Source organism: Spongorhabdus nitratireducens (assembly GCA_947387575.1).
In the GTDB taxonomy this organism is placed as follows: domain Bacteria; phylum Pseudomonadota; class Gammaproteobacteria; order Pseudomonadales; family Endozoicomonadaceae; genus CANDOC01.
The window spans coordinates 115,344-173,014 of record CANDOC010000005.1 but is presented as its reverse complement, the minus strand read 5'-3'; the positions used below and the strand labels follow the sequence as shown (position 1 = coordinate 173,014).

General features: G+C 49.3%; 52 protein-coding genes (2 of these 52 cut by a window edge). 24 read left to right on the top strand and 28 right to left on the bottom strand.

Translation table 11 applies throughout. The features are described 5' to 3' along the window. Positions 1 to 332 carry the beginning of an SPFH domain-containing protein gene (locus tag ACYZZ0_RS11020; RefSeq protein ID WP_461536677.1) on the bottom strand. The gene continues 592 nt to the left of window position 1, outside the view, so only the first 332 of its 924 coding nucleotides appear in the window; the start codon lies at positions 330 to 332; its stop codon lies off the left edge, out of view. Positions 333 to 659: 327 nt separating this feature from the next. On the opposite strand from ACYZZ0_RS11020, the gene ACYZZ0_RS11015 reads away from it, so the two are divergent. The 3 genes from ACYZZ0_RS11015 to ACYZZ0_RS11005 all read left to right on the top strand — a co-directional run bounded on the left by ACYZZ0_RS11015 (position 660) and on the right by ACYZZ0_RS11005 (position 4,133). Next, entirely contained in the window at positions 660 to 1,952 is a 1,293-nt protein-coding gene (locus ACYZZ0_RS11015; RefSeq protein ID WP_461536676.1) for an SGNH/GDSL hydrolase family protein, read from the top strand. A 146-nt stretch (positions 1,953 to 2,098) separates the two neighbouring features. Further along, positions 2,099 to 2,944, top strand: coding sequence for an AAA family ATPase (locus ACYZZ0_RS11010; RefSeq protein ID WP_461536675.1), 846 nt, complete (start codon positions 2,099 to 2,101; stop codon positions 2,942 to 2,944). A gap of 10 nt (positions 2,945 to 2,954) precedes the next feature. Then, positions 2,955 to 4,133, top strand: a complete 1,179-nt coding sequence (locus tag ACYZZ0_RS11005) for a vWA domain-containing protein (protein WP_461536674.1) — start codon at positions 2,955 to 2,957, stop codon at positions 4,131 to 4,133. A gap of 67 nt (positions 4,134 to 4,200) precedes the next feature. Here the strand turns inward: ACYZZ0_RS11005 and ACYZZ0_RS11000 are convergent, their stop codons facing one another. From ACYZZ0_RS11000 to ACYZZ0_RS10990, 3 genes are all read right to left on the bottom strand, one after another. Further along, positions 4,201 to 5,181, bottom strand: coding sequence for a hypothetical protein (locus ACYZZ0_RS11000; RefSeq protein ID WP_461536673.1), 981 nt, complete (start codon positions 5,179 to 5,181; stop codon positions 4,201 to 4,203). 164 nt (positions 5,182 to 5,345) lie between these two features. Then, positions 5,346 to 6,707, bottom strand: coding sequence for an NADP-specific glutamate dehydrogenase (gene gdhA / locus ACYZZ0_RS10995; RefSeq protein WP_461536672.1), 1,362 nt, complete (start codon positions 6,705 to 6,707; stop codon positions 5,346 to 5,348). 347 nt (positions 6,708 to 7,054) lie between these two features. Next, positions 7,055 to 8,857 carry a beta-ketoacyl synthase gene (locus ACYZZ0_RS10990; RefSeq protein ID WP_461536671.1) on the bottom strand — a complete coding sequence of 601 codons (1,803 nt, stop codon included), beginning with the start codon at positions 8,855 to 8,857 and terminating at the stop codon, positions 7,055 to 7,057. A gap of 180 nt (positions 8,858 to 9,037) precedes the next feature. Here ACYZZ0_RS10990 and ACYZZ0_RS10985 point away from each other — a divergent pair, with 180 nt between their 5' ends. The 4 genes from ACYZZ0_RS10985 (at position 9,038) to ACYZZ0_RS10970 (ending at position 11,884) form a co-directional block, all read left to right on the top strand. Further along, positions 9,038 to 10,057 carry a GlxA family transcriptional regulator gene (locus ACYZZ0_RS10985; RefSeq protein WP_461536670.1) on the top strand — a complete coding sequence of 340 codons (1,020 nt, stop codon included), beginning with the start codon at positions 9,038 to 9,040 and terminating at the stop codon, positions 10,055 to 10,057. Between the two features lie 209 nt (positions 10,058 to 10,266). Continuing rightward, complete coding sequence (locus ACYZZ0_RS10980) at positions 10,267 to 10,731, top strand: nuclear transport factor 2 family protein (protein ID WP_461536669.1); 465 nt, start codon at positions 10,267 to 10,269, stop codon at positions 10,729 to 10,731. A gap of 223 nt (positions 10,732 to 10,954) precedes the next feature. Beyond that, positions 10,955 to 11,431 carry a DUF2147 domain-containing protein gene (locus ACYZZ0_RS10975; RefSeq protein ID WP_461536668.1) on the top strand — a complete coding sequence of 159 codons (477 nt, stop codon included), beginning with the start codon at positions 10,955 to 10,957 and terminating at the stop codon, positions 11,429 to 11,431. Positions 11,432 to 11,557: 126 nt separating this feature from the next. After that, positions 11,558 to 11,884, top strand: coding sequence for a hypothetical protein (locus ACYZZ0_RS10970; RefSeq protein WP_461536667.1), 327 nt, complete (start codon positions 11,558 to 11,560; stop codon positions 11,882 to 11,884). A 342-nt stretch (positions 11,885 to 12,226) separates the two neighbouring features. On the opposite strand, the gene hutU is transcribed toward ACYZZ0_RS10970, so the two are convergent. Together hutU and hutI are read right to left on the bottom strand one after the other, a co-directional pair. Further along, the gene (hutU, locus tag ACYZZ0_RS10965) at positions 12,227 to 13,912 is read right to left on the bottom strand and encodes a urocanate hydratase (protein ID WP_461536666.1); all 1,686 of its coding nucleotides are present in this window, start codon (positions 13,910 to 13,912) and stop codon (positions 12,227 to 12,229) included. Positions 13,913 to 13,973: 61 nt separating this feature from the next. Continuing rightward, positions 13,974 to 15,242: an imidazolonepropionase gene (gene hutI / locus ACYZZ0_RS10960; protein WP_461536665.1), complete on the bottom strand. Its 1,269-nt coding sequence runs from the start codon at positions 15,240 to 15,242 to the stop codon at positions 13,974 to 13,976. A 155-nt stretch (positions 15,243 to 15,397) separates the two neighbouring features. On the opposite strand from hutI, the gene ACYZZ0_RS10955 reads away from it, so the two are divergent. After that, positions 15,398 to 15,727 carry a hypothetical protein gene (locus tag ACYZZ0_RS10955; RefSeq protein WP_461536664.1) on the top strand — a complete coding sequence of 110 codons (330 nt, stop codon included), beginning with the start codon at positions 15,398 to 15,400 and terminating at the stop codon, positions 15,725 to 15,727. A gap of 627 nt (positions 15,728 to 16,354) precedes the next feature. Here ACYZZ0_RS10955 and ACYZZ0_RS10950 read toward each other — a convergent pair. The 5 genes from ACYZZ0_RS10950 to ACYZZ0_RS10930 all read right to left on the bottom strand — a co-directional run bounded on the left by ACYZZ0_RS10950 (position 16,355) and on the right by ACYZZ0_RS10930 (position 22,319). Beyond that, a complete protein-coding gene (locus tag ACYZZ0_RS10950; RefSeq protein ID WP_461536663.1) occupies positions 16,355 to 17,047 on the bottom strand; it encodes a class I SAM-dependent methyltransferase in 693 nt (230 codons plus the stop codon). Between the two features lie 198 nt (positions 17,048 to 17,245). Beyond that, positions 17,246 to 18,229 carry a transposase gene (locus ACYZZ0_RS10945; RefSeq protein WP_461536662.1) on the bottom strand — a complete coding sequence of 328 codons (984 nt, stop codon included), beginning with the start codon at positions 18,227 to 18,229 and terminating at the stop codon, positions 17,246 to 17,248. A 249-nt stretch (positions 18,230 to 18,478) separates the two neighbouring features. Then, complete coding sequence (locus ACYZZ0_RS10940) at positions 18,479 to 19,387, bottom strand: FRG domain-containing protein (protein ID WP_461536661.1); 909 nt, start codon at positions 19,385 to 19,387, stop codon at positions 18,479 to 18,481. A 415-nt stretch (positions 19,388 to 19,802) separates the two neighbouring features. Further along, the gene (locus tag ACYZZ0_RS10935) at positions 19,803 to 20,417 is read right to left on the bottom strand and encodes a 3'-5' exonuclease (protein ID WP_461536660.1); all 615 of its coding nucleotides are present in this window, start codon (positions 20,415 to 20,417) and stop codon (positions 19,803 to 19,805) included. Positions 20,418 to 20,519: 102 nt separating this feature from the next. Continuing rightward, a complete protein-coding gene (locus ACYZZ0_RS10930) occupies positions 20,520 to 22,319 on the bottom strand; it encodes a DUF294 nucleotidyltransferase-like domain-containing protein (RefSeq protein ID WP_461536659.1) in 1,800 nt (599 codons plus the stop codon). A gap of 273 nt (positions 22,320 to 22,592) precedes the next feature. Between ACYZZ0_RS10930 and ACYZZ0_RS10925 the strand changes: the two genes are divergently transcribed. The 5 genes from ACYZZ0_RS10925 (at position 22,593) to ACYZZ0_RS10905 (ending at position 29,057) form a co-directional block, all read left to right on the top strand. Continuing rightward, entirely contained in the window at positions 22,593 to 24,665 is a 2,073-nt protein-coding gene (locus ACYZZ0_RS10925) for a DUF3857 domain-containing transglutaminase family protein (RefSeq protein ID WP_461536658.1), read from the top strand. 1 nt (position 24,666) lies between these two features. Further along, complete coding sequence (locus ACYZZ0_RS10920) at positions 24,667 to 25,893, top strand: hypothetical protein (protein WP_461536657.1); 1,227 nt, start codon at positions 24,667 to 24,669, stop codon at positions 25,891 to 25,893. A gap of 195 nt (positions 25,894 to 26,088) precedes the next feature. Further along, complete coding sequence (gene dauA, locus ACYZZ0_RS10915) at positions 26,089 to 27,798, top strand: C4-dicarboxylic acid transporter DauA (RefSeq protein ID WP_461536656.1); 1,710 nt, start codon at positions 26,089 to 26,091, stop codon at positions 27,796 to 27,798. A gap of 86 nt (positions 27,799 to 27,884) precedes the next feature. Beyond that, positions 27,885 to 28,151 (top strand): YihD family protein, encoded by a 267-nt coding sequence (locus tag ACYZZ0_RS10910; protein WP_461536655.1) that lies wholly within the window; start codon positions 27,885 to 27,887, stop codon positions 28,149 to 28,151. Between the two features lie 186 nt (positions 28,152 to 28,337). Continuing rightward, positions 28,338 to 29,057, top strand: a complete 720-nt coding sequence (locus tag ACYZZ0_RS10905; RefSeq protein ID WP_461536654.1) for a hypothetical protein — start codon at positions 28,338 to 28,340, stop codon at positions 29,055 to 29,057. An 83-nt stretch (positions 29,058 to 29,140) separates the two neighbouring features. Here ACYZZ0_RS10905 and arfB read toward each other — a convergent pair whose 3' ends face one another. Both arfB and ACYZZ0_RS10895 read right to left on the bottom strand, forming a co-directional pair. Then, on the bottom strand, positions 29,141 to 29,554 hold the full coding sequence (gene arfB, locus ACYZZ0_RS10900) for an alternative ribosome rescue aminoacyl-tRNA hydrolase ArfB (RefSeq protein ID WP_461536653.1): 414 nt from the start codon (positions 29,552 to 29,554) through the stop codon (positions 29,141 to 29,143). 34 nt (positions 29,555 to 29,588) lie between these two features. Then, the gene (locus tag ACYZZ0_RS10895) at positions 29,589 to 30,248 is read right to left on the bottom strand and encodes an RING finger protein (protein WP_461536652.1); all 660 of its coding nucleotides are present in this window, start codon (positions 30,246 to 30,248) and stop codon (positions 29,589 to 29,591) included. Between the two features lie 92 nt (positions 30,249 to 30,340). Between ACYZZ0_RS10895 and ACYZZ0_RS10890 the strand changes: the two genes are divergently transcribed. Next, a complete protein-coding gene (locus tag ACYZZ0_RS10890) occupies positions 30,341 to 30,673 on the top strand; it encodes a GIY-YIG nuclease family protein (RefSeq protein WP_461536651.1) in 333 nt (110 codons plus the stop codon). Positions 30,674 to 30,684: 11 nt separating this feature from the next. Here the strand turns inward: ACYZZ0_RS10890 and ACYZZ0_RS10885 are convergent, their stop codons facing one another. Continuing rightward, positions 30,685 to 31,299 (bottom strand): riboflavin synthase subunit alpha, encoded by a 615-nt coding sequence (locus ACYZZ0_RS10885; RefSeq protein WP_461536650.1) that lies wholly within the window; start codon positions 31,297 to 31,299, stop codon positions 30,685 to 30,687. A gap of 63 nt (positions 31,300 to 31,362) precedes the next feature. After that, a complete protein-coding gene (gene yfcD / locus ACYZZ0_RS10880) occupies positions 31,363 to 31,914 on the bottom strand; it encodes an NUDIX hydrolase YfcD (protein WP_461536649.1) in 552 nt (183 codons plus the stop codon). Positions 31,915 to 32,030: 116 nt separating this feature from the next. On the opposite strand from yfcD, the gene dacB reads away from it, so the two are divergent. Further along, on the top strand, positions 32,031 to 33,509 hold the full coding sequence (gene dacB, locus ACYZZ0_RS10875) for a D-alanyl-D-alanine carboxypeptidase/D-alanyl-D-alanine endopeptidase (protein WP_461536648.1): 1,479 nt from the start codon (positions 32,031 to 32,033) through the stop codon (positions 33,507 to 33,509). 52 nt (positions 33,510 to 33,561) lie between these two features. Beyond that, positions 33,562 to 34,482 (top strand): alpha/beta fold hydrolase, encoded by a 921-nt coding sequence (locus ACYZZ0_RS10870; protein ID WP_461536647.1) that lies wholly within the window; start codon positions 33,562 to 33,564, stop codon positions 34,480 to 34,482. Positions 34,483 to 34,522: 40 nt separating this feature from the next. Here the strand turns inward: ACYZZ0_RS10870 and ACYZZ0_RS10865 are convergent, their stop codons facing one another. Continuing rightward, the gene (locus ACYZZ0_RS10865; RefSeq protein WP_461536646.1) at positions 34,523 to 35,146 is read right to left on the bottom strand and encodes a LysE family translocator; all 624 of its coding nucleotides are present in this window, start codon (positions 35,144 to 35,146) and stop codon (positions 34,523 to 34,525) included. Positions 35,147 to 35,346: 200 nt separating this feature from the next. Here ACYZZ0_RS10865 and ACYZZ0_RS10860 point away from each other — a divergent pair, with 200 nt between their 5' ends. After that, the gene (locus ACYZZ0_RS10860; protein ID WP_461536645.1) at positions 35,347 to 36,603 is read left to right on the top strand and encodes a cation:proton antiporter; all 1,257 of its coding nucleotides are present in this window, start codon (positions 35,347 to 35,349) and stop codon (positions 36,601 to 36,603) included. Positions 36,604 to 36,654: 51 nt separating this feature from the next. Here the strand turns inward: ACYZZ0_RS10860 and ACYZZ0_RS10855 are convergent, their stop codons facing one another. Further along, positions 36,655 to 37,107: an aminoacyl-tRNA deacylase gene (locus ACYZZ0_RS10855; protein WP_461536644.1), complete on the bottom strand. Its 453-nt coding sequence runs from the start codon at positions 37,105 to 37,107 to the stop codon at positions 36,655 to 36,657. Positions 37,108 to 37,402: 295 nt separating this feature from the next. Between ACYZZ0_RS10855 and ppnN the strand changes: the two genes are divergently transcribed. After that, on the top strand, positions 37,403 to 38,785 hold the full coding sequence (ppnN, locus tag ACYZZ0_RS10850) for a nucleotide 5'-monophosphate nucleosidase PpnN (RefSeq protein WP_461536643.1): 1,383 nt from the start codon (positions 37,403 to 37,405) through the stop codon (positions 38,783 to 38,785). Positions 38,786 to 38,844: 59 nt separating this feature from the next. Here the strand turns inward: ppnN and ACYZZ0_RS10845 are convergent, their stop codons facing one another. The 3 genes from ACYZZ0_RS10845 to ACYZZ0_RS10835 all read right to left on the bottom strand — a co-directional run bounded on the left by ACYZZ0_RS10845 (position 38,845) and on the right by ACYZZ0_RS10835 (position 42,158). After that, positions 38,845 to 40,488: an SEL1-like repeat protein gene (locus ACYZZ0_RS10845; protein WP_461536642.1), complete on the bottom strand. Its 1,644-nt coding sequence runs from the start codon at positions 40,486 to 40,488 to the stop codon at positions 38,845 to 38,847. A 139-nt stretch (positions 40,489 to 40,627) separates the two neighbouring features. Next, positions 40,628 to 41,233: a DUF938 domain-containing protein gene (locus ACYZZ0_RS10840; protein ID WP_461536641.1), complete on the bottom strand. Its 606-nt coding sequence runs from the start codon at positions 41,231 to 41,233 to the stop codon at positions 40,628 to 40,630. Between the two features lie 28 nt (positions 41,234 to 41,261). Then, positions 41,262 to 42,158: a hypothetical protein gene (locus ACYZZ0_RS10835; protein ID WP_461536640.1), complete on the bottom strand. Its 897-nt coding sequence runs from the start codon at positions 42,156 to 42,158 to the stop codon at positions 41,262 to 41,264. A 204-nt stretch (positions 42,159 to 42,362) separates the two neighbouring features. Here ACYZZ0_RS10835 and ppk2 point away from each other — a divergent pair, with 204 nt between their 5' ends. After that, on the top strand, positions 42,363 to 43,172 hold the full coding sequence (gene ppk2, locus ACYZZ0_RS10830; RefSeq protein ID WP_461536639.1) for a polyphosphate kinase 2: 810 nt from the start codon (positions 42,363 to 42,365) through the stop codon (positions 43,170 to 43,172). An 87-nt stretch (positions 43,173 to 43,259) separates the two neighbouring features. Here ppk2 and ACYZZ0_RS10825 read toward each other — a convergent pair whose 3' ends face one another. Beyond that, complete coding sequence (locus ACYZZ0_RS10825; RefSeq protein WP_461536638.1) at positions 43,260 to 43,883, bottom strand: phytochelatin synthase family protein; 624 nt, start codon at positions 43,881 to 43,883, stop codon at positions 43,260 to 43,262. A 214-nt stretch (positions 43,884 to 44,097) separates the two neighbouring features. On the opposite strand from ACYZZ0_RS10825, the gene ACYZZ0_RS10820 reads away from it, so the two are divergent. The 3 genes from ACYZZ0_RS10820 (at position 44,098) to ACYZZ0_RS10810 (ending at position 47,311) form a co-directional block, all read left to right on the top strand. Further along, a complete protein-coding gene (locus ACYZZ0_RS10820; RefSeq protein WP_461536637.1) occupies positions 44,098 to 44,610 on the top strand; it encodes a PliI family lysozyme inhibitor of I-type lysozyme in 513 nt (170 codons plus the stop codon). 133 nt (positions 44,611 to 44,743) lie between these two features. Then, positions 44,744 to 46,420 carry an HAD family acid phosphatase gene (locus ACYZZ0_RS10815; protein ID WP_461536636.1) on the top strand — a complete coding sequence of 559 codons (1,677 nt, stop codon included), beginning with the start codon at positions 44,744 to 44,746 and terminating at the stop codon, positions 46,418 to 46,420. A 132-nt stretch (positions 46,421 to 46,552) separates the two neighbouring features. Further along, positions 46,553 to 47,311, top strand: a complete 759-nt coding sequence (locus tag ACYZZ0_RS10810) for a glutathione S-transferase N-terminal domain-containing protein (protein WP_461536635.1) — start codon at positions 46,553 to 46,555, stop codon at positions 47,309 to 47,311. Here ACYZZ0_RS10810 and ACYZZ0_RS10805 read toward each other — a convergent pair. The 3 genes from ACYZZ0_RS10805 to ACYZZ0_RS10795 all read right to left on the bottom strand — a co-directional run bounded on the left by ACYZZ0_RS10805 (position 47,308) and on the right by ACYZZ0_RS10795 (position 51,090). Beyond that, positions 47,308 to 49,410: a prolyl oligopeptidase family serine peptidase gene (locus ACYZZ0_RS10805; RefSeq protein ID WP_461536634.1), complete on the bottom strand. Its 2,103-nt coding sequence runs from the start codon at positions 49,408 to 49,410 to the stop codon at positions 47,308 to 47,310. The two genes, ACYZZ0_RS10810 and ACYZZ0_RS10805, sit on opposite strands and share 4 nt — an antisense overlap. Before the next feature lie 111 nt (positions 49,411 to 49,521). Further along, positions 49,522 to 50,184 carry a hypothetical protein gene (locus ACYZZ0_RS10800; protein ID WP_461536633.1) on the bottom strand — a complete coding sequence of 221 codons (663 nt, stop codon included), beginning with the start codon at positions 50,182 to 50,184 and terminating at the stop codon, positions 49,522 to 49,524. Between the two features lie 66 nt (positions 50,185 to 50,250). Next, complete coding sequence (locus tag ACYZZ0_RS10795; RefSeq protein ID WP_461536632.1) at positions 50,251 to 51,090, bottom strand: class I SAM-dependent methyltransferase; 840 nt, start codon at positions 51,088 to 51,090, stop codon at positions 50,251 to 50,253. Positions 51,091 to 51,159: 69 nt separating this feature from the next. Between ACYZZ0_RS10795 and ACYZZ0_RS10790 the strand changes: the two genes are divergently transcribed. Next, a complete protein-coding gene (locus tag ACYZZ0_RS10790; RefSeq protein WP_461536631.1) occupies positions 51,160 to 51,834 on the top strand; it encodes a hypothetical protein in 675 nt (224 codons plus the stop codon). Positions 51,835 to 51,861: 27 nt separating this feature from the next. Here the strand turns inward: ACYZZ0_RS10790 and ACYZZ0_RS10785 are convergent, their stop codons facing one another. The 3 genes from ACYZZ0_RS10785 to adk form a co-directional block, all read right to left on the bottom strand. Next, the gene (locus tag ACYZZ0_RS10785; protein ID WP_461536630.1) at positions 51,862 to 52,668 is read right to left on the bottom strand and encodes an undecaprenyl-diphosphate phosphatase; all 807 of its coding nucleotides are present in this window, start codon (positions 52,666 to 52,668) and stop codon (positions 51,862 to 51,864) included. 107 nt (positions 52,669 to 52,775) lie between these two features. Next, a complete protein-coding gene (gene tsaB, locus ACYZZ0_RS10780; RefSeq protein WP_461536629.1) occupies positions 52,776 to 53,480 on the bottom strand; it encodes a tRNA (adenosine(37)-N6)-threonylcarbamoyltransferase complex dimerization subunit type 1 TsaB in 705 nt (234 codons plus the stop codon). 134 nt (positions 53,481 to 53,614) lie between these two features. Then, positions 53,615 to 54,265 (bottom strand): adenylate kinase, encoded by a 651-nt coding sequence (adk, locus tag ACYZZ0_RS10775; protein WP_461536628.1) that lies wholly within the window; start codon positions 54,263 to 54,265, stop codon positions 53,615 to 53,617. Positions 54,266 to 54,435: 170 nt separating this feature from the next. Between adk and ACYZZ0_RS10770 the strand changes: the two genes are divergently transcribed. After that, entirely contained in the window at positions 54,436 to 55,197 is a 762-nt protein-coding gene (locus ACYZZ0_RS10770; RefSeq protein WP_461536627.1) for a hypothetical protein, read from the top strand. 62 nt (positions 55,198 to 55,259) lie between these two features. On the opposite strand, the gene ppc is transcribed toward ACYZZ0_RS10770, so the two are convergent. Beyond that, on the bottom strand, positions 55,260 to 57,671 hold the 3' portion of the coding sequence (gene ppc, locus ACYZZ0_RS10765) for a phosphoenolpyruvate carboxylase (RefSeq protein ID WP_461536626.1). Its footprint extends 219 nt past the window's final position; the window shows 2,412 of its 2,631 coding nt (coding positions 220-2,631); its start codon lies beyond the right edge, outside the window; the stop codon is at positions 55,260 to 55,262.

Genomic DNA, 57,671 nt, shown 5'->3' with positions numbered 1-57,671 from the left:
TGCATGGCTCTGGGCAGATCATTAACTTCATAGGAAGCCTTTACGGCATCCTGCACCTGATAAAAGCAGACAGCATCAGTAGTCACCTGAGCGTTATCGGCAGATATTACCTCCTGGGGAACAATATCGAGCACCTGCTCCATCATGTTCATTTTTTTGCCGATACCATCAATGACTGGCACGATAACGTGCAGTCCCGGGGACAAGGTGCGGGTATATTTTCCAAAACGTTCGACGGTGTAGTTATAACCCTGTGGAACCATTCTGATACCTGTAGAAATCAAAACAGCTACCAGTACAAGAAAAGCAATTGCCGTTATTTCAAATCCCATTGAGACAACTCCACATATTTTGAATGTAATATTCTGCCTAATAAAAACAATAACTGCCAACACTCCACAGTAAACAGCAGCAATCTGTCACTTATTGCTCCCCTGCTGCAAGAATATTCAGAAAATTTATGCCTAGACTAGCGAGAAGATTAGAAAACTGACCTATCAACCCCATATTCCTCGTGCCATGCAACACATCAAATTGACCTTTTATCTACATACTCCTTTTCCATATATTTTTGAAAAATTAAAATCCCATCACTTAAAAGCATTTCTGACATCGATCTAAAACGACCATTTTAGCTTCAAGATAAAAACGGGATAAGAATGAGACAGTTCTTTAAGTATTTTTTGTGTCAACTCTCGGGATTTAGTTTTTATGCATTAATATTGCTTTTAACTCACTCTCAAAAGCCTCATGCAGGTATAGTAATTGATCAGGTCATTCTCTTTGGTGATAGTCTTAGTGATACAAAAAATACATATGAAGTCACAAGTTACTTAAGTGGTGCTTCTGATGTTCCACCTGAACTATTTTCAAACTATTACTATTATTTCAGACTGCTGACCTTTCACAGACTGAAAGACTTTCTCCAACCAATACCTCCGGCCCCCTGTCAGTTCGGGCGTTTTTCCAATGGCGACATTGTCACTGATCATATACTGAGATGTTTAAATCTTGATTATGACCTCAAGCAAGAATTTTTAAATTATGCATACAGTGGCAGCATGCTTCGACCTGTGGTTAGCCAGTTTTCCAAATGGTTCCATTCATGGTTCTCCCCCACAAGATACGAGGCTGGAGACTGTAATCTGGTAGATATTTCTCATAATGTTAAAACAGGAAAGACATGGATGTTCCCCTCCATGTCCAAAATGGTTGATTACTATATCCACACTATAGAGAATCGGACGGTTCCAACACCCGCAAACAGACTTGTTGTAATCGGGAACGGCGGATCAGACTTTATCAACCGGCCTGAAAGTGCCAAAGCTGTATATACAGAACAGAGAAACATCATACTCAGGCTGATCAGAACTGCCAGAGTTGAACATATCTGCTGGGGAACAGTACCCAACCCAGCGGACACATTATGCTTCAGCGGTAAGCGTAGAGATGATATTTCCCTTATGGTCAGAGACTATAACCAGCGTATACGAGAAGAGTTTCACCGTTTAAAGAATACAATCAAAGATGTCCGGTTTATATTTCTCGACGGGGAAAGAATCCTTGAGTTCTTGATCCAGAACGCTCACGCATTTGGATTCACAGAAGTAAACCAGGCACTTTCAAATCTTACGTTTGGTGACTGTGATTACTGCGAAGGAAGAGTCAATGTCAGAAAAGCAAGCCTGGAAGACATTGTTCTGAAGGGTAATCCGGAGGAACATTTTTATTTTGATTTAATACACCCTACGGCAAGAGTGCACTGCTTTATATCTCTTATATTATCGTTCACACTCATTATTGAAGGCTATGAAGTCAACTGTGAATATGTTCAACAAATGATTGTAACACTCAATATTGGCAATATGGAGGAGCTGTTCCTGGATTATTTTGCATCCTCTAATGCCGAGAGCAAAGAAACTATTCACCAACTGTTCCATCCCGAAGAGTAAATTATATCATCAATCGATCCTGCAAAATCAAAAGCCTTGTAAACAACCGTATGAATTCATTAAAGTATGCGCCAGAATAATCAGAAAATTTCTGCAAACGGTATATTCTGAAGCCGGCAGAGCGATAAAAACAAGGCATGTGACCGATGAAATTTACCAGCACCGAGCAGTATATCGCGACCGATGAATTGAGTATGGCCGTTAATGCTGCAATCACCCTGCAGCGTCCCTTGCTGATCAAGGGCGAGCCAGGAACCGGTAAAACCCTGCTGGCAGAGCAGGTAGCCAACTCGCTGGGCAAGCGCCTGATTCAGTGGAATATCAAATCAACCACCAAGGCCCAACAGGGCTTGTATGAATACGATGCCGTATCACGTCTGCGGGACTCTCAGTTGGGTGATGACAAGGTACACGACATCAGCAACTACATCGTAAAAGGCAAACTGTGGGAAGCGTTTGAATCTGATGAACAGGTCGTATTGCTGATCGATGAGATCGACAAGGCCGATATCGAGTTCCCCAACGATCTGCTGCAAGAGCTGGATAAGATGGAGTTTTATGTTTATGAAACTCAAAAACTTGTCAAAGCCAAACAGCGCCCGATTGTTATTATCACCAGTAATAACGAGAAAGAACTGCCTGACGCCTTCCTGCGCCGCTGTTTCTTCCATTACATCAGTTTCCCAGACCATGACACCCTGAAGCAGATCGTTGATGTTCACTACCCGGAAATCAGCAAGGAGCTGGTACAGGACGCACTGGAACTGTTCTTTGATGTCCGCAAGGTGCCGGGCCTGAAGAAAAAGCCCTCCACTTCCGAACTGATCGACTGGCTGAAGCTGCTGCTGGCCGATGAAATCCCGGACGATATTCTGCGCACCCACGACACCCGCAAAGCAATCCCGCCACTTCATGGTGCTTTGGTTAAAAATGAACAGGATGTAGAGCTGCTGGAACGCCTGGCCTTTATGAATCGCCGCCAGCAGCGCTGAGGGCAATAACATGCTCTTAAGCTTTTTTGAGACCCTGCGAAAGTTCAAGGTACCGGTCAGTATCCGCGAATACCTTGATCTGTTGGGCGCACTGGAACAACGGCTGGCTTTTGCCAGCCAGGAAGAGTTCTATTTTCTGTCACGGGCTTTACTGGTCAAGGACGAGCGCCACTTTGACAAGTTTGACCGGGCCTTTTCAGCCTATTTCAAAGGGCTGGAAGGGGTTGAAGATATCCTGGATACCCTGATACCGGATGACTGGCTGCGCAAGGCATTTGAAAAACAGCTGACGGATGAGGAAAAGGCTCAGATCAAAAGCCTGGGTGACTTCGAAAAGCTGATGGAAACCTTCAAGCAACGGCTTGAGGAGCAGCAGAAGCGCCATCAGGGCGGCAATAAATGGATTGGAACCGGAGGCACCTCCCCTTACGGCGCTTATGGCTATAACCCGGAAGGCATCCGTATGGGGCAGGATGGCTCCCGTAACCGCAGTGCTGTCAAAGTCTGGGACAAACGGGAATTTCGCAACCTTGATGATAATGTCGAGCTCGGCACCCGCAATATTAAACTGGCCCTGCGTCAGCTGCGCCGCTTTGCCCGCCAGGGAGCCGAAGAAGAGCTGGACATGAATGATACCATCCGTTCGACTGCCCGCTCCGGCGGCCTGCTGGATATCAAGATGGTGCCGGAACGGCATAATACCGTCAAAGTGCTGCTGTTTATGGATATCGGCGGCACCATGGACGCCCATGTCAAAGTCTGCGAAGAACTATTTTCAGCCATGAAAACCGAGTTCAAGCATCTGGAGTTTTTCTACTTTCATAACTTTATTTATGAGTCAGTCTGGAAAGATAACTTCCGTCGTCATCAGGACCGGATTCCCACTTGGGATATCCTGCATCGCTATGGCAGTGATTACCGGGTTATTTTTGTCGGCGATGCGTCAATGTCGCCCTATGAGATAGCCATGCCCGGCGGCAGTGTCGAGCACTGGAACGAAGAAGCCGGTAGTGTCTGGATGCAGCGGGTGATGGATAAGTTCGAAAAGGTGATCTGGCTGAACCCCTATCCGGAAAACAACTGGAAGCATGTTCAGTCGACGCAGATGACACTGGATCTGCTGGAACGCCGGATGCACCCCCTTACAGTAAAGGGTATTGAATCCGGAATGAAATACCTGAGCCGTTAAAATAATAATTCGATAAGGCTGATTGCAATGTGTCATCAGCCATTCTCATAAATTAAACAAAGGTTTATTATTGTTGCCGGGTTTGGAAGTCACCTGCGCCTTTTTTGAATTTCACATACAAGTCGACATCAACAACACGGTTATAATTGGCTGATGCGCTAATCAGCCGATCATAGAAACCTTTCATAAAAGGCCAGACGGAGTCGGCCGTCACGAGTACAGGCTGCTTCTGACCTAAAACATAAAAATAGATTCCACCCGGAACCTGCTGTGTCTCAGCCCATAGTTTTATGACTGTTCCTGTAAGCGGACATAAATGATCATCGACTATGATTGCAAAGTGAAGAAAACGTACATCTTTATTATCGAGATACCCTTTGGCAAGTATTTCAGCGTCATCAGGAAGAGCTGAAAAAGAAAACAGTTTATCCATCTGGTATTCATGCATAGCATGATCAAAAGCAGGATATACTTTTTCTATTCTTTTATGAAAACATTTAGAAAATTTTTCAAGTAGCGCTATATCATGCGCTGAAGCCGTTATGGAATACACCTCCTTTCTTTTCAGATGATGAGCCTGATCATTAACGGCACTTGTTACTTTCTCTACCTGAGGTGTTGGTGTAGGTGAAAGAAGAACGGGAGGAGTTGCAGCATGAAACATTGAAAGTTCTTGCTCTTCTGTCCATAGAATATGAGGAGCCACACTTTTCATTTCCCTCATTATTTCCAGATAGTTCTCACCTCCTGTGAAGCGCACTGTCAAATTGGTTATCTGCGTTTCGCTCAGGCCGGAAACAGCAAGCATACTAAAAAAGGTGCTCTCATGCCTTGATTCCATCTGTTGTTTTTCATGCTCGTACTCATCTTTATCGCATTGAGGGCAATATAACCTCCCCCCTGCCGGAGACTGATCAACAGCAACCATTACTGCGCCACACGTCCCACAGAGTTCATCAGCCCTGACATTAGGCACAAGCAGGAAAAGTACCAACCAGAACAAAGCAAAAGGGAAAAAGAAGATGTTTTTATTCGGACAGATTTTCATATCTGCTCTGAATCTCTGGTGATGGATTACAAACTAAACCTTCCAAGACTCCATAATTATAGAAACCAAAACTCATTATGCATGTGGTCTGATTTCAGGATTAAATCAAAAGATATTATACAGGCAGAGCACCCTTTAACAGGGTGCTCTGTTGCTGAATGTGATCAGATCACACCCAACGCCAACATCGCATCAGCTACTTTAATAAAGCCGGCAATATTGGCACCCTTCTGGTAATTGATGTAATCACCTTCAGTACCGTATTCCACCATTCGGTTATGAATATCAGCCATAATAGTCTGCAGTTTGGTATCCACTTCTTCACGAGACCAGTGATAGCGCATACTGTTCTGGGCCATTTCCAGACCGGATACCGCAACACCACCAGCGTTAGCCGCCTTGGCCGGAGCGAACATGATGCGGGCATCCTGATAGACCCGAATCGCGGCTTCATTGGAAGGCATGTTGGCACCTTCCGCCACCAGCTGGCAGCCATTCGCTATCATCTGTTTGGCATCTGCTTCGTCGATTTCATTCTGGGTCGCACAGGGAAATGCCAGATCCGCCTGAATCTTCCAGGGACGCTCGCCTTCAAAGTACTCCGCATTAGGGAACTGGTCGACGTATTCGCTGATACGACCACGACGCTCAAACTTCAACTCCTTGATCCACTCCAGCTTTTCTGAATCAATGCCGTCCTTGTCAAAGATAAAGCCGGCAGAGTCAGACAGAGTCAGCACCTTCGCGCCTTTCTCGATCAGTTTTTCAGACGCATAAACCGCGACGTTACCGGAGCCGGATACAATCGCTGTTTTACCTGCCAGACTCTCGCCTTTGGCTTCCAGCATATTGGCTGCCATGTAAACCGCACCGTAACCGGTCGCTTCCATCCGGATCAGGGATCCACCTACCGCCAGATCCTTACCGGTCAATACCGGGGTCAGCTCGTTTGTCATCCGCTTGAACTGACCATACAGGAAGCTGACTTCACGACTGCCGACACCAATATCACCGGCCGGAACATCAGTATGAGGTCCGATATAACGGTACAGATGGGTCATAAACGCCTGACAGAAGCGCATGATTTCCAGGTCGCTCTTGCCCTTGGGGTTGAAGTCGGAACCACCCTTGGCACCGCCCATCGGCAAACCAGTCAGACTATTCTTGAAGGTCTGTTCAAATGCCAGAAACTTCAGGTCGTCCAGTTTTACGTCCTTGTGGAAACGCAGGCCACCCTTGTAAGGGCCAATGGAGTTATTGTGCTGTACCCGGTAACCCCGGTTGGTACGTATGCATCCATGGTCGTCAACCCAGTTCACCCGAAATGTAATAATGCGATCGGGCTCGGTCAGACGCTCCAGCAGGTGCATCTTGCGATACTTGGGGTGCTGCATCATAAACGGCACAATATCGGCGGCCAGCTCGTGTACAGCTTGCTGGAAGTTTTCTTCACCGGGGTTACGGCGGGCAAACCCCTGCATAAATTGATCCAGTACCTGATCGGTACTCAGGTTTCCAAATTCCATCGTTTATTACACTCGGTGATAAAGAGACAGGTTTTCACGGTCTGATCCCCTCAACATGGCATATTCCGACCGGAACGCAAAGCACCGGATGCAGGAAAAACCACCAAAAAAAAACGCCGGCAATAATTAAATTGCCAGCGTTTTTATTATTGTGTCGAGTCGGGATCCTGACTGTTCAGGAGCCTGATCTCATCATGATTGGTTACTGCAGATCCTACTCTTATTTTTACTCTCCGCAAGCACCCCGACAGGCTTTTCACGCATTTTATACGCGAATATACCGCTCGTTACACTCTTGACAGTAAGACTGACCGGGGCTTTCCACAGCCAGAATCATAACCAGCTTTTCAGCAGCTCTTGCCATAACCGGGTACCGCCAGTTCAGTACCCTGCCATTCCAGATGTGCTTCATCCATCACATTCTCGCCAAAGCGGTACATGGGCTGATCTTCACCCTTGCTGCACTTGTCGAGCCAGGCCTGCTGACTGTCTGCCAGCTGTTCATTACGGTGCTGCCATTCGGTCATAGCCGTCTTGCCATGACGCTGCTCCAGCATTTGAGCAACCCTGGACGGTGCCGCCACCAGCGCAGTGGCATTGTTTCCACCAAAGCCCTTGGCATTCAGCAGCGCAAGGGTGCGTTGCTGCGGATCGAGTTGCAGTGGTTGCTGCAGAATATTGAGGCAGCTGCTGCTGACATCGTCAGCCAGACCGGTAATGGTATCAATACCCGGCAGCCAGCCCTTGTTCCAGGCACCCAGGGTTACCATCAACTGGTCACCAGCCGCAGATGCCAGCGAGTGACCCAGTCGGCATTTAATCGCGGTCAGCGGAACATCGGTCATACCGAAGCGTTCGACACACTGATCCAGCAGGCGGGATTCAGTCACCCGGTTCTGCGGGGTACCAGTACCATGGGCCTGAATAAACAGCTGCTGTTGCAGATCATTACCTGCCAGCTGACGTGCACTTTCCAACGCCTTGGCAACACTGAACCAGTTACCCAGACCCGGACCGGAAATGGACTTCTTGTTGCCGTCGGCATTAACAAATACATCCATCACTCCGCCGAGAATATCGGCGCCGGTTTCCAGTGCCAGTTCATCATCCATCAGTACAAAGAACTGGGCAGATTCTGCCAGGGTAAAGCCACAGTTATCAGAGAATGGACGACAGGCACGACGCAGGTTTGGATATTCGCCTTGGTCAATACCGTCCAGCTTACGCAGGCCATCAACCGTCGCCAGCGCACCCATGGCACTGTAGCCATCGATGGTTTCCGGCATAATCGGTGCTTCACTGGAGCCTACCAGCGCCAGACGGCAACGACCGCTGCGAATATCATCCACAGCACTCTGCAGGTTATACAGGAAGGTGGCGCAGGCACCCATACGGGTACCGGTATTGCCAAAGGTGCCGGTGACGTAAGCATTGATAAAGTCTGCCGGCATTTCAGCAAAGCCCAGTGGGCACTGCTTGGAAGTCACCCGCTTGCCCAGCAACCGCGCCTGCAGCATACCGCCGTTACCGTTGTAATCCAGCTGGCTCATGGAGCTGCCGGCATAAACAGAAACCTGGTCCGGCGCCAGCTTTGAGGTAATGTCATCCCAGTTCATACCCATGGACTGGATCGCATCCGAGGCACCAAACACGGTCATCTGCAGGCCTCGGGGATGATTACGGGACGGATAGCGCTTGGCCGGATCAAAACCGGAAGGCAGCTGACCGGCAGATTCCACAGTTAATGCCCGCTCCTGCTCCATCAGCATTTCAACACTGCCAAGACGGATCTTCATCATGCCGTCCTGCTCGCTGATAATATCCCAGCCGGCCGGCAGCGGTGACGGCACCTGACGGGATGGCAGTTCAATCTCGCCCCCGGAAACCTTGATGCGTTTGTGGCCGGTCACACGCTTGGGATCAAAATTCTCCAGCGGACGAATCAGTGTACCTTCACGCACAGCATCAGCCAGTTCCAGCGGCTCGGAAACTTCCGGCAGTCCCATCAGCGCAGCAAGGCTTTGTACCGTCTGCTGCTGGTCCTGCTGACTGAGGCAGTCCATAACCAGACGCTGGTAAGCCATAAATCCTGAAGTACGACCAGCAGGTCCAATGCCACCCTGGGCAACAATAACGGGCAGTCGAGACAAGGGAGTTCTCCGTAATTCCAACGATCGTAAACACACCCTGACGTCTTCTTCCGTTCTGTGCGGACTGAGACGATAGCGGGGTCCTGATAATATTTATGACTATTCTATGACGCCCACGGAACTCGAAGCAGTATAATCAGGTCACATGCATGAACAATCAGGCCAAAAGCTTAATTTGAGATGAACAGACCACTGAAACACATCACCCTGCTGGGGCTGGAAGACATGATGGCTTCCAGTGTCACCCTGCCGATGGAAATGCTACAGGCCGCCACCGAATACTCGCTGGCCAAGCACCGGGCCCGGCCGGATGTGCAGTTTCAACTGGCGGCCCAGGACAATACCCCGCTGCAGGTTCGTGGCACCATTCGACTGGTTCCCGATATCGCAATTCCCGATATTGCCCGTACCGATATTGTGATGGTGCCGGCCCTGTGGCGGAACCCGTTACCCCGGCTGGCCAAGCTGACCGGTGTGATTCAGTGGATTCGCAAGCAATACGATGCCGGCGCGACAATCTGCTGTGCCGGCACCGGCCTTTGCCTGCCGGCAGAATCAGGCATTCTGGATGACCAGCCGGCGACCACCCACTGGTATTACTTAAAAAAGCTGCAGGCACGCTATCCGCGAATTCAGTTCAAACCGGGACATTTGCTGACCGCCGGTCATCGCACCTATTGCGCTGGCAGTGTGAACGCGACCGCAGACCTTGCCATTCATCTTATTCGACAGCTGTTTGATGAAGCGACAGCCCGTCATATTGAACAGCAGTTTTCTCCCGAAAGCCGACGCCCGTTTGATACCAGCTGTTATATTCAGGACGAAGCCAATAATCACGATGACGAACCGGTAATGATTGCCCAGCAATGGCTGACCGATCATCTTGCAGAAGCCTACTGCCAGACATCACTGGCTGCCCGGGCCGGACTCAATGAGCGCACCTTCACCCGCCGCTTCCGCCAGGCGACCGGTTTTTCTCCATTGCAATATCTGCAACGGCAACGTATTCGCCGTGCCAGTGAACTGCTGCAGAACTCGGATCTGGAGATCACCGATATCAGCAGCCTGACCGGATTCACCGACAGTACTTATTTCAGTCGTCAGTTCCGCCAGCTTACAGGACAAACGCCCAGCAACTATCGTCGCAGTGTCCGGGGAAAACTATTCCATTTATCCGGGCCACAGGATCAGATCCTGTAATCAAAAAGCCACCGATATGAACAGTTCACTGGGGCAATAGCGTACGATGGTACATCCCTTAAAGAGCCTGCTTATGATCTATAAAAACCGATTGGTGCAATAGTCTATTGCACCGTATCCGGTATTTCCCACTCGGCCCCGTCCCTATGCTTCTCCTCAGTAGCCGGATAACCGGTATCCACACAAAGCAGATATTCTGGAGAAGACCGATGAAACTGATTCGCTCCCTGGTAATGGGCTGTGCACTTGTTGCAAGCACACTGAGCTTTGCTGACACACAGGCAACGACCAATCTCGATATCGTCAAAAGTACCTATGAAGGTGAGACTGCTGAAGAGAACGGTCGTAACCTGATGAAGCATCTGGCAGATGATGCAAAATGGCGTGAAGCTGATGGTTTCCCGCTCGCGGGTGTTTATGTCGGGCCTGACGCAATCAGAAAGAATGTTTTCGAACGTATCGCAGCTGACTGGAGCGAGTACCGCTTTGTCGTTGAAGGCTATATCGCCCAACACAATAAAGTAGCGGCATACGGTACCTACGAGGGTGTTTACGGCTCTACAAATAAGGCGTTCAGCGCCCGTGTGACCCACATCTGGACCCTGGATGCAGGCAAGATTACCGCCTTTGAACAGTTTGTTGATAGCAAACCGGTTGTGGATGCAATGCGTTAACCGAGTGCCCCTTGTCTTTAATCATTTAGCTTAAGCCACTTGTCTTAGACCACAATACTGACGGGTGGTACGCCACCCTTAAACCAGCGGTTCCACAACAGGGAAAACTCGGCGCAGGCCGAAGGCTCGTAGTCAAAAATTGTCGGAGGTCAGTCAACTCGGATAGAATGCAGCCCTCCTCCCCGGCTCCTTCTGATCTATTTCTGTTGTAAAGGAACTTACTATGTTACGACGCAAACTGTTGCCGACCGTGCTGCAAACATTGCTGCTGGCCAGCATCAGCTTTATGGCACAGGCCGCCGATATGAACAGTCCGCTGGGGCAGTGGCGTACAATCGATGATGAAACCGGCAAGCCAAAAAGTATTGTCACCATTACTGCTGATGACAAAGGCACTCTCAGCGGTCAAGTGACGCTGATACTGGACCCGGCCAAACGGCAGAAGGTGTGTGAAGCCTGCAAGGGTGAGCTGCATAACCAACCCATTCAGGGACTGACTATTATTCGCAATATGCACGGCACGGATGGCAAGTACGAGGATGGTATTATCCTTGATCCGGAAAGCGGCAAGGAATACAGCGCCACCATGAAACTGAAAGACAAGGGACAGAAACTGGAAGTGCGAGGTTTTATCGGCTTTTCACTGCTGGGACGTTCCCAGACCTGGGAACGAGTCGAATCAAATCTGTCTAACGGATAAAAGCGCCAAACCTACGACACGATAGACTAAAAATTAAACAGGGAGAGTCCGTATGGCGCAGCAGCGGATTTTCCCTTAGATTACGCGCCTGTTTAGCTTTTCGAACTTATCCTGCTTAATCTTCCCATGTATTTTCCGGCTCTGAAAAAAATATTCCTGAACTTGATTGCCGGTCATTATGGTCTGGCCAAAACCTACTGGCTGTATGGCCTCGCTGCCATGTTTGCCATCAACGAGGTACTTGAGCCGATCACCGTGACCCTGCTTGGCAGCTATGCCGGATGTCTGTTTATTCCACTGCAGGCCGGTTACCTGACAGCTGCTGCCGTCGGTGTTTTCAGAGCCGCGAACCGGTTCAGGGGTAATCCGGTATGGCCTTTTCTGGCTAAAATGACCACCGGCTTCGCCATGTTAACCCTGCTACTATCCCTTATGGAACTGGCAACTCCCTGATACCAGAATCGCAAAACAGAACCAAAAATAAGTATTCTGCGCAACTATTGATACAAATCAATCAATCGTCAACGGAAAATACTTATTATGGTTTTGCGACCTCAGGAAGGGTTGCTTAAGCAGTAGAGGCAAGCCCGCTGCCACTGGTAACAGTGATACAAAGACGCGCGCTTCTGAAAGCAAAAACAAAAAAGCTGAATAATAAAAATAATAAATTCACAACCTCGCACTATGCGGGGTTTTGTTTTTGTATATCCGGTCAGCCGCATTGCAATAAATTTGCAAAGCTAACTGACCGGTTTGGATTGCTACTGGATTGTTACAAGTTGTTAGATCGTATCCTTATGTTTGCATCGGCAGATCGAGTTGATGCTCACGGCCACACTCTACCGCCAGATCATAACCGGCATCCGCATGACGCATGACACCTGTCGCCGGATCATTCCACAGAACTCTGGAAAGCCGCTGTTTGGCAGCATCCGTACCATCCGCCACGATAACCACGCCGGCATGCTGACTGAATCCCATACCTACACCACCACCATGGTGGAACGATACCCAGCTGGCACCGCTGGCAGTATTCAGCAACAGGTTCAGCAATGGCCAGTCTGATACCGCATCAGAACCATCTATCATGGCTTCAGTCTCCCGGTTGGGGCTGGCCACTGAACCTGAGTCCAGATGATCCCGACCAATAACAATCGGGGCCTTCAGTTCACCGTTTGCAACCATCTCGTTAAATGCCATACCGATACGGGCCCGGTCTTTCAAACCCAGCCAGCAGATTCTGGCCGGCAGGCCCTGAAAACTGATGCGTTCACGGGCCATATCCAGCCAGCGATGTAATTGAGGGTTATCAGGGATTAACTCTTTCACTTTGGCATCGGTACGATAGATATCTTCCGGATCACCGGACAGCGCCGCCCAGCGGAACGGGCCGATACCCTGACAGAACAGAGGACGAATATAGGCGGGTACAAACCCGGGGAAATCAAACGCACTGCGTACGCCTTCTTCATACGCCATCTGCCGAATATTATTGCCATAATCCAGAGTGGCTGCACCGCGGGCCTGTAGCGTCAGCATGGCACTGACCTGCACTGCCATACTTTGTTTCGCCGCCTTAACCACAGCCGCTTCATGATCCTTTCGCATATCCCGGGCATATTCCAGGCTCCAGCCCTGAGGCAGATAACCGTTGAGCGGATCATGAGCGCTGGTCTGATCTGTTACCACATCCGGCGTTACATTGCGGGCAACCAATTCACTGAATACTTCGGCAGCATTGGCACACAAGCCAACAGATATAGCTTTGCCATCTGCTACAGATTGCTCAATCATCTGCAGGGCTTCGTCGAGAGAATCAGCTCTGGCATCGAGATAACCGGTTTTCAACCGGAACTCAATCCGTGACGGATCACACTCCACTGCCAGCATGGAGAAGCCAGCCATAGTCGCAGCCAGCGGCTGGGCACCGCCCATGCCACCCAGACCTCCGGTCAGAATCCAGCGGCCACTGGCATCGCTGTTAAAATGTTTGGTCGCCACCGCACAAAAGGTTTCATAAGTGCCCTGCACAATGCCCTGGGAGCCGATATAGATCCAGGAACCGGCCGTCATCTGGCCGTACATCATCAGGCCTTTCTTATCCAGTTCATTAAAATGCTCCCAGTTACCCCAGTGCGGAACCAGGTTGGAATTGGCAATCAGTACTCTGGGCGCATCACTATGCGTTTTAAAAACACCAACGGGTTTGCCTGACTGGATTAACAAACTTTCATCATCCTCGAGCCGCTGCAGCACTTCGACAATTTTGTCATAACAGGCCCAGTTACGGGCTGCCCGGCCAATACCGCCATACACGACAAGTGATTGAGGATGCTCTGCCACTTCCGGATCAAGATTATTCATCAACATCCGCATCGCCGCTTCAGTCAACCAGCTTTTGCATCTGAGACTGGAACCATGGGGCGCTGTAATTACCCGGTTTGCATCATAGCATTCAGTGGCAGAGTCATTTCTGTTCATCGCTAAAACCTTTTAGATTCTGTAAATCAAAATTACATCGATAGAGTAGTCTCTGGTGTTATTAACCAGGCTCACCAGCAAAGACCCGCTGGTGCAACGTATTCACCGCCAGTTCCGAAGCCAGTTCGGCCGGGCAGCTGATATTCCATACACAAAAATCGGCCTGCATACCCGGGAGGAGTTTCCCGGTCATATCCTGCAGTCCCAGAGCCTGAGCAGCATTGACGGTAACGCCCTTCAAAGCCTCATCCGGTGTTAATCCGAACAGGACACAGGCCATATTCATCATCAATCGCAACGACAGCAGCGGTGACGAGCCCGGATTAAAATCTGTCGCAATCGCCATAGGCACACCATATTGCCGCAGCAGTTCTATGGGAGGCAGCTTTGTCTCACGCAGATAATAGAACGCGCCCGGCAATAACACCGCCACCGTTCCCGCCTGCGCCATGGCTTTGACACCGGCTTCGTCCAGATATTCCAGATGATCTGCAGACAAGCCCTTAAATTCCGAAACCAGTCGGGTTCCCCCCAGACAGGAGAGCTGTTCCGTATGGCCTTTTACCGGTAGCCCATGCTTTGCCGCAACTTCAAACAGGCGCCGACACTGTTCCACCGAAAAACCAATGCCTTCGCAGAACATATCGACCGCATCTGCCAGCTGCTCGGTAGCTACCGCAGGCAGCACTTCACGGCAGAGAAAATCGATATAGCCATCAGCATTATTGTGGTATTCCGGAGGCAGTGCATGGGCACCCAAAAAAGTGGTGCTAACCCGGACCGGCAGGCGGGATTCCAGTTCCCGGGCAGCCCGCAGCATCTTCAGTTCGGTTTCCAGTTCAAGCCCGTAGCCGGATTTGATTTCTACCGTGGTGACACCCTGATCGATCAGCGCCTGCACTCTGGGCATGGATAGCTTCAGCAGCTCATCAAACGAGGCCTTTCGGGTTTGCTGTACCGTTGCCATAATGCCACCACCCTGACGGGCAATGGTTTCATAGCTGACGCCCTGCAATCGCTGCTCAAACTCATTGGCGCGATGACCGGCAAAAACAAGATGGGTATGACAATCAATCAGACCCGGGGTTACCCAACCTCCCGCAACATCAATAATCGATGCGGCATTCAGACTGGATTGCAGTGCGGCTACCGTTTCAGCTGAAGAGGGAATCACATCATGAATCAGGCCTGACCGGGTCAGAATGATATAAAGCTGATCATCCCGGTCGGACAGGCGGGCATTGATCCAGGCACGATCAATCGGGACGTTATTAATTCGGGTATTGTCGCCATCACTGGAACCAGTGGCGGGAACGCCATTAACTGCCATGAGCTACCTGCTTGTGATGATTATTGTTATGCAAGCATAGCTACAGATAACCACTGCCGTACGAATAATACAACACCCGCGGGGCTCAAACGCTAAAATAGAACAATCGGAAATAGCTTTTCAGGCTGTTTCGATGCCGTTCAGGTAAATCCCCCATGCACAAAGCATCCCTACTCGCTGCAATATATTTTTTACTCTCCCCCTGTGTATCGGCACAGGAAGATATGCCGATGCAGCCTGCCCGACCACTGTATATCACCGATGACCCGACCCACCAGATTCCGGTCTTACCCTTGTTTGAGTTTGATGAAACCAGAACCCTGGAGCTGACGCTGGGGCCGGAAGAGGAAATCGATACCGCCTTTGAGATTGAAGAGCGCCGGACGCTGGATGATCTTAGTCGGAGGAATAATTCATCATTTTTTGAGCATATGCCGGAGCCTTTGAATGAGTTCAGGTTGCGGTATCGGGTTTTGTTTGATTAGGGGCAAGCTGGTTGAGTTAGCCATGCCAGTGTCACCGCCACAGCATAATATCGTTTGGTGGTATGGCGTTTAATCTCTGGATCTCAAATGTTGTAAGAGTATAGAAATATGGATTTATTTTTATTTTTTCGTCACAACCAGATTAGGAAATAGCGTAACGATAGACGTCTATCTTCAAGATGCAAGACCCGCCCCACTACTCCTTTTATACTTTTACATTCCTCGTTCTCGAGCATATCTCCCATCATTAAAAAACAGGGTTATTTTATCATCTGAAATATCGAAATAATTATTATAAATACCTTTTAATTGATTACCTCTCATGCGTATATTAATTATTTTTAGACCGCCCTCATCATTATCAACAGTTAAAGATGTTTGAGGATAGCACAGCCCACGTATCGTATTCGCATATACCTCCAAATCCAGGTCTAATGACTTTCCGGATATAATTACCATTCCGGCAAAAGAAGGGTGAGCTCTACTTTGAAGAGAAGAACTTTTTCGATACATTCTTGGTACAAAGGCATTCTGATACTGTCATGCTTTTCATTTTTTTGACATCCAGAAATAAATATAACAATTAACAAAATAGATAATTTCAGGCTGGCTTTCATTATTCGTAGCTCAATGTTGTTTCAGAAAAGAAAGAAAAAGGAAAGAAAAAAAAGAAATAAAAGAAAAAGGACATCCATAAATTATCAGCTTCAGCACAACCTCTACATCCAGATCAATAAAACCTGCATCCTGAAAAATAGCTGGCAGTCGTGGCCCCAGACGCGGATTGCCACCTCGCACACTAATAGCCGATCCCACCAATTCAGCGAACTGTTGAAAATATTCATTGTCTGGGCTGCAAAAGAAACCTCTTGTATCGATATCTTCAGCTATCAGCAGCCCTCCTGCTTTTAGCAAGCTCCTGAGTCGGTGAATGACATCAACTGGATCAGGGATATGTTCAAGAATAAAGCGGCAATAAATTATATCGTATTTTTCACTGTCATCCGGAGTGATTGCCGACAAGTTCTGAATTTTGAATTCGGCTCTGGGATCAGGAATATTTTGTTTAGCCTGAGCTATGGATGCAGGGTCAATATCAAAAGCTGTCAGACGTCCTTCATTACCAAGCAGCTTCAGAAGATGAGCGCTAATGGCTCCTGTGCCACAGCCTGGTTCAAGACATTGTTTCCCTTCAAGCGATATTTGTTTCCTTAGAAAGCGAAGACTGTATTGCCAGGTTAACTGGGTCAGAAGTTCGAGTCGAGATGCCCCTAGGTCGCCTTGGGCAATGGCATAAGATGAAGTACTTCCTGAAGGCAAAACGACTCCCCTCTCCAATTTAGCTAGTATAATTAGCTTAGATGTTTTTCAAGGGCAGGCAATACAAACGCTAAAATACAGACTTATGGTATAAATCAATGGACAAGATAAGAGAGAAAAAGAAAAAAGAGGATGAAAAAAGAAAGGTAAATTTGAAGAATAAAGCTGAACGCTTGAACCTGTAATTAATAACTGAACTTAATTGAGTCGATACAAGCGGCTACAAATACTCATACCCTGCACCCACTGTCGACCTGTTTTTAATGCATAAGCCTTCATCACCGCCAGCCTGCCAACAGCACGACAAAAGCGGTTACCCTGATGCATAGTCTGTAGCCACTCATCAGGATTGATTCCCAACCGTTCCAGCACTGGAGGCAAGTCACTGGCAATAGCCCCTCTTTTATCCAGTCGGACAGCTCGCCCGCTCCAGTCAACCAGCTCAAGGTAGTCATACAGGGTATAGGGAAGCGCAAGATCCGTTTTCTGACCCTGCATACGAAACGGTTTAAGCGTAGCAGGCTGCTTACTTTCTCCTGTTTTTGATATCTGCCGGGATCGCTGCTGAATCGAAGTAAAGTCAGATGACTCTGGAGTCTCTGCCAGCTTCGCACGAACCGGGTTGAGATCCACATAGGCCATACAAGTGAGCAGTGCCGCTTCATCGAGTAATGCTTGACTCTTGAAGCGCCCCTCCCAGAATCGCCCTTTACAACCATCTTCCCTGTTGGCTTCACGAGCGAGATGCTCATTCAGACAACGCATAAACCAGCTGATATCCATGAGCCGGCTACGATAGGTTTCGACATACTCATCCACACGATTCAGCTCGGCTTCGCTCAACCTGTCTTTGGCTAGATATCGCTGCACCAGCAGTGGGCCAGAGAACAGTGAAGTCCAGCGAACCAGCACTTCATCCCTGCTCCAGGCTTTTGCCGGGGCTTTATTAATATGCAATACGACGTGGTAGTGATTGGACATCACAGCATAAGCACAGACTTCAATGGCAAAGATCTCGACCAGTTGCTCCAGTCTGTCAACAACCCATTGACGACGGTGTTCATAGTTCTTGCCTGTAAGGTGATCTTCACCACACAGCCAAGCTCTCCTGACACAGCGCGCAATGCAGTGATAATAGGGAGTGCTATCTGCATCTATCAGGTTACTGCGCGCTTGAGTCATAGGATCTTCCTGCCAGGAAAATAAAATATCTGGAAGGAAGATAGAATAGTCTCAGGGATTGTCAAAAAAGTGGATGTCCTTTTTATTTGTCCTTTTTATTTGCTCGCGCTTGAGTCATAGGACCTTCCCTGTCAGGAAAATAAATACCTGAAAGGAAGATAGAATAGTCTCAGGGGTTGTCAAAAATATGGATGTCCTTTTTATTTTATTTTATTCACTTTTTTATTCATTCTATTTATTTTATTCTTTTTAGGCCAAGGTTTGGTAAACTTTTTCGCTGGCGCTTTTTAGAGCAAGATCAAAGCACTTTGAGCCATCTGGTATATGATCTTGATTTACTGTTGGGTAAATTGTTTTTCTGGTTATATTTTTAGACTTTAAATATTGTGCCACATCCTTTTTCAAGGATGTTGGGATTTTAATAATATATTGTGAACCCCAATCTCTTTGTGGTTGCCAACACTCTAATCTGTACATTATGGACTCATATGGCAACGGCTCTGGATAATAGACGAAGCAACCTTTTTGAGCATTAATTCTTAAGTTTATTTGGTAGTCTGCAATTTTGATCCTTGGGATCGTCATACTATACGTTCCCTTTTTTAGCTCAATCATGTCTCTAATAAGTAAATCTAGCTCTTTCTTGTCACTGAATTGAGCATACCTGTTTTGTATATCATTAACGATTACTTCCTCGAAAAATAAAGGAGTTGTAATATACAGTGACACATAACCTGATTCAGGTTCTTCTTTGTAATCAAACGCAAAATATAAAGCAACTTCGGGAGAAAGAGAAAAATCTATGAGATTAGTTGGAAGTTCGTAATGTTGGGCCAACCCCATATATGTTGCGTAGTCTATTTCATTCTTGATGGATAGTTCATTTATAAATTTATCAATAATATCAAATGATGATATAAGATAATTACTTCGTGCTTTTTGCTCAGCAGTAATTGTTTCTGCTCTATGCTTTATTTCTTCATGATTTTCAAGAATACTTCCGCTTTTTCTGGCATAACTACTTGTTACGAGCCATTCTGAATTTGCTTGCCCTCTATAAAATACATTACTGTATCGTTTACTGTGTCGCTCAACAATCCTGAAAAGTTCATCAAGTGACTTTATCTCTTTTGTGAATAGCTTTCTTTTTTCTCTCATATCTTGAGTTCTATTTAGGGCCTAACAGAGGTTTTTACGAACTGGCTTCGTATAACGCTCTATCTAAAGGGAAAGGCGAAATTGCGCAGCACCATCATGCACATGGCTCCTAGCGCCTTCTAGCTCAACGTGCAGTTTATAAAACACTTCGCCTTTCATTATTCATATATATTTCGCTCAAACTAAGCTCTTGTCAGAAAATCGTATCTTCCCCTCAAAAACAAGGCCTTAAAGATACAGCTGAAAAGTACATAGGCGAACTTACTAAAATCAACTCTTTTCAACGCTACCGCCCACCCTGCCAGTTTTGGGAAAATTAAGGCTGTGAACGCCGAAGCCTGTCGTAAAACGCACAATGCTATCATTGAACAGTTGCACCTTACCCTAGGCATTTTGAAGATAAATTTTGGGTGAGCTAACTCAACTTAAGCCACGCCAAAGCCACAGTCATCGCATCCCCTTTGGCGGTATGCCGCTCCATCACCGGAATATCAAGATCCTCACAGATTTTCTCAAACCGCATATCAGTAGTACTTTCCGGCTGGGTCTGCAGTTTTTTACGGTAATAGCAGTGGGACAGTTCGATAATGCTGTTGGGTAAGTTAAAGCCAAAATACTTGCGGCAATAGCGACTGAGAATATGCTGATCAAAGCGGATGTTGTAACCTACCAGCGGTCGCCGGCCGATAAAGGTCAGCAGCCGTATCAGTGCTTCCTTGGGCAGCATGGCCCGCTCCAGATCTTTCTCGCGGATACGATGCACTGGAACTGAATCCGGATTCAGCTCACCTTCCGGCTGTAATCGTAAAACCAGAGCTTCACCGGGATAGATCCGCCCGTCACGAATCGGGATAGCAGCGATTTCGAGGATTTCATTGGTATCCGGATCCAGACTGCTGGTTTCCAGATCCAGGCTAATATATTCATTGGCAGGAGCCGCCGGAAAAAAGCGGCTGAAATCAGCATGACTACGCCCGGCGGTCAGGTTTAACCAGCTGAAACGCAGTTTTTCCAGTACAGGGCTGTTCATTCCGATATCACTACACTCAATAGTTGTTATTCTTGCTGGCGTCCCTGACGTTTGCTTCTGGCTGGTCCCTCAGCCGCCCAATTTCCTTTCCGATATCCCTAGCTAGCGGTCCAGATGATAATGATGTCTCAGGTATTGATGGAACTTCTTCACCGTATGGAGACAGTGCCGCAGCATATCCCGCCGACGATAATCCAACGCATCCAGATCCAGCTCATTACCACTGCAGCTACCGGCAACCTGTTGTTCCAGCCGTAACCGGTTTAGCACCAGAAAGGCTTCTTCCAGTTTGGAAGCACGATCCGCTTCAATCTTTCCCACTTCCCTGAGCTTGTTTAGTCGATCAACGGTTGAGCGCGCCTTGACCCGGTGCTCCAGACTCAGGGTGCGAATGCCATGAACCAGAGTGAAAATACCGGCTTTTTTCACATCCATCTTATGATCACGCCCTTCCTTGATACGGCCAAAGAAGGTCAAGCGGGTATCAAACTGCAGCGCCGGCGCCACAAAGGTCGCCAGAAATGCCTCCTGATCCCCCAGTGCCTTGTGCAGTTGTTTTCTGAACTTTTTATACAGCTGGGCATTACCGGCAACCGGGCGGGCATCGGCCATCATGGCCATATCCATCATATGCTGTGGACTGGTATTACCGATCCAGCTGGCAATTCGTTGCTGCCACTGGGACTGGGTCAGCACCCAGTGCGGATTGCAGACCATCACCTGCCCTTCACAAAGCGGCCAGCCGCAGTCCAGTAGCAGATTGGTAAACTCTTCCAGCAGCAGCTGATCCGGGCGTGGCTTGTCATCTTCAATTATCAGGGCATTATCCTGATCCGTTTTCAGTACCTGTTCCCCCCGACCTTCACTGCCCAGTGATAGCAGACAGACGCTATCGTGAAATTCCGGCGGAAAATGCAGTTCAAACAGTCGCTTCAGCAGCTGGTCATTCAGGGTTGAAACCAGCTGCATCACAAACCCGGTACGCACGCCATTGGAGAACAGACTGCGAGCCTGTTTGTCGATTTCCGGTGCCAGCGCAACCAGTTCTGCAATCGTATTGGCCCTGACAATTCTCATTGCCAGCAAATGAGAATGGCTTGAGGCCAATGACAAGATCTGGTTCAGATCCAGCAACCCGACAAGTTCACTGTTATCAAATACGGTCAGTCGCTCCACACGACGCTGGGTCATTAGCAGCAGCGCATTAAACAGATAATCCCCTGACTCGATATTAATCAGCGGATAGACAGCAACCTTGCTGACGACAGCTGATAATGGCATTTCTTCCAGAGCCAGTGCCCGCAGCAGATCAGTGCGGGTTACAATACCCAGTTCGGCAATCTCCGGGCCCATATCCACCAACAGGGCATCAAAATGCTCGTCTTCCATTATGCGGGCGGACTCGGTCAGTGTGGTATCGGCGGCAACGATGCGGGCAGGACGACAGTGGCCGGGTTCTATTCGGCTTAGCAGAAAATCAGTCATGCCCGGCCGGGAATCCTGATGCAGGCGGTCATACTTTTCACTCAGATCAGCCTGCAATCCTTCGCGAAACTCAGGGTTTTCCTCACATAACTGAATAAAGAGTGGTGCCGGCACTTCCTGCACCAGAGCTTCTTCAAGGCAGATATATTCATGCTTGATCTGGCCTTCGAGCAGGCCACGGACATCAAACAGGTCATCTTCGGCGTAATGCGCATAAATTTTCTGTTTGTCCTGGTGGTGACGTTCTTCAATAACACCTTTCTGGACAATCATCAGGGAAGCAGGCTCGGCACCGGCCTTGAGCAGCTTCTGACCCGGTTTGAACCAACTTAGAGAGGCAGCGCGAATCACCCGGTTACGCTGATTTTCAGTCAACAGGTCAAATGGCGATTGCTGAAAACGTGCTTCGTAATCCATGGCGGCCCCCTGTTTATTTATGCTTATTCTGTGGATCATTATCCTTTTACGGGCGTCTAATTTGAAGCAGTTTTTTCTATCCATGTCACAGATACACGGCATTTTTCTCCAGAATACAGTCGTTAGATCCAGTATTGTCTTGGGCCTGAATCCGGCATCAATCAGTGGTTGCGGAAACAGGAGGTGCTGAAAAAGGATTTGGCCTCTGGCATACTGCCGGACAGACATAAAGCCAAGCCACACAATAAAGATTGCCTGAGTAAAGAAGGATTTATGCGGTATCAAACGGATGATATTTCTTCCCGGCGTAACAGACCTGCTTTAAGCCAGCTGATACAACTATTTTTTACCGGCGTGTTGCTGACAATCAGTGCCCAGGCCAGTACGGAATCAGATCAGGATCAGATCATCAGGAATCAGCCTGTACCGGGCTGGGTCGTTGATACACCCTGGCAGCAGCAACCGCTACGACGCAAACAGCCGGTGCAGTTTATTCTTTCTGACAGCCAGACCCGGGTTACCGACGCTGCTCCGGTTTATTTCTACCGTGCGATAGAAAAAGCACTTTCTGCGGATGGCGTGGACCAGGTATCCAAAATCGAGATCGGTTTTAATCCGGTCTACCAGCAACTTGCCATTCACAAGCTGAGTGTCATTCGTAATGGTCAGAGTTCTGACCGGGCCGAATCAGCCCTGATCAGGATTATCGAGCAGGAAGATGATGCTGACCGGAATATTTATGACGGTCGGAAAACGGCTCTGATTCTGCTGAATGATATTCGCAAAAATGACATTCTCGAGTTCAGCTACTCTATCACCGGTTTTAACCCGGTTCTGGGCAAGCGCTTCTTTGGCTACCGGGATCTTGGGTGGAGTGTGACCGTTGACCAGCAGCAGATTCGCTATCTGATGCCAAAACAGCGCCCGCTGCAGTATCAGAGCCACAAGCTCTCTACTGAGCCCAAAATCAGCCAGCTGGCTGACGGTTACACAGAATACCTGTGGACCAATGATAAGACCCCGATTATCCGTCACGATGATCAGTATCCTCCGGGAGAAACGCCCTACCCCTGGCTTTCTGTCAGTGAATACGACAGTTGGAAAGAAGTGAACCAGTGGGCACTGGATCTGTATCAGGACAAGTACACCGGCGGTCAACGGTTCCAGCAACTTGTAAAGCAACTGAATAAAGACTTCAGCACGCCCAAGGCTTATACCGAAGCTGCGCTGGCCAGTGTTCAGGAAGATATCCGCTACCTTGGTCTGGAGTTTGGGGAAAGCTCTCATCGTCCCAATATGCCGGAGCAGATTCTGCAGAACCGCTATGGTGACTGTAAAGACAAGGCCGTACTGCTGACCGCCCTGCTGCGGGCCCGTGGTATTGATGCCTGGCCGGCACTGGTTTCCTTCGCTAACCGTGGCACCATCGACAGCGATCTGCCCAGCCCGGGTGCTTTTGATCATGTGATTACTTTGGTGGAACTGGAAGGCGAACAGTACTGGCTGGATGGTACCCGTATTAATCAGGGTACCGATATTAACCGGCTGGCAACCTCCCGTTTTGGCAAGGCACTGGTATTACGCCCCGGCACCAAAGCATTGAGCGATGTTGAGCCCCGCAATCGCAACAAAATCACCGTCTCCGAGCATGTGGTTATCAGTGACTATCAGCAACCGGTTGCGATGACACTGACAACAGTATTTGAAGGTTCAGAAGCGGAATGGCAGCGTAACCGGCTGGCTAATGCCGACCTGGAGCAGGTTTCTGAAAACTATCTGGATTATTTCAGTGACTTTTATCCAATGATTGAACTGGCGGATACTGTCAGCTATACCGATAACCGCCTGCTTAATCGATTGACCATTACCGAAAAGTATCGCATTCCCGAGTATTGGCTGATAGAAGACAAAGTCCGCTCTGCCAGTTTTTACACCACAGGATTTTACTCCCATGCGGTGAAGCCTGACCGTCTACGCCGTAACGGTTCTTACTGGCCCGGATCCAAAGCCGAACTGCAGCATAATGTCAGCATCCATTTTCCGGAACCGCTGAAAATCAATATGGAAGGCTGGCACAGCAAGATTTCCAGCCCTTACTTTGCCTATGAAACCGATGCCGAATATCAGGGCAAAACCCTGACTGTATTCAGCACCCTGAATATGCACGGCAAGCCGGTACCCGCAAAAGAAGCACCGAAATATGCCCGGGATATGGCCAAGGTACAGGATGCCATGAGTTATTCATTCCAGTTTGAAGATCCACTGCAGTCTACCCGCAAACAGCGCGAGGATTTACTCAGCCGGCTGGAAATGAAACTGGAAGAGGCCTTAAAGGGAAGTAATTAAGATGTATCCCCGATTTTTCACTGCCAGCCGGCTACTGGCCGGCAGTTTGCTGGTGTCGTTTGGCCTGCTGACCGGTTGTGCCAGTCAGCAACCGGTACAGTCAGAGCTGTCAGGGTCTGCTCAGCCGGAAACCGCTCAGAGTAATAACAATGCTAACCAACGTATGTTATTGCCCCTTCAGAATAACACCCCGGAACAACTGGCACGCTCGGTTATCAGCTTTCTGAATGGCCAGAACACCTCTGCGATCCAGTCAGTGATTAAAGACGATGCCTTTATCCGTATTACCAGTGATGCTCCGGTAGAACTTAGAAACCGGTTAAAGGCTCCCAACTTTATCACCCAGCTGATGACAGCAATTGCGAATGAACCGCTTGACGGAGACTGGTATCTCAACCGTTGCCGAGTGTCGTTTGACACCGTCTACGCCCAGTGCAGTCTGCTGAATTCGGATTGGTCGTGGGGGCCGCTGGAGCTGGATATAGCACTCACGGTTAATGGTTATATGATCAAGGATATGACCAACTTTAATGCCAGCAGCTCCGCCAGTGCGCTCGCCAATTCGCTTGTGCGCCTTTATTACAAGCTGGAAAGAGCTGATGCTGCCACCGCCAACCGGACGCAGCGGCTGCTGGCTGCTGTAAAACAGGGCAATCATGAGCAGGTTAAACGGCAATACTACGCACTCCCTGTCAGATTTCAGAAAAACCACTTCCTTCAGGTCATCATGCTGTCGCACGTATCAGCTGATGATCCGGTAGAGTATCTTGATGCACTCGAGCCCTTTGCCCTGAACAAATACAGCCATGACAATATGGCGCTGCAGGTCGACTATTACTATATGCAGCAGGGCAGAAGCGCTCAAAACAAGGCGTATATGGCACTTAAAGCATTAGATAAACTGGACAAAAGGATTGGTGCCAGTGATTACAGTCGCTATCAAAGGGCTGAAGTTAACTATGCACTACAGCGCTATCCAGAAACACTTCAGCAGGCTATACCCCTGATTCGCAATCAGCCTAATGTTACCGAGGGATACTGGCTGGCCCTGCTTTCACTCGTATCCATGGAAGATCATCAGCAGGCAGCCGAGCTGGTAACGTTGATGATCGATGAATTTGGTTATGAATTTACCCATGCAAATCTCGAGAGTGCACTGAGTGAAGGCAATGCTGATCACATTGATACATTTATGGCATCTGCCGCTTTAAAAACCGTAAAGCTTTAACCGCACGACATACCCGCAACCCTCTTGGGCTTTTGGTTCACCCCATAAGCCCTTTCGTCTCAGAGCTTTATTCTGCAAAATCAGCTTCACAAAGTACTTAAAACCACCACTGCAACTTTGTGTATAGCTCTTATATGCCAAACCAACATATAGCAGTAGAATTTTTGCTTTAACCCTTTCAAAAAATATCCCGCCATGATTGCATCCGCACTTCGAGAAGCCCTGAACGAGGGTTATGGTCGCACTCATCTTAAAAAAGATGTGCTGGCCGGTATCACCGTTGGTATTGTTGCCCTGCCATTGTCGATGGGGCTGGCGATTGCCAGTGGTGTCTCGCCGGAGTACGGACTTTATACGGCGATTATTGCCGGTCTGCTGATTTCACTGACCGGTGGTTCACGGGTTAATATTTCCGGCCCTACCGCCGCCTTTGTGGTTATTCTGCTGCCGATCACTGCCCGTTACGGATTGGGCGGGCTGGCGATTGCTACCGTTATGGCCGGGCTGATTCTGATCATTATGGGCCTGTGTCGTATGGGACGACTGGTTGAGTATGTCCCCTACCCTGTGACCATTGGTTTTACTTCCGGTATTGCCGTGGTTATTGCCAGTCTGCAGCTGAAGGATTTTTTCGGGCTGGAAAATATTACCCTGCCCGAGCATTTGTTTGGCCGACTGACAGAGCTTGCGTTGGCACTGCCCCAGTTAAATCCGTGGGACACCCTTGTTGCTGTCGCCACACTGGGGGTATTCCTGGGCTGGAAATCCCTGAAAACCAGTATTCCTCCTCACTTACCAGCATTGCTGGCCGGTGTCGGTGCAGCCTGGTTGATCACCCATAATATTGACGGTTCGACGATTGCTACTATTGGCAGCCGCTTCAGCTGGAGTGTTGATGGCGTTTCCGGTCAGGGCATTCCACCGGTAGCCCCCCGGTTTGTATTGCCGTGGAATCTTCCCGGTATCGACGGTCAGCCCATTGGCCTGAGCCACCAGCTGATTCGCGATCTGATCAGCTCCTCTTTTGCTATTGCCATGCTGGGAGCACTGGAATCCCTGCTTTGTGCCGTGGTGGCTGATGGTATGGCGCGCACCCGCCACAATCCCGACAATGAGCTTATTGCCCAGGGATTGGGCAATCTGATTGCGCCGTTTTTCGGTGGTATTCCGGCAACGGCAGCGATTGCCCGCACAGCAACCAGTGTCCGCAGCGGCGCACGTTCTCCGGTAGCCTCGTTTACGCATGGCCTGTTTGTACTGCTGGCGGTACTGATGCTGGCACCACTGTTATCGTATATCCCGATGGCATCACTGGCAGCACTGTTGATTATGGTGGCCTGGAATATGAGTGAGGCACATCACTTTGCCCGGATTATGAAAGTCGCTCCGCGTCAGGATAAAGCCGTTTTGCTCACCTGTTTTGCCCTGACCGTTATCTTCGATATGGTGATCGCGGTATCAGTCGGCATGCTGCTGGCTGCCTTGTTATTGCTGAAGCGTATCAGTGATCTGGCAACAGCGAACCGGGTCAGTGAGGATAATGATGACACTATCACCGACCTCCCGGCGACGGTTGCCGTTTATGATATCAACGGTTCCCTGTTCTTTGGTGCAGCCCAGAAAGCATTAGGCAGTCTGCGTAATATGGATAGCCAGGTCCGGGTTACCATTCTCGATATGTCTGATGTTAATATGCTCGACATGAGCGGGATTGTGGCGATGGAAAACCTGCTGCAGGATCTGCAAAAGCGTAATACCGGACTGGTGATTCATGGCCTGCTGCCAAGGCTGATCAAAAAGCTGAACCGGGCCGGGATTCACGCAACAGAAGATCACATTGCCTTTGGTCACTGCATGAACACCAGTGCCAGTCATGCCCGCAACCTGCTATTGAGTCGCACCTGACCAACATATTCCTGAAGGATTGAAAGCCCGACATGCCAAGTCTGTTCGGGCTTTATCTTCAAACCACGGATAAAAGTAGTATCCCTATGAGCTGCCATCGAATTGATGAACTGCTGGAGTTGATGACTCCGGAATGGAAAAAAGCCTCCAAACTGAACTTGGTTGAAATCATTGCCCAGCTGGCTGAGGAAGCGGGTCATAGTGGTGATATCAGCACCGTTACTGATGATATGCTGATTTATCACCTGAAGATGAAAGGGATGGATAAGACCGCCATGATTCCGGGGCTGGCTAAAGATGCTGTCAGCGATTTTAAACAGGCCATGCTGGAGGCCAGAGGTATTAAGAAATAAGCTCCTGCCCCCACGACGCTTTTCATTATGAATCCCGGAGATAATAATTTTTACTCAACTCCGGGATTCAAAGGATATTTTCTTATTTGGATTCCCAATTAAAATAACATTTCACCTTACTGAAAATATTTAACTATATTTTCCGAATACTATTTCCACTCTACAAAAAAGACATCTTCGTTTAATATGATGCGCTTATGGTTTCTATTGTTTCTTGCCAGCGGTTTTACATATGCAAAGAAACAAATCTCTGATCATTGCCAATGTGAAATTGAAAATACTGAGCTTCACCAGCAGGTATTCGACGCAATGCAGACTTATAAAGAAACGGTTCCGGATGGGGACTTTATTCTGGCCATAGCATCAAGAAACGGATACGTAACATTTCTGCAGGATCACCGGAGTTCTCGTTATACGGAATTTGGCATGGGTGATCTTTACGCTATGGAAAGGTTCTGGTCTTATCAATACCCTCTATCAAAAAAGATGATATTTAATTTTCCCGAGCTCATCGGCTGGCTGTCTTATATTACCGGGCAAACTGTTGTCGAAACTAAAAAACTCTTCAATGTAAAAAAATACCCTTCCCGTAATTTCTCCATGAACGCATACAAATGGGTGGCTTTAATGGTACCAGCAAAAGATGACCTGGCGGTTGTTGGCAAATATCACCCATTAAGCACATTTATTCTTGAGGAAATAAGAAAACAAGGGTGGTATCAGTGGTTAGCGGGTATCGACCCGACAGTAGAGTGGTGCATGGAAGAAAGAGGCGGTTTCAAGGTTTATTACACCTTTCCCATTGGGGTCAGCATTGATACCGGGGGGAAATCTGTATCAACATCCAAAAGCCCATTAAAGGTATTCTACAAGGCTGCTTCAGACGAGCTGGTTATCACCGAATAATTATTTGTCTGGACGCTCTGTCTGACCAGGGCGTCTCATTCATTGAGGTAGTAAAACTGTTTGTATTTCTATGTTGGCAATAATTAATCATTTACCCGTCCCCGCAGGTTTTTGATTTGCCCGCGTTTGGTTTTACTATCAAGCCGTTTTTTCTGCGATGCTTTGGTGGGCTTGGTCGGCCGACGCTTTTTCCTGACCTGGGCAACACTTTTAATCAGCGCCTGTAGTCTTTCCAGCGCATCAGCCCGGTTTTTATCCTGAGTCCGAAACTGCTGCGCCTTGATAACAATCACACCGTCGCTGGTAATCCGCTGATCGGAAAGTGCCAGCAGCCGTTCCTTGTAAAAGTCCGGCAGTGACGACTTGCTGATATCAAACCGCAAGTGAACCGCAGACGAGACTTTATTTACGTTTTGCCCACCAGCCCCCTGGGCCCGGATAAAACGGATTTCGATTTCATCATCAGGCAGGCTGACCTGCCCCGAGATCTGCAACATGAGAAAACACTCCCTGTTATTGTCAGATTAGCCGCTACCAGGGAAACAGATGCCCGGAGCGTGGATCAAAAGGTGGCCGGACTATACCGGGGATCAGCTCAGTATGCACTCCGAAGCAGATAAAAGACTTGATCATGGCTTTGAGCTGGGGTGGAGCCGGATTCCCAAACCGGGCTTCGAGGGCCGGCTGGGCATGAGCTTTCAGCAAACTAACCACCAGCCCCCGTAGTATTTTACTGGGACGTTGGGATAAATCAGCCCGCAGATTTTCAGGTATCACTGGCTGGTTTAACTGATTCAGGCGTACTTGCTGGCAAATAGCATGAGAGCTGCGAAACAGCTGTCGCAGAACATGTTCTTCATATTCACCCATTAACCGCCCCTGCCGTTCCTGCCTGTTATCCTGCTCTCCCAAAAACAGCACCTTGCCGGGCCGGAATATCCTGTCACCCCAGACAAAATGCCAGTGCGCCCGGTTACCTGCCGGCACCTGAAAGCCGGCTCGACACAACGGGCACTCATAGTCGACCCGGCGTGGATCAAAGCCTCGTCGCGGGTTGACGATAGCATGCAGGCAATCCTGGCACAGCCAGTGGCCACATACCGGCAGCATGGCGACATTATCCAGCGCCTCACGGTTTTCCAGAATATCTTCGGTGTTGAGACAGACCGGGCACTCAAACTCAAGGGGCATGAATCGGCTCCCGGTTGCCTGCCGCAGACGACAGGCGATTTATCATCTGGAATAATATTCGAATAAAATCAGTCACTTTCCGAATACTTTTAATGCCAGACCTTCAAAATAGAACAAGCCCTGCTGAATGGTACATTTACCTGATTCGCTGTAGTGACAACAGTCTGTATACCGGCATTACAACCGATGTAGAGCGACGCCTGAAGGAACATCAGGCCGGGGGAAAAAAGGCTGCCCGCTATCTTCGAGCACGCGGACCTTTGCAACTGGCTTTCAGCTGCCCGGTATCTGACCAAACCGAGGCATTGCGACTGGAATATGCTATCAAACAGCTAAGCAAGGAAAACAAGGAAAAACTGGTCAATGGCAGTACCACCATTGACCAGTTACGGGAAAGGCTTGAACCGAAACAGGCTTCGGATTAGCTATTCAGATTTCAGGCCTGATCTTTGGCCATCATCCGTCGCACAGTATTCACGATGGCCTGGGTCTGGGAATCGATCTCCAGGTTCACCTTGTCTCCCACTTTAGCTTCACCAAAGGTAGTAATACTCAGGGTTTCAGGAATCAGGTAAACACAGAAACGACCATCGTCTACGGTTTCTCCAATGGTCAAGCTGGCTCCGTTCAGAGCCACATAACCTTTGGGCTGGAGATAGTCATGCCACTGCGGGTCAAACCGGAAGGTAATAATACAGTTATTTTCCGGCCGCTCGATCGACTCGATTTCAACCCTATCATGGATATGACCGGACAGCGGATGACCGCCGATTTCATCACCGAAACGGGCGGCCCGTTCCATATTGACCAGACTGCCAACCTGTAAAAACTTCAGGTTGGTAACCCGCAGGGTCTCCATCATAATATCAAAGCTGACCACGGCATTATCGATGCCGGTTACCGTCAGGCACACACCATTCACTGCAATACTGGCGCCTGGCTGCAGCCCTTCGCACTGCGCCGGTGTCAGTTCCAGCTTCAGGGTTACCAGATCTTTCTTTTCAATCAGTTCAACAACAGGACGCTTGTCCTGAATAATTCCGGTAAACATCGATACCACTCAGACAGATTCATACAACTGAAACGTCGCCGGCTCAAAGTACCGGCTATGGATTCAGGAAGACTGCTGCCGATACTTCATCAGACGCTGAAGGGCAGCCAAAGTGTCGGGGGTATAATGCACCAATTCCGGATTGGCCAGAACCTTTTCCGGTGAAATACGAGACACAGATACCACTTCTTCCGGCTGCAGTTTCATTTCGCCTTCATAAGTACAGCAGAACACTTTACCCCAGACCCGACAGTCATCATTCTGGAAATAGAAATGGAAACAGGACTCAAGCGGCACGCCGGAAATACCCAGTTCCTCTTCCAGTTCGCGCTCAGCCGCGGTATCGTAATCTTCACCGGCAGTCACAACACCTCCGGCCGCAAGATCGTACCAGCCGGGGTAAACATCCTTGGTGGTAGTACGCAATTGCTGGTACAGCTGGCCCTGATGATCAAAAACAAAAATATAGGTGGCCCTGTGACAGAGTTTTTCCCGGCGCATCACACTGCGGGGAGCAGAACCTGTGACCCGGTTGGCATCATCAACGATGGTGACCATCTCTTCCGTGTCGGTAACGTTCTCTGGCGCCTGATCAACGACCTGATCCTGGTCCATATCGCATTCCCCTCTCTCTGTTTATCTGTCCATTTATCATTCACACGAAGCTTTTTGGCTTCTGTTTTTTGCCCAAGGATAGCCGGTTTCCACGCTTCGCTGAAGAGGAACTCTGAATGAAAACCGTTCACTTTCTGTATCAGGTGTGTCAGCAGGTCAGACAAGGATGTCGCTGCCTGCTGCTGTTTTTGATTACCTTTTACACCTCTGTACAGGCCGATCTCAAGCCGTTGCCGGAAAGCCTGCGAAAGCTGCTGCCTCCCGGTGCCACGGTTGCAATAGAGGTTCATGACCTCGATAACAACCGGCTGCTGATCAGCGAAAATGCGGACCGGCTGATGAAGCCTGCCAGCCTGCAGAAACTGCTGACCGGTTTTGCCGCACTCAATAGTCTGGAAGACAATTTCAGTTTTAAAACCCTGCTGCGGGCTGAGCCCGGTGCCGTTGGGAAAAGTGGAATCCGCGATGACCTGATTCTGGAATTCAGTGGCGACCCGACGCTGACCAGCCGGGATATTCATCAGATGTTCAAAACCATGGCCGGAAATGGCCTGAAACATATCGACGGCAATATCTGGCTTGATGCCCATGCCTTTGGCGGGCAAGCTTATGGCCGGGGCTGGTCCTGGGATGCTGTTGCTATTTGTTACTCGGCTCCGGTAGATGCCGCGATTATTGACCGCAACTGTTTTAACGCCCGTCTCAGTAACGGCAAGACTGCCGATGCGCCGGCACGGCTGGTCACCGATAACAATGTTGCCACCTTTGATATTCAGGTGATCACCCGCCCTGACTGTAACCTGCGTTACGAACTGGAAGTCGCTCCGATTGGTCACAATGCCTATCAGCTGGTTGGCTGCCTGCCACCCAGAACCCGCAATATGCCACTGCGCTTTGCCCTGACCAAGCCAGTGGAAAATGCCCGCTGGCATGTATTACAGGCCCTGCGTAAAAACGGTATCAGACATACGGGTGAACTGCGCCTTGGCACCCCACCCAAAAGCCGGACAGCGGTATCTGTGGTGGCTCAAAATCAGTCGGAGCCACTTGAAAAGCTGCTGGCCCGGGCACTGAAAAAGTCCGACAATCTTGCTGCCGACGCGTTGCTCAAAACCCTGGGGAAACAGATGACTCATCGCCCCGGCACCTTCCAGAACGGGACTGTAGCCATGCGCAAGATTCTGGAACAGCAGGGCATTGATCTGGGCAACAGCTATCTGGCTGATGGTTCCGGTTTGTCACACCACAATCTGATTACCGCCCGAACCCTGCGCCAGCTGCTGCTGAAGGCCCACACCTTCCCCAAAGCCAGACAGTTCCGCGAAGCTTTGGCCGTAGCAGCCGAAGACGGCACCCTGCGCTATCACCCGGGCATGCGGGGCAATGCCCTGAAAGGCAAATTCAAGGGAAAAACCGGCGGTATGACCGGAGTCCGCAACCTTGCCGGTTATCTGGAAACCGGCAGCGGTCGTCACCTTGCCATGGTACTGATGATTAACGGTATCAGCGATTTGCCCGGCAAACGCGGCAAGTCCAGAGCAAAATTACGAAAGTTTGAGGCATCGTTGCTGACTCAGCTTGCCAGTCTCTACTGAGAAAACATGAGCTATAGTTCCTGCTTCATTTAACAAAGCGATCCCGGAAAAAATGTATAGCATCCTGAAAAGTTACTCGGCAGCCTGTTTCTCTACCCTGCCTCTGTCTGACGGGCGCACTGTTGAGTATTGTTTTTCAGGAAACAGTACCACGCCGGATGACTTGCCGGTGCTGGTTCTGCATCATGGCACTCCTTGTGAAGCCTCTGTTGCCCGGCTTTGGTGGGATACAACCCTGAAACATCAGGCACATCTGCTTGCTGTGAGCAGGCCCGGGTATGCCATGAGTGATGCCCTGCCGGGTCGTGATATTGCCGGAGTGATACCGGATATTCTGGCAGTACTGGATCATCTCGGTATTTATCGTTTTGTCACTGCTGGCTGGTCAGGTGGCGGGCCTCATGCACTGGCGCTGGCTGCACTGGCACCGGAACGTTGCAAGGCCGCAGCCTGTATCACCAGTATCGGGCCGGCTCAGGCCTCTGACCTCGATTTCTTTGCCGGCATGACGCCTACCAACCATGAGATATTTACCCACGCACTTGAGGACAGGGCCGGGCTGGAGCAGTGGATACTGGATAATGGCCCCCGATTCAGCAATCTGAGTGGAGAAAAGCTGGCCGCAGAAATGTCTGCCATGCTGCCGCCGGAAGATCAGCAAACCATGCAGGGTGATTTTGCTTCAGCTTTCGCTGCATCATTTACCAGAGCCATGTCAAACGGCATGGAAGGCTGGATTGATGACGATATGGCCTTTGTGAATGATTGGGGATTTGACCCCAGACAGCTGACCGTTCCCGTCATGATATGGAGTGGTGGTCTGGACAAAATGATGCCGGTTGCTCACAGCCAGTGGCTGGCGGATACCATTCCTGGTGCCCGCCACTGCTATCAGGCGAATGAAGGTCACTTGTCAGTTTTCAATAACTGTCAGGACGAAATCATTTCCGGACTGTTAAGAGCCTGTTCATAATCTTGTCGTGGGCTGCAAATGCCGATAAAAAACCGCGATATCATCCCAGCGCCAGCCAGACACCAACACCCGCCATCAGCGTACCGGCAATGCGATTCAGCATTCGAACATTGGCTCCACGCTGTAGAAAATGGCGCAGGGTTTTACCACCACTGGCATAAATCAACAAGCAGGTAAACTCCAGCAACAAAATAATGCTGATCAGTATTATCAGCTGTAACCCCAGGGGCTGATCAATCACAATAAACGGCGGCAGCAGTGAAATGAAAAACGCCCAGCCTTTGGGGTTGGCAATGGCGGTTACAAACCCCTGTAACGCCAGCGCCCTGCGCGAAGTCTGTCTGGCAGCCGTACTGTCCTCAGGAATAGCCATACTGCCCCGGGACTGCCACATCTGAATGCCCAGCCAAAAGAGGTACACGCCTCCAACCCACTTGAAAACTGCAAACACATCAGGGTAATTGAGCATAATGGCTGCTACTCCAATAACCGAAGCAATAGCGACTATGCCCACTCCCACCAGCTCCCCGATCATCATCCACAGGGTTCGGCGTACACCAATGGTCATTCCCAGTGTCATCGACAGGGTCATACACATGCCGGGCGTAATGGAAACAAAGAAAAACGTCGGAATAAAAGCGGCCAGCAATGCATAGCTGATCATTCAGTCTCGGTCCTTTCATTTAATTTATTCATGCCCGGCGAATATAAGGGATACTGCATGGATACAACAGCCCTTGCCTGTTCAGAATTCAGTCAGGACATCTTCGTCTATAGTTTGTAGCTGCACCACCTTGTGCCACCTCGACTGTTCCGTGACCACTCTCCCTACTGATATGACCTTATGTGCCCGGGGGTTCCATCATGCATGATGACAGCCTGGCAGCCGCCATTCTGACCTTTGCCGGCCTGCTGTTACTGACCACCAGCTCTGCCATTCTTCTCAAGCGATTACGGGTACCCTACACCATTGGTCTGGTGGTGATTGGCATGGCCCTCGGGCTGCTGGCAACTCAATACAATATGCTTGCCCCGATACTACAGGTCCGGCTGACACATGATGTCATTTTGTATGTACTGCTTCCGGTTCTGATCTATGACGCAGCCATTAATATCAAGCTGCCGGCCTTGGTGAAAGAGTTGATACCGGTTCTGATGCTGGCAGTTGTTGGTGTTGTTATGTCGATGCTGATTGTGGCCTGGCTCACACATGAGCTCACACCATTAACGTTGGGCGGAGCATTACTGTTTGGCGCCCTGATTTCAGCAACTGATCCCGTAGCGGTAATCGCTCTGTTCAAGGAGGTGGGGGCTCCGGAAAGAATGTCGCTGCTGATGGATGCTGAAAGCCTGTTTAATGATGCCACCGCAATCGTGATGTTCAGTATCGTTATGGTCGTCGTTCAAACGGGTCATGCTTTCGACGCACCTCTGATGACCCGTGCCGTACTCGAGTTTTTCTATGTTTTTCTCGGCGGTATTGTTATTGGCGCCCTGTTGGGATTTGCCATGCTGGTTCTGTTCAAACTCGGGCGGGAAACCGTTTTTGTCCAGATCGCACACACGACAGTTCTTGCCTATGGCAGTTTTCTGATTGCCGATCATATGTTCGGAATGTCCGGCATTATGGCCGCTATTGCGGCGGGTGTGATTACCCGTACCTATTCCAAGCGGGTAATGGCTGACGGCGTAAAGCTCTATCTTCACCCTTACTGGGAATTTATGTCGTTTGTCGCCAACAGTTTTATTTTCCTGCTACTGGGGTTTCAGGAAAATCTGCTGATCAAGGATCTGGACCGATCCGAGAGTTTTGTTCCCTATCTTGTCATTGCCATTGGTGTGGTACTACTTGCCCGTTTTCTGGTGATCTACCTGCTTATCCCCATAAGCAACCGTTTGCCCAAAAGTCCTCATATTGACCGGCCAACCCGAGCCATTATGTTCTGGGGTGGACTAAGAGGTGTTGTTCCTGTTGCCTTGATGCTCTCTATTCCACTCGACTTTCCCGAACGGCGACTGATTATTGACCTGTCGCTAGCGGTCATCCTGTTCTCACTGCTGGTTCAGGGCACGACCATCGAATGGCTGATGGGGTATCTGAAAGTAAAAGCAAATGACTGAACGGCTATATATGTAGCAGCTAATCAACATAGCCGTTCAGGTCATAACGTGTTAGATCAGTACCGTCGGATGCACCAGCTGCTCAAAGTCGTCCCACGCCATTTTCACCACTTCCGTCGATAACCCGGCATTAAACGCAATGGTATGTTCACCCCTCAATTGGGGTGAAACATAAACCGACAGACCATAAAGGTTGCCAAACGGTGGCATAAAGCCGGTTTCACAGGCCGGAAAGGATCGGGTGAAATCCGCTTCTGTCGCAAGTTCAGCAGTATGACACTGACTGACCGACTGTAGTTTGCTGAAATTGACCCGCTCCGTGGCCGGAATCACACACATGGCCAGCTTGCCATCCAGCTTGACGATGACTGTTTTAGCCATCTGATACCCCGACACATGAGCGCTTTCCGCTACCTCCTGCGCCGTATAGGCCGCGGTATGGGATACTGATTCATAGTGAATGGCATTCTCGTCCAGAAAATCCGTGAGTTGGCGTACAGGCATAGCGGCAACCTCTCAAACAAGGAGCGGAGACAGGATGGTGCCCGGCCTCACCCGGCCGGAAAGCCGGGCATCAGTAAGCAATCCAAAGCGGCGGCCCTTCAGAACGGGGCAACGGGAACCGCTTCACGGTCTTTCATCATCAGGCTTTCACCACAACTATAGAAAGCTGGCGGACAGACGACAAATTAATAGATAAACCGCTTACTAAAGCACATTTACACCAGAATTTCGCCCCTATCATCCAGACCAGCCAACTGCGACAATAACAGAGCAATGGTTGCAACAAGGAGGCAATATGGCACCTAACAAAGAAGTTGTAAGCGCCATCGTAAACCCGGTGGGCAGTATGACCGTTCTGTCCGCCCGGGAAGTCAGCCAACTGCAGGATACCAGTCAGGCCGGACTGCATCGTCTGTTCCGTCAGTGTGCACTGGCGGTACTCAACTGCGAACAGGAAAGCGACAGCGCCGAAGAGCTGCTGGGAGAATACGACACATTTGATATCAGGATTGTTCAGGAACACCGGGGGCTCAAACTGGAACTGATTGATGCCCCGGCCAGCGCCTTTGTACAGGGCAAGCTGATTCGCGGAGTCCGGGAGAATCTGTTTTCGGTATTGAGGGATATTTTGTACGTCGCCAGTCAGGACTATGCCGTCATAGAAGAAGCGGCCAATAAGAATCAGGCTATCACAGACCAGATCTTCCAGATTCTCAGGAACTCACGCTCCATGCACCCCAAGGCACCGCCCGATATTGTGGTTTGCTGGGGCGGCCACTCCATTCAGCATGAGGAGTATGAATACACCAAGCTGGTTGGCTATCAGCTTGGATTACGTGGCTGCAATATCTGCACCGGCTGCGGCCCGGGCGCCATGAAAGGCCCAATGAAGGGCGCTTATATCGGCCATGCCAAACAGCGCATCAAGAACGGTCGCTTTATCGGCCTGACCGAGCCAGGCATTATCGCCGCAGAAAGCCCGAACCCCATTGTTAACGAACTGGTGATTTTGCCGGATATCGAGAAACGACTTGAAGCCTTTATTCGGCTTGGTCACGGCATCATTATATTCCCCGGTGGACCGGGAACAGCAGAAGAACTGCTCTATCTGCTCGGCGTGCTGATGCATCCGGACAATACAAAAATTCCAATGCCACTTATTCTGACTGGACCGGAATCAGCGCGTGCCTACTTTGAGCAAATTGATGAGTTTGTCGGGGCAACACTGGGCAAGAAAGCCCAGAAGCACTATCAGATCATTATCAATGAGCCTGAAAAAGTTGCTCGTGAAATGATGCAGGGGCTGGAGGACGTTACCCGCTATCGCCGCAAGCACCAGGATGCCTATCACTTCAATGCCATGCTGACAGTTGAAGACCGGTTCCAGGCACCATTCGAACCCACTCATGAGAATATGGCCAACCTGAAGCTGGACAGCAAATTGCCACCTCATGAACTGGCATCCAACCTGCGTCGGGCTATGTCCGGTATTGTGGCAGGTAATATCAAGGAAGACGGTGTGGCTTCGATTCGAAAATATGGTCCGTTCCAGTTAAAAGGAGATCGCGAATTGATGGAGCGGATGGATGTGCTGCTGCAGAGTTTTGTGGATCAGTACCGGATGAAGTTGCCGGGGACAGTCTATACACCTTGCTATCAGATCCTCAGTGAAGATTAAGATCAAATGAAAACACAGTATCCAGCTCAAACATGATGCGGGCTGGATACTGTCAGAAGTTATCCGTTTAAAGCTGCCATAGCTTTTTGAGCATATTCACTCCCCTGTTCCGCTGCCTTTCCACAATATTCTTTGGCTCTTACAGGATTTTTCATAACGACATCCTGATAGAACATAATGCATAGATTCTCATTAGCTCTTCGATAGCCTTGAGCTGAAGATTTCAAATACCACTTTTCAGCTTGTACGTAGCTTTTTTGAACCCCAATACCTCTGTAATAGTGATATCCAATATTATTTTGGGCAACAGAGTCACCATCTTCTGCAGCCTCTTCATACCACTGCGAAGACAATACATCGTCTTTCTTTACTCCATACCCTTGACCATAGATTCTTCCCAAATAAAACTTCGCGGTACTATGTCCGTTGGCTGCTGCTTGCTCGAACCAGTGACGAGCGATATCGTAATCTCGCTTTATGTAATCATCTGAATAATGAATTAAGCCAAAATGATACATAGCCGTAACTCTGCCCTGATCAGCAGCCTTTTTAATCCAACGTATTGCAGCCTTGGTATTTTTTTCAACACCCCGGCCATCCAGCAACATATCACCGAAATAATGCTGGGCTTTAGACACTCCGGCTTTAGCTGCTTTTTCATACCAATATGCAGCTTTCTCATCATTTAAAGGAACATCCTTGCCACTTTCGAATAACGTGGCCAAATGCATTTGGGCCGTAATATCTCCCCGTTCACCTGACTTTTCATACCAGCTGACAGACTTTTGTTGATTCTTCTCGACACCTTCACCGTGATGATAAAAATAGCCCAACATACGCTGAGCTATGCTGTGCCCCTGATTAGCTGCCTTTTGATACCAGGTGATGGCTTGCTCTGTACTCTGTTTAACCCCGTTTCCTTTCCAATACAATGCTGCCAGGCTGGTTTGTGCATTGGCATTATTCTGAGCTGCGGCTTGCTCATACCAATACAAGGCCACGCTGTAATCCATAACAACACCTGAACCCTGATGGTATAACCAGCCTAAAGAAAACTGCGCGTTACTTAAACCTTGGGCTGCGGCTTTCTCATATAAAGGAATAGCTTTTTGATACTCTTTGTTCAGGTCAAAGTGGCGCCCCAGATTGTACTGAGCAAACGACAGGTTCTGATCAGCTGACTTCTGGAACCATTGCACTGCAACTTCCCTGCTGGGTTCAACACCTATGCCATCAAGATAAACTTTTCCCAGGCTATTCTGAGCATAAGCATCCCCCTGCTCAGCTGCTTTTTTCAGCCAATACATCATCCTTTCATAATTCTGCTCAACACCTGATCCTCTCATATAACACATTGCCAGATTATGCTGAGCAGATGCATATCCTTGCCGGGCAGACTTCTGATACCAATAAACTGCTTTTTCAAGATCCTTTTCAATCCCGATTCCATTTTGATACAAATAGGCCAGACTATATTGTGCAATTTCATGCCCTTGTTCTGCAGCCTTTCCATACCAGTAAGCAGCCTGCTGCATGTTCTTTTCTGTATAGTTGCCTTCAAAGTAAGCCTGTCCTACATAGAACTGGGAACTGGCTTTACCCTCATGGGCCTGCTTAATAATGCGTTCAAAGAACATTTCGTTTGTAGCAGCACATCCGGTCAGTAAAACCGAGAAAACAATAATTTTGAAAATTTTATACACGTCCAGTGAACTCTCAACATCCAATAATATTTATATATTTTGCGCCGAGTGTACCAAAGAGAATCAATTTAAATAAGCAGAATTCAGGATACTTAAATAGCTATCTATCTCGTTAATAATCAACCCACAAGCCTGAGATTTATTTACGATACCAGACTAAAACCCTGTTATTAGCTGGCATGGCAATATCCTGCTTCAGGTCAAAGCCTTGTAAGAAGGCAAGCTGTTCAATGCTTTCAAAATCTCGAATACCCATGTGTTGTGCTCGCTGTTTCAGTGACTCATCAAACCGGGCATTGCTATCACTGGTGAACTGTCCCTGATAATTAAACGGACCATACTGGCAGAACAAACCTCCTGCCGGCATTCGTTTACCAATTCCACTGAACATGGCCTCAACAGCAGTCCACGGCATGATATGAGCTGTATTCGCTGAAAAAACAGCATCAAACTCAGATACAGGCCAATTCTGGTCAAGTACATCCAGAACCAGAGGTGACATCAGGTTTGGTAACTGTGCTTCACCAAACCACAACCGCTGTCCGGGCAAATTTTCACTTAAATCTGTAGGCTGCCACTGGAGAAAAGGCATATTCCTGGCAAAGTGCACTGCATGCTGACCAGTGCCAGTGCCGATCTCCAGCACTTTTCGGCTATTTTTAAAGTAGTGCTGTAAAACATCCAGAATCGGCGTTTTATTATTTTCACAGGCCTGGGAAAAAGGCTTGTCCTGTTTACTACTCATTAGTTGCCCACCCGATACTGTCAGTTCACTAGAAATAACGTCTTACCCCCAATCTTACAAAAGTTCGGTTTTTATGATCTATATATTTACCCTTCCATGTCTGTTTATCTTCCTGCTGAAAATAGAACCGGCTAATAAACTCGGTGTTTTCTGCAAATTTGTTAATGAAGTCAAAACCCACCCGATGCCGGATTTCATCCTTCTGCTGTTTGATGGCGTTTTTCTTGATCCGGTATAAACCGACCCTGACCCAGGGTTTAAAAGTGTAGTGTTCATATTGCTGCATATATATAACGCGCAGCTGTCCTTCATTTCTCAGCTTTTCACTACTGCCGGTTACATCTCCCATTTTCAAAACTTCACTGTAGAAAGACACTCGAAAAGCATTGTGACTTGGCAGTTTGTGTTCCAAGCCAAATTCCAGCTCATGTCGGTAGTCGCCGTAGTAATCGAAGTTATCGAACCGGAAATCGGGGTCCGGTTTGCGATTAAGATCCTTGACGTTCATTGGTGCTACAAAACCCAGCATTCGTATTCGGGTTGAGTCGGAAAGCCAGTAATCAAACTGGGGAAAAAAGCGATATTCCGTGCTCTTTTTATGGCTGCGATAATCCTCATAGCGAAAACCTGCCATGGGAAACAGCTTCAGCTTGCCGAAATCAAACGGATACCCCAGATACAGGTCATGTCGGCCAAAATCATTCTGCCGGTGGCTATCACCATAGCGGCGATTATAGGACAAGAAGCCTTCGACCCAGAGCGGCGAATCAGAGATCGGTTCGAAACTGAACATCAGGAATGGCATGGTGTTGCTTTCACCATGATAATGGCCGCTGTAATGTTCGATTTCATTGCGCAGCTCCAGATAGGCTGCAGCAGAGGATTGCGCAAAAAAAAGAAACAGAAGCAGCCCTTTACAGGCCATGAAGCCTGCTCTCGATATTTTGTTCATCGTCTTTTTTGTTGAATATTTCCCCACCTCTGTTGAAGGTAGGCACCCCCCGCTACAAGTCAAATATCACAGTGCCTAGAGAGATCAAATACCCCTTGATATAGATCAGAATTTATACCTATATACCTATTAAGATGTACTAAAGAAAAACAAAAACTACTCAGGAAGGAGCAGCCTATGAGCGAAAGCGTGATTGCACCCAGCGCAGAAGAAATACTTCACGGCCACGAGCAGGAACAAGAGCCAAAGAAGATGCGGCGCAAGGAATACGAGTGGCTGAAGCGCGAGCTCCAGATAGAGCTGCTGAAAGTACAGAGCTGGACCAAGGAAACCGGCCAGCGCATCGTGATTCTGTTTGAGGGACGTGACGCTGCGGGCAAGGGGGGAACCATTAAGCGGATTATGGAGCATCTCAATCCGCGTGGTGCCCGCGTCGTCGCACTCGAAAAACCAACTGAAACCGAAGCCGGTCAGTGGTATTTCCAGCGCTATATCAAGCACCTGCCAGCCAAGGGCGAGATCGTACTGTTCGATCGTTCCTGGTATAACCGCGCCGGTGTCGAAAAGGTGATGGGATTCTGTACGCCTAAAGAGTACATGGAGTTTATCCGTCAGGTTGCTGATCTGGAGCGGATGCTGGTTCACGACGGAATCCGGTTGTTCAAGCTGTGGTTCTCAGTCAGTCAGGAGCACCAGCATGATCGCTTTGAGCGCCGCCGTATCGACCCGCTGAAGCAATGGAAGCTGAGTCCTATCGATCTGGCGTCGCTGGATAAGTGGGACGACTATACCGAGGCCAAAGAGCAGATGTTCCATTACACAGACACTGCCTATGCACCCTGGACTGTCGTAAAGTCGGATGACAAGAAACGTGCCCGTATCAATGCCATGCGCTATCTGCTGGGTCAGCTGCCCTACCCGGGCAAGAACCCGGAAGCAGTAATTGAGCCGGAAGCCGGCATTGTCGGTGGCACCGATCTAAGCTGATAATTTGTTTTAAGGCTGATATGTAGCGCGCCATATCAGCACCTTATCAACCCGAAAGCCGGACACTCTGCCGGCTTTCATTATTACTCAGCTGACTGAATCACTGCTTTTTCTTACCTTGATATAACCTCTAATGCGAGAGGTATCCGGTATTTTCTCAGTCATAGCAGCCACAAGCGTGGCTGTACGCACCCAGTACCAACCGTTCTTATGCCGTGCAGGATCAAGCAGCAACACCATATTGGCTTTTTGATTCCATGCGCCAATCAGACAGAAGTGCCCTTGTGACATTAATCCAAGACTGTTGCCGAAAAAATTAACAATCCAGTAGTAACTGGAAAAACCGCCAGCCAGATCAGATTCAAAAACAGATTGAGTTAATGTGCTACTGACCAGACTTGCATCAAAAAAAAGGTTGTTCGCGATTTTGCATACATCTTCTTTTGATAAACCTGCGTAATATTTATTTCTGTCTACACCTGAAATCTTGTCAAAACTTCGAACATTATTAACAGACGCATCGAATCTTTCATAATCATTAATAAAGCCACTTTCAAAAAGTCTCTCTGCATTGAATATTGTTCTTAACACTGCAATACCACAGAAAGTCGGATGTTCCTGAGGTGAAAAAGATTCAATAAGCTTGAAGTTAATATATTCACTGGTCTGAAAGAGCGCTATTCCCTGCTCTGAAGAGAATTGTATATTCATATAACTCTCGCAGTAAGCTGATTTAACCTGACCATTGCTGCCCCTGTATGGACGTCAGGATTTAATGAAATAAGCCACTGCCAGATATGATAGCTTACTGTTCAGGCATTTTAATTGCCGTTAATGTTTGAAAAAATGATTACTGTTTTAAAACTTATTCACTCCTTGTAATGGATATACTTACTACCTTCAGTCACCTTCAGAACCCGAACCAATGAAATACCTGATACTGGCATCATCATTACTCCTTGCCTCCTGCTCAGCCTGGAGTACGGCTGACAGAAATGACACAGCAACAGCACAACCTGCCGAATCCTCATCATACGATGATTCTTCCCGCTTTCTTCAGCAACTGTCATTAAAGCCCGGAGAACAGGTCGTCTTGATTGCAGAAGGTGACCGCGAGCCCCGTAGCGCCGGCAGTTACAGTATTCGGCTTTATGCCGGATATGAGCCGCGATTTCCCACCGATGACTTTCTGGACGGTCTGATTCGTCCCAGGGATGGCTCAATTGAAAAAGTAGTGCTTGAAACAGCTGATGATTCTGACATGCCTTCAGTTGTGGTTATTATTCGGAATGCCGGCTCCGGTGGTTATCTCTCCGCAGATGCCTTCAAGCTGGATCAGACGGGCCGCAGACTACAACTAAGCGGTTCTGTCGAAGGCTTGGCAAATGATGCTGACCCGGTTGCCGAGTTAAAAAAACAACATAAAAAGCCTGAGTAATTGTTGGTAAAAGCTACTTTTGCCAGCACTTTTCTCCATTTCATGGTCAAAACATGTGCTAAATCTTTTCAGGGTCGTTTTTAACGGCCCCGAAGGTCACTCCGGTACAAGAAAAAACATGTATGGAGACAAAATGAGCCCCCTGTATAAATTATCCACCAGAATACTAAGTCTGCTTCTGCTGATTACAGTCCTTCCTGCATCTTCACTGGAACGTAATCAGCAGGATCTTAATAATGAGCTTATGATGGCTATTGCCTGGCACCAGCAGGCTGAAGAGTTCAAGGCTCTGTCCTGGCAAACATTCAATATCGCTACCGACCTGTTTGATGAAAAACAGGCTAAAGCTTCACCCGGCACCAAAATAGCTATTATCGCCGATATTGATGACACGCTGGCTGAAAGTTCTGCCCATTTCGGCGGATTGCTGGAACGCAATGAAGCCATGTCCATGGCTCGCTCCATTACCTGGTGGAAGGATGAGCAGGTAACAGCAATGCCTGGTGCCAGAGAGTTCCTGGAGCATGTAAACCTTAACGGGGGCCGTATTTTCTATCTTAGTAACCGCCCTGAAGCTGTAAGAGCTGCAACCCTGAGTAACCTGAAAAAACTGGGATTTCCCCAGCTGGAATCAGAACAGGTTCTGCTTTCCGCTACCGGTGTTGAGAGCAAATACCCACGCATCAAAAAAGTGCTGGATCAGGGCTATCAGGTCGCCGTAATGCTGGGTGACAAATTAAGTGACTTTGCCATCAACGAGATGGAACGACCCGCAGACTGGCAACAGTATGTCGATCAGCACCAGAGTCTCTTTGGAGACCTGTTGCTGGTTCAGGCCAATGCCATGTATGGCAGCTGGGACCGGGCCATTCAGGGCAAGTTTACGTCCTCTGCCGAGCAGGAAGCTGTAGCCCGGCGGCAGGAGCTTCAGACGATGGCCCTATCCGAGCTGCCGGATGCAGCCAATGACCCCAGTGCTTCCGGGCATATCCAGCACCTGATATGGAAGCAACGCTCCGGCGAATACCGGGCTATCGGTTATCAGGTCTACCAGCGAGCCTGGCTGCAATATCAGCGGCTTAAAGCAGAGGTAAAACACCCGGCTATATCCATTGATATTGATGATACTCTGATCGAGAACAGCCCCTACATTGTTGCTACCTCTCTGAAAGGGGTTGAGCCTGCTCTCAATACCTTTTGTCTCTGGGGCAAGTCCGGCTACCCGATGCCTATTCCCGGTGCGATCAGCTTTCTTAACCGCATCAGTATGAGCGGTGGTTCCATCTTCTATATCAGCGCTCATCCCAATACCACACCACAGGGCTCTGAAATCAATGATCAGCGAAATCACCGGGCAGCCATGATGCGTCAGGCCGGATTTCCCCAGGTTGATAACACCCACCTGATCATGTTCGATGACTTATGCAGCAAGCCGGGAGCAACCCGACCAGTCTGCTATGCCAAGCAGGAAAAAAGAGCCTGGCTTGAAAGGGGGCAATACACAGGTAAACCCGAGCAGCTGGTATTGCTGATCGGCGATAACCTGCCGGATATCGATCTGCTGCCTGAGCATATAAATAACCCCGACACAGTTGAGGCAAAAGCCATTATTGCTCAACTCGGGCGTACCCGGTTTCTGATTCCGGCTCCGAACTACCCTCCCGGCTGGATCAAGCGTATGGATCAGCGACTGGCCGCTGCATATTCCAGCAATGGAGAAAAGCTGACGCTGGAGCAACGCCACGAACTGCGACTTGCCGCTATCCGGAAGTGGAACCCGGCACCCTCACCTCAACAGGCTTCAAACTAGACGCCACAAATCAGCAGCAGACCCCGGTCTGCTTGCTGATTCAAACTTGATTGAAACCGGCACTTGTTCATTTCATCTTCAGTCGTTATTGTGCATGTGAACAGCAATTACATAACAACAAGAGATGTAACAATGTCGCCTTTTCAGCTCGGGAAACATTTGCTGGTTTCTAATCTTTCTTTATGGCGCGGTACTCATATTCGCCCGGCACGACAACAACCGGAGCTTCTGCTTGAACTGTATGACCGTGAAGGTGATCCCCGCTGCAGACTGGTCCGTGAGGCGCTGACCGAACTGGATATTGATGCCCTGATCTATCCCTGCCCGAAAGGCGGTCGTCGTTTTTCCCGGCAGATTCAGGATTTAGGTGGAAAAGCACAATACCCTGCGTTGCATGATCCCAATACCAATACCGTGTACTACAACAGCCACACGATTATCGAACACCTGTACAAGGAATACGGCCAACGTCCTCAGCCAACGTTCGGGCACGGACCGTTTATCAGTAATACAACATCGGTATTTGCTTCCCTGCCCAGAATGGGACGTGGTATCAGCTATCGTCAGCCCGGTGCACTGCCGGAACAGCCTCTGGAGCTCTACAGTTTTGAATCCAGCCCGTATTCGCGGCCGGTGCGTGAGTTGTTAAGCGAATACGAGATTCCCTATATCCTGCATAATATTGGCAAGGCTGAATGGAAGGACTATTTGCTGCCTGTCGTTCGGGAACAACTGATTCCCGAATACAAGCCCTGTGGTCGTAATCGCAAGGAACTACTGGAACGTTCCGGCCGAATTGCGGCACCCTATCTGGTAGACCCCAATACCGGCCGGGAACTGTACGAGTCAAAACAGATTATCCGTTACCTCAGAACGGAATATCTGAATTAAGTCGTCGGGTTTAATTCCCTGATACCCATATTGAACAACGCGAACCCATAAACATCGGTATACAGTTCGATAATCTTGCTGGTTGGCGTTCCTGCACCATGCCCTGCATTGGTCTCAATTCGGATCAGTGCGGGATTTTCTCCCTGCTGCTTTTGTTGCAGTTCAGCCGCAAACTTGAAGGAATGGGCAGGAACGACCCGGTCATCATGATCACCGGTAGTTACCAAAGTAGCCGGATATTCCACGCCTTCCCTGACATTATGTAGTGGCGAGTAACCATGCAGATATTCAAACATCTCTGCACTGTCTTCTGATATGCCGTAGTCGTAGGCCCAGCCGGCACCGGAAGTGAACTTATGGTATCGAAGCATATCCAGTACACCGACTGCCGGTAGCGCAACCCTGAACAAATCCGGGCGCCGGGTCATACAGGCGCCGACCAGGAGTCCGCCATTGGAACCGCCACTGATAGCCAAGTGGTCACTGGAGGTATACTTTTCTGCAATCAGGTATTCAGCCGCAGCAATAAAATCATCAAACACATTCTGCTTCTGTAGTTTGGTGCCTGCCAGATGCCAGTCTTTGCCGTACTCACCACCACCACGCAGGTTGGCCACAGCATAAACTCCGCCCATTGCCAGCCAGGCAGCAATCGTGGCACTGAAGTAAGGTGTCAGGCTGACATTAAACCCGCCGTAACCATAAAGAATGGTCGGCGCCTTCCCTTCACGCTGTTGATCTCTGTGGCGGGTAATGGTCATCGGGATACGGGTGCCGTCTTTCGAGGTATAAAACACCTGTTCACTGATATAGTCATCACTGTTAAAACTGCTGGCGGGCACTTTAAATACAGAAATGTGACCCGTTTCCGGATTCAACCGGTAAATCCGCCCCGGTATTCTGAAATTGGCAAAACTGAAATAAAGTGTCTGCTGCTTTCGCTTGCCACTGAAGCCTTCTGCCGTTCCAGCATCCGGCAGGGCAATATGTCTGACCCGGTTCCCCTCAAAGTCATATTGAATAACCTTTGAGACCGCATCCACCATATAGTGGGCGAATATATATCCACCACCGGAATAGGCGTCCAGCGTCTGATTGGTTTCAGCAATCACTGTCTGCCAGTTTTCAGGAGAGGGCGTTGCGGCAGAAAAGCTGACTACTTTCTGGTTAGGAGTATCCAGATTTGTCACCAGGTAAAGAGTATCGTCACGACTATCCAGCAACCAGGCATCGGCATTCATATGTTCCAGAACAGGAACAAGGTCAGAATTCTGCTCTCGCAAGTCTTTCAGATAAAGCTTGTTCCCTGATGTTGATTCCTGCGCGTACACCAGCAGAAAAGCACTGTCATTGGTGACTTCACCACCAACATAGCGATGCTTTTCATTTTCATCCCGACCAAAAACCAGCTCATCATTATCCTGAGATGTGCCGAGCCGGTGATAATACAGCTTGTGCCAGTCAGTTTTAGCAGAGAGTTCGCTACCATCAGGCTTGTCATAGGATGAATAATAGAAACCTTCATCCTCAAACCAGCTCAGGTCGCTGAATTTAACATTCTCCAACGGCGGCTCGATAATCTCTCCGCTATCGGTATCGATGACATAAACACAGCGCCAATCACTTCCCCCCTCAGAAATCTGATAGGCCGCCAGTTTGCCACTCTTTGAAAAGCTGATTCCAGCCAGTGAAGTTGTACCGTCTTCACTGAAAGTATTGGGATCAAGAAAGACTTCCGGTGTAGCGTTTTCTTTCTGACGATACAGGACATATTGATTCTGCAGCCCTTCATTGCGATAAAAGTAGGTATAATCTCCCTCAACAAAAGGCGTCAGCACCTTTTCATAGTCCATCAGATCTTGCAGTAAATGCTGGATTTTACTGCGGTAGGGAATCTGGCCAAAATAACTCTGCGTTACTTCATTTTGAGCCCGCACCCATTGTCGGGTCTGATCACTGCGATCATCTTCCAGCCAGCGATAAGGATCACTGACTTTGGTACCAAAATAATCATCAACAATATTTTGCTTCAGGCTGGCCGGATAAACCGGTGCGGCAGTTATATTCTGTATTTTTGAATCCCGTTCCAGAGTTGCCATGGTTGTCCTATTGAGGGAGTGTCTTATTATTTTGACTGCCTGTGCAGAAAAGGCAGTATCGTTGGCAAAGCCACACGTTATAGTAATTCAGTCGTGTAGTCGATCAGCATTTCAGTGAAATACTGCTGCTTCCAGCCTGGCTGGATAGTCTTCTTTCGTTGGATCAATAACCTGAATGCCATAAAAAGTAGCTGAGCAGCGACAATGTTCCATATTATCGATCAACCAGCAGTTTTCAGGTGGTTTGACCTCGTTACCATCCAATAGAGGGACTGGCTCGGTTGCCAGTGTCAGAAACCCGCTGCGAACATGTCTAGCCAGCCTTTTGCCGGGCCAGATGCCGGGAGGTGCTTCCGGGCTCCAGCCGGCAAACTCTGCCAGCGCTTCGCATCTAAGGGTATGCATGATTCGCGTACCCTTTGAAATGCTGAGCGAATAGGTTTCCCGCCCGATATACGGCACTGTAAAAAAGAAGTCGCCACCACCAAACATGCCCTGCAATGCCTCGCAGATTGCATCCGGGTCATAAGCCGAGTCGCTTAAAAGAAAGGTATGATTTTCATCCCGTGTCAGTGACAAATACTGGAAGACCCGGCGATGCAGTTCAGGATACAACCCGATCAAACCATCCCGCTGGTTCAGCATATGACAGATATGGCTGCCATCATCACCTTCAAGGTTCTGGTGTTGTATTGCAGTTAACTTGCCAGGCCTGTTAACAACCAGATGATGAACCAGCAGGGTTTCATCCAGATCGAAGAAGAATGTTTTCACTGCGGCTATACCCGTCAACCAGTGATAAAACGATTGAAGTATGGCCGCAGATATTGAAATGGGGTTCTATTTGGCAGTAAAACTTTTCAGCGGATAGATATCAAACCGGTTTGCCTTGCCTTCCAGCCGGTAACCTGGTGCTTTACCAGCCAGATCCGGCGCTTTTCGCGGACGCTTGACCACAACCCGGTGACGGGCCACTTTAAGGGCCGGAGCCAGCAGTTCATCCGCATCCAGATCCTGTCCTACCAGTGAATGGAACAGCCGCATTTCTTTCTTGACCAGTGCCGACTTTTCCCGGGTTGGAAACATTGGATCAAGATACACAACATCAAACTGCCGACCTTCTGCAAGACACTGTTCCAAAAACTGCAGTGATGCTCCCTGCTCGAGCTGCATCCGTCTAACAATATCTCCTACCTCGGGATCATCCTGAGCCTGAGCCAGTCCATCTGCCAGTAATTCAGCCACAACCGGGGAACGTTCCACCAGCGTCATTTCACAACCCAGTGTCGCAAGTACAAACGCATCCCGTCCCAGACCAGCAGTACAGTCGAGAACACCGGGCACTACGCCTTTACCCAGACCTACAGCCTTGGCAATAGCCTGTCCCTTGCCACCTCCAAACTTGCGCCGGTGTCCCACAGCACCACCTACAAAGTCACAACGAGTTGCTCCTGGTGCCCCGGAACCGGTCGGCCAGGCACCCAGTCCCTGTTCGTCGTACATCAGTACCGTATCAAACTGATCCAGTACTGCAGGATCACCCTCAACCAGAGGAATTCCCAAGCGCTGAGCCAGTGCGGCGGATTTATCCTGCATGGCTGCAGAGTTAACGGCCACAGAAATTGTGGAAACAGAAGAGGTAATCAACATCACTCCAATAAAAACAGCCAGTCTGATCAAATATATCTAGGCTATATCAAAAGACATGTTTACTTGATTTTAACAAACCTCTGCGACCCTGAAGTCACAATGGCCTACAAGTCCTTTGTCTTTTTTGATCTGGACGAAACCCTGATTGGTCACCCGTATGACGCAGCAAGACACCAAAACCTGAGCCCGGTTCAGCTACACAATCTGGATAGTAACAAATCCTTCTTGTACCCGGAGCGGGCAGGTTACACGCTCACCGCCACCGGGCAATACGACTATTGTATTATTTCAACGGAAAGAAATATTCGCCCGATCTATGTGGCAGAACACAGCCGGTTTTTTAATGCCTGGCAACAAAGCAACGCTACAACATACATCGCCATACTCACTTTTAGCGGTATGAACCAGGAAAACGTCAACCGAATACTGCAACACTTTTTTATGCTTCAGCAGCAGATTCCGGTGATCAATCGTCATGATATTCCCGGTATGAACAAAGCCAGTCGAATCAACCTGCTGGTGCTTCAACATATACAGCAACAGCATGGCGAATATATTGATATCAATATGCCAGACAGTATCTGGTTGATTGATGATTCACTGAGCAACCGGCAAGCAGCACAGAGGGCAGGATACCGGGTATTGGATCCGCAGGCAGAACACTACCCGGATAGACTGATGCAGCTTCAGCTGCTGCTGTTTGACCCGGAATCACTTACCCTATCCGGCAAACAGCGGCTGGAAAACAGTTGGGAGCAGCTTGACCCTGTATAACCACTCCCTAACCATTTTTCAGGCTACTCAGTAAAACCAGACACCAAGCAGAACAAAGCCCAGCAGAATCCGGTAAACCACAAATGGCATCAGACCAATACGCTGGATAAAGCCCATAAACCAGTGAATACAGATAAAGGCACTGATGCCCGAAACAACAGCCCCCATAGCCAGCTCTTTCCACTGACTACTGTCAACACCCGCCTCAATCAGCTTAAGGGTCAGCAACAAACCAGCACCAACAATAACCGGAATAGACAGCAGGAAAGAGAAACGGGCCGCAGCTTCTCGAGTAAAACCCATCAGCAGTGCTGCAGTCATGGTGACACCGGAGCGAGAGGTGCCTGGAATCAATGCCAGCGCCTGAGCCAGGCCAATACCCAGTGCCTGCTTCCAGCTCATGCTTTCCATATCCTGTGCACGGGAGCCCATACGGTCAGCCACACCCAGCAATACGCCAAACACCAGCGTAGTGGCAATAATCACCAGCACTGAGCGAATCATTTCATCGACACCGGTGGCCGACATCAAACCACCCAGCATTACCGCCGGAATTGTAGCCAGAATAATAAACCAGGCCATCCGACTTTCCGGTGTCACCTTGCCCCGGAAGCAGTGATTCAGCCAGCCACCGGCCAGACCGAAAACATCCTTGCGAAAATAGATCAGCACCGCAGCCAGAGTACCGATATGAACGGCGACATCAAAGGCCAGTCCCTGATCAGGCCAGCCCAGCACTTCGGACGGCAGAATCAGGTGCCCCGAACTGGATACCGGCAGAAATTCGGTAATCCCCTGAATCAGTGCCAGTACAATAATCTGAATTTCATCCATGATCTGCCCCGTCTGTAAAGTTGGTTGGTCCCAAATGATAATATGTCCGATGTCGCAGATTTACGCTACTGACATCGCTACCGGCATCAGAACAAAGACCGGTCGATTCAGCCTTTAGCCAGTTTTGCTTTTTCCCGTTCGGCAATCGTATCGGCGACATTATCCCGCAGATAAACCGGTAAAGCGTTCTCTGGCGCCAGCCGCACGCCGTTATTCCAAGCATCTACTGCCAGCATGGCCATATCACCAGCACGGGGCAGTACATTTTCAATAATCTGCTGTGGCTTGCAGGGCAACCTGTCAGCAAAAATCCAACCGGTACCGATACCGGTGGCAGCAGAAGCATCAAAACCTTCAGGCAGGGTGACATCTTCCGGCGCACAAACCCGTTCCGGTAACAGTTCCTGCAGCTTGCCGTCTTCAAAACCGTAACAGCACCAGTACACTTCGTCCTTGCGGGCATCGACTGCAGTCATAATCTGTTCAACACCCTGCTCTCGTCGGGCCTGTAGTGCCAGTGCTGCCAGATTGGAAACCGGAATCACCGGCAGTTCTGAAGCAAAAGCCAGCCCTTGAGCAATACCGGTGGCAATCCGTACACCGGTAAAAGCACCGGGGCCTCGGCCAAAGGCAATACCGTCCAGTTGATTCAGGGAAACACCTGCTTCAGCCAGAATCGACTCCACCATGGGCAAAATACGCTGGTTATGCCGACGAGGGGCCAGTTCAAACTGCTCGTGCAGTTCACCTTTCAGATAAAGAGCCACAGAACAGGCTTCTGTCGCAGTATCAAGCGCAAGAATGTCAGGCATAGAAGGAAACGGATTGAGAACGAATAAAGGAGGGGGAATATAGCAAACCGCCGGGAGCGAAGAAACAGAGTTTTCAGCGCATTGTTATAACGGTGAAAACCCTATTTCTTTCAGGCAGTCAAATCCGGAGAGGATCAGGCGCCCAGAGCAGCCAGAGTCTTGGTGCGGATATCTTCTACCTTGCCAACACCTTCAATACGGGTGTAACGGGTAGCAGCGCCCTGCTCAGCGATGTTCTGGTAGAAGCCTACCAGCGGAGCAGTTTGCTCGTGATAAACAGACAGACGCTTGCGAACAGTTTCTTCCTGGTCGTCATCACGCTGGATCAGTGCTTCACCAGTGATGTCATCCTTGCCTTCTTCTTTCGGCGGATTGTAGACAACGTGGTAAACACGGCCACTGGCTGGATGCTGGCGACGGCCGCTCATACGCTGAACGATATCTTCATCCGGAACCGCAATTTCAACGACGTGATCGATTTCTACGCCGGCTTCCAGCATGGCTTCAGCCTGAGGAATGGTGCGCGGGAAACCGTCAAACAGGAAACCATTGGCACAGTCGTCCTGCTGAATACGCTCTTTAACCAGGGCAATAATGATATCGTCAGATACCAGGCCACCGGTTTCCATGACTTCCTTGACTTTCAGACCCAGCGGGCTCTCAGCTTTCACCGCGGCGCGTAGCATGTCGCCGGTAGAAATCTGGGGAATGCCGAACTGTTCGGTAATGAAACGGGCCTGAGTACCTTTACCGGCACCAGGTGCACCCAACAGAATCACTCGCATGGCTTGGTAGCTCCTGCATTACTTTGAATTCCGGGTAACCACAATACGCAAATATCACAATTACCAGACAAATACGGCTGCAAAAGATACATGGAATGGGGCTTTGGAGCAATCGTCACAAACCAATCACTCTATACTGGAAACACACGGGACTTCAGGAAATGGCCGTTATGAGCCTGGAACTGAACAGGGCAATAGCCATAAAAGCCATGGCTTACGTTCTTCGTACTCAACCTGACTCCGTCGACAATCACCCACCGGAAGGGGCCAGAGGCAGTGATCAGAGCATTCTGGATGACTTTAATCAACAACAGAATAATGCCTCACCTTCCTTTCTGCAGGGCAAAACAATTATCGCTAATCCGACCTCAAGCCTCTATCTGGCACTGGCGGCATATCATTATCTTTATTTTCATGAATATCAGCGCACGCTGGACTTCGGAGTCTATGGCATCAGAAATCACTATTTTGTTTTGCTCAGCACACCACACCTTGCTGAAGATGAAGGGTTTGATTTGTGCGAATCACCCACAACAATTGGTGCTATTTATCCCATGATGCCAAAACAGATAGCTGAAATAGCCCAGACACTGACGCCCTATCAGACCATTATTTGCGACCCGTATTTGAAAGATGTTTTTGATACCACCGATACCGAAGACTGCAGCAAACGCCTGATCTGTGGTATTTCAATTGAGTTCTTCAGAGATAAAGGCGAAGAAGAGCAAGATGACCTGATGTCCAGCAGTTTTACTTACCGCTGGCCACTGGAAGTGATAGTGCGGTCATTCAGGTTTCAGCAATGGAGCAGCCTTGAAGATACGCTGATGAACTGGAGTATTGTGCATGCTACTGAAGCCTATAGCCTGACTCGATCCATCACACCACGAGTATGGAATTTCGGGGATATTATTGCCGGCCGCAACACCTGAACGGTGTCACGGCCAACCAGATAATCATTTTACTGATATCTGTCTTTTAATCAGAGGCAGCATTAGCCCGTATTACGCATACCTGCAGCAATACCGGTAATGGTAGTCATCAACGCTTGCTCAAGGCTATCTTCCAGCCCTTCCGGATGCTGACGAGCCCGATCCAGCAATTCCACCTGCAGAATATTCAATGGATCGGTATAGGGGTTGCGCAGATTGATACCCTGACGAATCTCCGGCAGGCCTTCCATAAACGCCTCACCACCCTTCATTTCCTGCAGCACCTCAATGGAGTTACGCAGCATATTGCGTAACTGTTTGCCAAGCGGACGCAGGGATTCCGGCACAAGGCGCTCATCATAGAACTTGGCCAGCTTGGGATCGGTCTTGAGATAGACCATTTCAAGCATTTCCAGCCTTGCCCGGAAGAATGGCCAGCCGTGCATCATGCTCATCAGGGTTTTGCGTTCACCGGCATCCAGTGCTTCACCGATTGCGGTTCCGGCACCAAGCCAGGCTGGCAGCATCAGGCGAATCTGAGTCCAGGCAAAAATCCATGGGATCGCACGCAAGCTTTCAACCCCGCCCTCAGGACGACGCTTGGCCGGACGACTGCCCAGTGGCAGTTTACCAAGCTCCTGTTCAGGTGTTGCACTACGGAAATAAGGTACAAAGTCAGGTTCACCCTGAACCATACCGCGATAGACTTCTACCGAGCGGGCTGACAGCCGGTCCATCATATCCCGCCAGGCTTGCTCCGGTGCCGGTGGTGGCAGCAGTGTCGCCTCCAGGGTAGCACTGGTATACAGCTCGAGACTGTTTACCGCCACATCGGTAAAGCCGAGTTTGAAGCGAATCATTTCGCCCTGCTCAGTTACACGCAAGCTGCCGTTTACAGAACCGGGAGGCTGGGACAGGATCGCCGCATGAGCCGGGCCGCCGCCACGACCAATCGTACCACCACGACCGTGGAACAGAGTCAGCTTGATATCTTCCTGCTGGCACAGCGTTGTCAGAGATTCCATTGCCCGGTATTGCGCCCAGGCGGCCGCCATCTGACCGGCATCCTTGGAAGAGTCAGAGTAACCAATCATCACCATCTGGCGCTGATCACAATATTCACGGTACCAGGGGAAACCAAACAACCTTTCCATACAGTCATTGGCACCGTTCAGCGCATCCAACGTTTCAAACAACGGTGCAATCGGCATATGCTGTTTGACTCCGGCTTCACGCAGCAGCAAGGCAACAGCCAGAATATCGGAAGGCTCATAGGCCATGGAGATAACATAGGCACCCAGCGCTTCTTCAGATTGCTGCGCTATCACACGACAGGTATCAATAACCTCCTGAGATTCCTGACTGGGTTTCCAGTCAGGTGGCAACAATGGACGACGGCTGTTCAATTCACGCAACAGGAAGGTTTGACGCTGCACTTCACTCCATTTGTCGTACTCACCCAGCTCCAGATGTTCACACAGCTCGGTCAGCACCTGAGTATGACGCCCGGCTTCCTGGCGAATATCCAGGCGCGCCAGATAGATACCAAAGCAACGGGCACGGCGCAGCATATCCAGCAATGGTCCTTGGGCAACAACTTCCAGCCCGCAGTCAACCAGAGATTCATAACAGAGCGTCAGAGGTTCGATCAGGTCATCAGTAGAAGTCAGCACGCCTTTAGGCATGACTGTTTCTGTTTTCAGGCTGGCAGCACACCACTCACGGGTTAGTTCGAGTCTTTTGCGCAGCTGCTTCAGAACAATACGATAGGGTTCCTTGACATCACCGACACAGCGCTTCATGTAGTCACTGCAGCGGCTCATGGAAAGCTCACCAATCAGTTTGTCCATATCCCGCAGATAAAGGTCTGCAGCAGTCCAGCGCGCAGCCAGCAACACTCTGCGAGTTACCGCTGCGGTTACATTCGGATTGCCATCGCGGTCACCACCCATCCAGGAAGCAAACCTGACCGGGCAGCTGCTGAGGGACAATGGCCGGCCGGCCAGCTTTTGCACCCGTTCGTCCAGCTTGCGCATCAGTGCCGGAACTGCATCCCATAGCGAGTGTTCAACCGTAGCAAAACCCCAGCGGGCTTCATCAATCGGGCTCGGACGCTGGGAACGAATTTCGTGCGTATGCCAGGCCTGGCTGATCAGCTGACGCAGACGGTGAACCTCAGCCTGATACTCTCTTGAGCCTTCCTCGAGCATCTCCATCCCCTGAAGGCTGTGATAGATGCTTTCATATTTCTGAATCAGAGTACGACGAGTCGCTTCGGTAGGATGAGCGGTCAGTACCAGTTCAATTTCCAGCTGTTCCAGCTGGGATACCACTTCTTCCGGTGAATGTTCTTTGGTCAGACGAGCAAACAGGCTGTCAAAGGGGTCGGGCTGACACTGGCCATCAGCACAGGCCTTGGAGACACCATGGTGTTGTTCAACAATATTAACCAGGTTCAGAAACTGGCTGAAAGC

Coding starts and splice junctions, on each gene's coding strand:
- ppk2 (WP_461536639.1), top strand. CDS start 42,363: ATGAGCGAAAGCGTGATTGCACCCAGCGCAGAAGAAATACTTCACGGC.
- ACYZZ0_RS11010 (WP_461536675.1), top strand. CDS start 2,099: ATGAAATTTACCAGCACCGAGCAGTATATCGCGACCGATGAATTGAGT.
- ACYZZ0_RS11015 (WP_461536676.1), top strand. CDS start 660: ATGAGACAGTTCTTTAAGTATTTTTTGTGTCAACTCTCGGGATTTAGT.
- ACYZZ0_RS10925 (WP_461536658.1), top strand. CDS start 22,593: ATGCGGTATCAAACGGATGATATTTCTTCCCGGCGTAACAGACCTGCT.
- ACYZZ0_RS10930 (WP_461536659.1), bottom strand. CDS start 22,319: ATGGATTACGAAGCACGTTTTCAGCAATCGCCATTTGACCTGTTGACT.
- ACYZZ0_RS10835 (WP_461536640.1), bottom strand. CDS start 42,158: ATGGCCTGTAAAGGGCTGCTTCTGTTTCTTTTTTTTGCGCAATCCTCT.
- yfcD (WP_461536649.1), bottom strand. CDS start 31,914: ATGGACCAGGATCAGGTCGTTGATCAGGCGCCAGAGAACGTTACCGAC.
- ACYZZ0_RS10840 (WP_461536641.1), bottom strand. CDS start 41,233: ATGAGTAGTAAACAGGACAAGCCTTTTTCCCAGGCCTGTGAAAATAAT.
- ACYZZ0_RS10920 (WP_461536657.1), top strand. CDS start 24,667: ATGTATCCCCGATTTTTCACTGCCAGCCGGCTACTGGCCGGCAGTTTG.
- dauA (WP_461536656.1), top strand. CDS start 26,089: ATGATTGCATCCGCACTTCGAGAAGCCCTGAACGAGGGTTATGGTCGC.
- ACYZZ0_RS11000 (WP_461536673.1), bottom strand. CDS start 5,181: ATGAAAATCTGTCCGAATAAAAACATCTTCTTTTTCCCTTTTGCTTTG.
- dacB (WP_461536648.1), top strand. CDS start 32,031: ATGAAAACCGTTCACTTTCTGTATCAGGTGTGTCAGCAGGTCAGACAA.
- ACYZZ0_RS10810 (WP_461536635.1), top strand. CDS start 46,553: ATGTCGCCTTTTCAGCTCGGGAAACATTTGCTGGTTTCTAATCTTTCT.
- ACYZZ0_RS10870 (WP_461536647.1), top strand. CDS start 33,562: ATGTATAGCATCCTGAAAAGTTACTCGGCAGCCTGTTTCTCTACCCTG.
- ACYZZ0_RS10790 (WP_461536631.1), top strand. CDS start 51,160: ATGGCCTACAAGTCCTTTGTCTTTTTTGATCTGGACGAAACCCTGATT.
- ACYZZ0_RS10825 (WP_461536638.1), bottom strand. CDS start 43,883: ATGAATATACAATTCTCTTCAGAGCAGGGAATAGCGCTCTTTCAGACC.
- ACYZZ0_RS10860 (WP_461536645.1), top strand. CDS start 35,347: ATGCATGATGACAGCCTGGCAGCCGCCATTCTGACCTTTGCCGGCCTG.
- ACYZZ0_RS10820 (WP_461536637.1), top strand. CDS start 44,098: ATGAAATACCTGATACTGGCATCATCATTACTCCTTGCCTCCTGCTCA.
- adk (WP_461536628.1), bottom strand. CDS start 54,265: ATGCGAGTGATTCTGTTGGGTGCACCTGGTGCCGGTAAAGGTACTCAG.
- ACYZZ0_RS10885 (WP_461536650.1), bottom strand. CDS start 31,299: ATGTTTACCGGAATTATTCAGGACAAGCGTCCTGTTGTTGAACTGATT.
- ACYZZ0_RS10985 (WP_461536670.1), top strand. CDS start 9,038: ATGAACAGACCACTGAAACACATCACCCTGCTGGGGCTGGAAGACATG.
- ACYZZ0_RS10935 (WP_461536660.1), bottom strand. CDS start 20,417: ATGAACAGCCCTGTACTGGAAAAACTGCGTTTCAGCTGGTTAAACCTG.
- ACYZZ0_RS10890 (WP_461536651.1), top strand. CDS start 30,341: ATGCCAGACCTTCAAAATAGAACAAGCCCTGCTGAATGGTACATTTAC.
- ACYZZ0_RS10865 (WP_461536646.1), bottom strand. CDS start 35,146: ATGATCAGCTATGCATTGCTGGCCGCTTTTATTCCGACGTTTTTCTTT.
- ACYZZ0_RS10785 (WP_461536630.1), bottom strand. CDS start 52,668: ATGGATGAAATTCAGATTATTGTACTGGCACTGATTCAGGGGATTACC.
- ACYZZ0_RS10855 (WP_461536644.1), bottom strand. CDS start 37,107: ATGCCTGTACGCCAACTCACGGATTTTCTGGACGAGAATGCCATTCAC.
- tsaB (WP_461536629.1), bottom strand. CDS start 53,480: ATGCCTGACATTCTTGCGCTTGATACTGCGACAGAAGCCTGTTCTGTG.
- ACYZZ0_RS10955 (WP_461536664.1), top strand. CDS start 15,398: ATGCACAAAGCATCCCTACTCGCTGCAATATATTTTTTACTCTCCCCC.
- hutI (WP_461536665.1), bottom strand. CDS start 15,242: ATGGCAGTTAATGGCGTTCCCGCCACTGGTTCCAGTGATGGCGACAAT.
- ACYZZ0_RS10770 (WP_461536627.1), top strand. CDS start 54,436: ATGAGCCTGGAACTGAACAGGGCAATAGCCATAAAAGCCATGGCTTAC.
- ACYZZ0_RS10980 (WP_461536669.1), top strand. CDS start 10,267: ATGAAACTGATTCGCTCCCTGGTAATGGGCTGTGCACTTGTTGCAAGC.
- ACYZZ0_RS10805 (WP_461536634.1), bottom strand. CDS start 49,410: ATGGCAACTCTGGAACGGGATTCAAAAATACAGAATATAACTGCCGCA.
- ACYZZ0_RS10975 (WP_461536668.1), top strand. CDS start 10,955: ATGTTACGACGCAAACTGTTGCCGACCGTGCTGCAAACATTGCTGCTG.
- ACYZZ0_RS10895 (WP_461536652.1), bottom strand. CDS start 30,248: ATGCCCCTTGAGTTTGAGTGCCCGGTCTGTCTCAACACCGAAGATATT.
- ACYZZ0_RS10910 (WP_461536655.1), top strand. CDS start 27,885: ATGAGCTGCCATCGAATTGATGAACTGCTGGAGTTGATGACTCCGGAA.
- ACYZZ0_RS10905 (WP_461536654.1), top strand. CDS start 28,338: ATGATGCGCTTATGGTTTCTATTGTTTCTTGCCAGCGGTTTTACATAT.
- ppnN (WP_461536643.1), top strand. CDS start 37,403: ATGGCACCTAACAAAGAAGTTGTAAGCGCCATCGTAAACCCGGTGGGC.
- ACYZZ0_RS10945 (WP_461536662.1), bottom strand. CDS start 18,229: ATGACTCAAGCGCGCAGTAACCTGATAGATGCAGATAGCACTCCCTAT.
- ACYZZ0_RS10970 (WP_461536667.1), top strand. CDS start 11,558: ATGTATTTTCCGGCTCTGAAAAAAATATTCCTGAACTTGATTGCCGGT.
- ACYZZ0_RS10815 (WP_461536636.1), top strand. CDS start 44,744: ATGAGCCCCCTGTATAAATTATCCACCAGAATACTAAGTCTGCTTCTG.
- ACYZZ0_RS11005 (WP_461536674.1), top strand. CDS start 2,955: ATGCTCTTAAGCTTTTTTGAGACCCTGCGAAAGTTCAAGGTACCGGTC.
- hutU (WP_461536666.1), bottom strand. CDS start 13,912: ATGAACAGAAATGACTCTGCCACTGAATGCTATGATGCAAACCGGGTA.
- gdhA (WP_461536672.1), bottom strand. CDS start 6,707: ATGGAATTTGGAAACCTGAGTACCGATCAGGTACTGGATCAATTTATG.
- ACYZZ0_RS10940 (WP_461536661.1), bottom strand. CDS start 19,387: ATGAGAGAAAAAAGAAAGCTATTCACAAAAGAGATAAAGTCACTTGAT.
- arfB (WP_461536653.1), bottom strand. CDS start 29,554: ATGTTGCAGATCTCGGGGCAGGTCAGCCTGCCTGATGATGAAATCGAA.